Annotated in this window: 49 protein-coding genes, 6 tRNA genes and 2 riboswitches (2 of these 57 cut by a window edge); of the genes, 21 read left to right on the plus strand and 34 right to left on the minus strand. The window is 67.2% G+C overall.

The features are described 5' to 3' along the window. Positions 1-86 carry the end of an AAA family ATPase gene (locus ACPP3B_RS10235; RefSeq protein WP_424858917.1) on the plus strand. The gene continues 1,471 nt to the left of window position 1, outside the view, so the window shows 86 of its 1,557 coding nt (coding positions 1,472-1,557); its start codon lies beyond the left edge, outside the window; the stop codon is at positions 84-86. 96 nt (positions 87-182) lie between these two features. On the opposite strand, the gene ACPP3B_RS10240 is transcribed toward ACPP3B_RS10235, so the two are convergent. From ACPP3B_RS10240 to aroE, 5 genes are all read right to left on the minus strand, one after another. Continuing rightward, positions 183-259 (minus strand) — tRNA-Pro (locus ACPP3B_RS10240). A gap of 9 nt (positions 260-268) precedes the next feature. Then, positions 269-748, minus strand: a complete 480-nt coding sequence (locus tag ACPP3B_RS10245; protein ID WP_299019600.1) for a MerR family transcriptional regulator — start codon at positions 746-748, stop codon at positions 269-271. A 43-nt stretch (positions 749-791) separates the two neighbouring features. Then, positions 792-1,493 carry a glutathione S-transferase family protein gene (locus tag ACPP3B_RS10250; protein ID WP_299019604.1) on the minus strand — a complete coding sequence of 234 codons (702 nt, stop codon included), beginning with the start codon at positions 1,491-1,493 and terminating at the stop codon, positions 792-794. A gap of 15 nt (positions 1,494-1,508) precedes the next feature. Further along, the gene (tal, locus tag ACPP3B_RS10255; protein ID WP_299019605.1) at positions 1,509-2,465 is read right to left on the minus strand and encodes a transaldolase; all 957 of its coding nucleotides are present in this window, start codon (positions 2,463-2,465) and stop codon (positions 1,509-1,511) included. A 39-nt stretch (positions 2,466-2,504) separates the two neighbouring features. Then, positions 2,505-3,338 (minus strand): shikimate dehydrogenase, encoded by an 834-nt coding sequence (gene aroE, locus ACPP3B_RS10260; protein ID WP_299019607.1) that lies wholly within the window; start codon positions 3,336-3,338, stop codon positions 2,505-2,507. 159 nt (positions 3,339-3,497) lie between these two features. Here aroE and ACPP3B_RS10265 point away from each other — a divergent pair, with 159 nt between their 5' ends. Continuing rightward, positions 3,498-4,307 carry a dioxygenase gene (locus ACPP3B_RS10265; protein ID WP_424858918.1) on the plus strand — a complete coding sequence of 270 codons (810 nt, stop codon included), beginning with the start codon at positions 3,498-3,500 and terminating at the stop codon, positions 4,305-4,307. Positions 4,308-4,400: 93 nt separating this feature from the next. Here ACPP3B_RS10265 and gcvP read toward each other — a convergent pair whose 3' ends face one another. The 4 genes from gcvP to ACPP3B_RS10285 all read right to left on the minus strand — a co-directional run bounded on the left by gcvP (position 4,401) and on the right by ACPP3B_RS10285 (position 10,901). Then, positions 4,401-7,334 carry an aminomethyl-transferring glycine dehydrogenase gene (gene gcvP, locus ACPP3B_RS10270; protein ID WP_424858919.1) on the minus strand — a complete coding sequence of 978 codons (2,934 nt, stop codon included), beginning with the start codon at positions 7,332-7,334 and terminating at the stop codon, positions 4,401-4,403. A 13-nt stretch (positions 7,335-7,347) separates the two neighbouring features. Beyond that, positions 7,348-7,713 (minus strand): glycine cleavage system protein GcvH, encoded by a 366-nt coding sequence (gene gcvH, locus ACPP3B_RS10275; RefSeq protein ID WP_424858920.1) that lies wholly within the window; start codon positions 7,711-7,713, stop codon positions 7,348-7,350. Positions 7,714-7,751: 38 nt separating this feature from the next. Then, positions 7,752-8,897, minus strand: a complete 1,146-nt coding sequence (gene gcvT, locus ACPP3B_RS10280; protein WP_424858921.1) for a glycine cleavage system aminomethyltransferase GcvT — start codon at positions 8,895-8,897, stop codon at positions 7,752-7,754. A gap of 48 nt (positions 8,898-8,945) precedes the next feature. Then, a riboswitch (glycine riboswitch) is annotated at positions 8,946-9,083 on the minus strand. Positions 9,084-9,091: 8 nt separating this feature from the next. Further along, positions 9,092-9,192: riboswitch (glycine riboswitch) on the minus strand. Between the two features lie 23 nt (positions 9,193-9,215). Then, a complete protein-coding gene (locus ACPP3B_RS10285; RefSeq protein WP_424858922.1) occupies positions 9,216-10,901 on the minus strand; it encodes a 4Fe-4S dicluster domain-containing protein in 1,686 nt (561 codons plus the stop codon). Between the two features lie 67 nt (positions 10,902-10,968). Here ACPP3B_RS10285 and ACPP3B_RS10290 point away from each other — a divergent pair, with 67 nt between their 5' ends. After that, on the plus strand, positions 10,969-11,400 hold the full coding sequence (locus ACPP3B_RS10290; RefSeq protein WP_299020058.1) for an acyl-CoA thioesterase: 432 nt from the start codon (positions 10,969-10,971) through the stop codon (positions 11,398-11,400). Here the strand turns inward: ACPP3B_RS10290 and ACPP3B_RS10295 are convergent. From ACPP3B_RS10295 to hemH, 3 genes are read right to left on the minus strand one after another with little or no spacing between them, the layout of a single operon-like run. Further along, complete coding sequence (locus ACPP3B_RS10295) at positions 11,393-11,980, minus strand: peroxidase-related enzyme (protein WP_424858923.1); 588 nt, start codon at positions 11,978-11,980, stop codon at positions 11,393-11,395. The two genes, ACPP3B_RS10290 and ACPP3B_RS10295, sit on opposite strands and share 8 nt — an antisense overlap. Positions 11,981-12,022: 42 nt before the next feature. Further along, complete coding sequence (locus tag ACPP3B_RS10300; protein ID WP_424858924.1) at positions 12,023-12,478, minus strand: RNA-binding S4 domain-containing protein; 456 nt, start codon at positions 12,476-12,478, stop codon at positions 12,023-12,025. A gap of 24 nt (positions 12,479-12,502) precedes the next feature. After that, complete coding sequence (gene hemH / locus ACPP3B_RS10305) at positions 12,503-13,594, minus strand: ferrochelatase (protein ID WP_424858925.1); 1,092 nt, start codon at positions 13,592-13,594, stop codon at positions 12,503-12,505. A gap of 19 nt (positions 13,595-13,613) precedes the next feature. On the opposite strand from hemH, the gene ACPP3B_RS10310 reads away from it, so the two are divergent. Together ACPP3B_RS10310 and ACPP3B_RS10315 are read left to right on the plus strand one after the other, a co-directional pair. Continuing rightward, positions 13,614-14,417 carry an HAD family hydrolase gene (locus ACPP3B_RS10310; protein ID WP_424858926.1) on the plus strand — a complete coding sequence of 268 codons (804 nt, stop codon included), beginning with the start codon at positions 13,614-13,616 and terminating at the stop codon, positions 14,415-14,417. Continuing rightward, a complete protein-coding gene (locus ACPP3B_RS10315) occupies positions 14,414-15,088 on the plus strand; it encodes a glutathione S-transferase family protein (RefSeq protein ID WP_299020048.1) in 675 nt (224 codons plus the stop codon). Before ACPP3B_RS10310 ends, ACPP3B_RS10315 begins: the two co-directional genes overlap by 4 nt. Here the strand turns inward: ACPP3B_RS10315 and hpnE are convergent. From hpnE to hpnC, 5 genes are read right to left on the minus strand one after another with little or no spacing between them, the layout of a single operon-like run. Then, entirely contained in the window at positions 15,085-16,452 is a 1,368-nt protein-coding gene (gene hpnE / locus ACPP3B_RS10320) for a hydroxysqualene dehydroxylase HpnE (RefSeq protein ID WP_424858927.1), read from the minus strand. The two genes, ACPP3B_RS10315 and hpnE, sit on opposite strands and share 4 nt — an antisense overlap. Beyond that, entirely contained in the window at positions 16,449-17,327 is an 879-nt protein-coding gene (hpnD, locus tag ACPP3B_RS10325) for a presqualene diphosphate synthase HpnD (protein ID WP_424858928.1), read from the minus strand. Before hpnD ends, hpnE begins: the two co-directional genes overlap by 4 nt. Beyond that, complete coding sequence (locus ACPP3B_RS10330) at positions 17,324-20,458, minus strand: efflux RND transporter permease subunit (RefSeq protein WP_424858929.1); 3,135 nt, start codon at positions 20,456-20,458, stop codon at positions 17,324-17,326. The genes hpnD and ACPP3B_RS10330 overlap by 4 nt, the downstream gene beginning before the upstream one ends. A 22-nt stretch (positions 20,459-20,480) precedes the next feature. Beyond that, positions 20,481-21,557 (minus strand): efflux RND transporter periplasmic adaptor subunit, encoded by a 1,077-nt coding sequence (locus ACPP3B_RS10335; protein WP_424858930.1) that lies wholly within the window; start codon positions 21,555-21,557, stop codon positions 20,481-20,483. Beyond that, positions 21,554-22,459, minus strand: coding sequence for a squalene synthase HpnC (hpnC, locus tag ACPP3B_RS10340; RefSeq protein WP_424858931.1), 906 nt, complete (start codon positions 22,457-22,459; stop codon positions 21,554-21,556). The genes ACPP3B_RS10335 and hpnC overlap by 4 nt, the downstream gene beginning before the upstream one ends. 210 nt (positions 22,460-22,669) lie before the next feature. On the opposite strand from hpnC, the gene ACPP3B_RS10345 reads away from it, so the two are divergent. From ACPP3B_RS10345 to ACPP3B_RS10390, 10 genes are all read left to right on the plus strand, one after another. After that, positions 22,670-23,644 (plus strand): GGDEF domain-containing protein, encoded by a 975-nt coding sequence (locus ACPP3B_RS10345; RefSeq protein ID WP_424858932.1) that lies wholly within the window; start codon positions 22,670-22,672, stop codon positions 23,642-23,644. 57 nt (positions 23,645-23,701) lie between these two features. Further along, positions 23,702-23,788: transfer RNA gene (locus ACPP3B_RS10350), tRNA-Leu, on the plus strand. Positions 23,789-23,820: 32 nt separating this feature from the next. After that, positions 23,821-25,110 carry an SLC13 family permease gene (locus tag ACPP3B_RS10355; RefSeq protein WP_424858933.1) on the plus strand — a complete coding sequence of 430 codons (1,290 nt, stop codon included), beginning with the start codon at positions 23,821-23,823 and terminating at the stop codon, positions 25,108-25,110. A gap of 96 nt (positions 25,111-25,206) precedes the next feature. After that, positions 25,207-26,517, plus strand: coding sequence for a trigger factor (gene tig, locus ACPP3B_RS10360; protein ID WP_424858934.1), 1,311 nt, complete (start codon positions 25,207-25,209; stop codon positions 26,515-26,517). Positions 26,518-26,680: 163 nt separating this feature from the next. Beyond that, entirely contained in the window at positions 26,681-27,289 is a 609-nt protein-coding gene (clpP, locus tag ACPP3B_RS10365; protein WP_299020038.1) for an ATP-dependent Clp endopeptidase proteolytic subunit ClpP, read from the plus strand. Positions 27,290-27,341: 52 nt separating this feature from the next. Next, positions 27,342-28,607 (plus strand): ATP-dependent Clp protease ATP-binding subunit ClpX, encoded by a 1,266-nt coding sequence (gene clpX, locus ACPP3B_RS10370; RefSeq protein WP_424858935.1) that lies wholly within the window; start codon positions 27,342-27,344, stop codon positions 28,605-28,607. Positions 28,608-28,691: 84 nt separating this feature from the next. Then, positions 28,692-31,112 (plus strand): endopeptidase La, encoded by a 2,421-nt coding sequence (gene lon / locus ACPP3B_RS10375; RefSeq protein WP_299020034.1) that lies wholly within the window; start codon positions 28,692-28,694, stop codon positions 31,110-31,112. A 95-nt stretch (positions 31,113-31,207) separates the two neighbouring features. Beyond that, positions 31,208-31,283, plus strand: a tRNA-Gly gene (locus ACPP3B_RS10380). A gap of 62 nt (positions 31,284-31,345) precedes the next feature. Continuing rightward, positions 31,346-31,419, plus strand: a tRNA-Cys gene (locus ACPP3B_RS10385). Between the two features lie 37 nt (positions 31,420-31,456). Beyond that, positions 31,457-31,532: transfer RNA gene (locus ACPP3B_RS10390), tRNA-Gly, on the plus strand. Between the two features lie 76 nt (positions 31,533-31,608). On the opposite strand, the gene ACPP3B_RS10395 is transcribed toward ACPP3B_RS10390, so the two are convergent. Next, complete coding sequence (locus ACPP3B_RS10395) at positions 31,609-33,237, minus strand: transglycosylase SLT domain-containing protein (RefSeq protein ID WP_424858936.1); 1,629 nt, start codon at positions 33,235-33,237, stop codon at positions 31,609-31,611. 62 nt (positions 33,238-33,299) lie between these two features. Continuing rightward, a complete protein-coding gene (gloB, locus tag ACPP3B_RS10400; RefSeq protein WP_424858937.1) occupies positions 33,300-34,115 on the minus strand; it encodes a hydroxyacylglutathione hydrolase in 816 nt (271 codons plus the stop codon). Here gloB and xerD point away from each other — a divergent pair, their 5' ends adjacent. Further along, entirely contained in the window at positions 34,116-35,024 is a 909-nt protein-coding gene (xerD, locus tag ACPP3B_RS10405; protein WP_424858938.1) for a site-specific tyrosine recombinase XerD, read from the plus strand. It begins immediately after the preceding gene. Between the two features lie 13 nt (positions 35,025-35,037). On the opposite strand, the gene ACPP3B_RS10410 is transcribed toward xerD, so the two are convergent. Then, entirely contained in the window at positions 35,038-35,907 is an 870-nt protein-coding gene (locus ACPP3B_RS10410) for a ferritin-like domain-containing protein (RefSeq protein WP_424860182.1), read from the minus strand. A gap of 49 nt (positions 35,908-35,956) precedes the next feature. On the opposite strand from ACPP3B_RS10410, the gene ACPP3B_RS10415 reads away from it, so the two are divergent. Then, positions 35,957-36,481, plus strand: coding sequence for a gamma carbonic anhydrase family protein (locus tag ACPP3B_RS10415; RefSeq protein ID WP_299019346.1), 525 nt, complete (start codon positions 35,957-35,959; stop codon positions 36,479-36,481). A gap of 10 nt (positions 36,482-36,491) precedes the next feature. Then, the gene (locus ACPP3B_RS10420) at positions 36,492-37,472 is read left to right on the plus strand and encodes an Hsp33 family molecular chaperone HslO (protein ID WP_424858939.1); all 981 of its coding nucleotides are present in this window, start codon (positions 36,492-36,494) and stop codon (positions 37,470-37,472) included. A gap of 34 nt (positions 37,473-37,506) precedes the next feature. Here ACPP3B_RS10420 and ftsB read toward each other — a convergent pair whose 3' ends face one another. Genes ftsB through ACPP3B_RS10455 form a run of 7 tightly spaced genes read right to left on the minus strand, consistent with a single transcriptional unit; the run spans position 37,507 to position 43,490 of the window. Continuing rightward, a complete protein-coding gene (ftsB, locus tag ACPP3B_RS10425) occupies positions 37,507-37,836 on the minus strand; it encodes a cell division protein FtsB (RefSeq protein WP_424858940.1) in 330 nt (109 codons plus the stop codon). Between the two features lie 17 nt (positions 37,837-37,853). Beyond that, positions 37,854-39,152, minus strand: coding sequence for a phosphopyruvate hydratase (eno, locus tag ACPP3B_RS10430; protein WP_424858941.1), 1,299 nt, complete (start codon positions 39,150-39,152; stop codon positions 37,854-37,856). Between the two features lie 36 nt (positions 39,153-39,188). Further along, positions 39,189-39,479 (minus strand): DUF1330 domain-containing protein, encoded by a 291-nt coding sequence (locus ACPP3B_RS10435; RefSeq protein ID WP_068609089.1) that lies wholly within the window; start codon positions 39,477-39,479, stop codon positions 39,189-39,191. A 32-nt stretch (positions 39,480-39,511) separates the two neighbouring features. Then, a complete protein-coding gene (locus tag ACPP3B_RS10440) occupies positions 39,512-40,057 on the minus strand; it encodes a hypothetical protein (protein ID WP_156682282.1) in 546 nt (181 codons plus the stop codon). Further along, the gene (locus ACPP3B_RS10445) at positions 40,058-40,972 is read right to left on the minus strand and encodes a DNA-methyltransferase (RefSeq protein WP_082955504.1); all 915 of its coding nucleotides are present in this window, start codon (positions 40,970-40,972) and stop codon (positions 40,058-40,060) included. Continuing rightward, positions 40,969-41,826, minus strand: coding sequence for a 3-deoxy-8-phosphooctulonate synthase (kdsA, locus tag ACPP3B_RS10450; protein WP_068609091.1), 858 nt, complete (start codon positions 41,824-41,826; stop codon positions 40,969-40,971). The genes ACPP3B_RS10445 and kdsA overlap by 4 nt, the downstream gene beginning before the upstream one ends. Beyond that, positions 41,823-43,490 (minus strand): CTP synthase, encoded by a 1,668-nt coding sequence (locus ACPP3B_RS10455; RefSeq protein WP_299019992.1) that lies wholly within the window; start codon positions 43,488-43,490, stop codon positions 41,823-41,825. Before ACPP3B_RS10455 ends, kdsA begins: the two co-directional genes overlap by 4 nt. Positions 43,491-43,621: 131 nt before the next feature. Between ACPP3B_RS10455 and coaBC the strand changes: the two genes are divergently transcribed. Then, a complete protein-coding gene (gene coaBC / locus ACPP3B_RS10460) occupies positions 43,622-44,863 on the plus strand; it encodes a bifunctional phosphopantothenoylcysteine decarboxylase/phosphopantothenate--cysteine ligase CoaBC (RefSeq protein WP_424858942.1) in 1,242 nt (413 codons plus the stop codon). Between the two features lie 36 nt (positions 44,864-44,899). Here the strand turns inward: coaBC and ACPP3B_RS10465 are convergent, their stop codons facing one another. After that, positions 44,900-47,971, minus strand: coding sequence for an efflux RND transporter permease subunit (locus tag ACPP3B_RS10465; RefSeq protein WP_299019783.1), 3,072 nt, complete (start codon positions 47,969-47,971; stop codon positions 44,900-44,902). Then, positions 47,968-49,050, minus strand: a complete 1,083-nt coding sequence (locus tag ACPP3B_RS10470; RefSeq protein ID WP_424858943.1) for an efflux RND transporter periplasmic adaptor subunit — start codon at positions 49,048-49,050, stop codon at positions 47,968-47,970. Before ACPP3B_RS10470 ends, ACPP3B_RS10465 begins: the two co-directional genes overlap by 4 nt. A 72-nt stretch (positions 49,051-49,122) precedes the next feature. On the opposite strand from ACPP3B_RS10470, the gene ACPP3B_RS10475 reads away from it, so the two are divergent. Further along, positions 49,123-49,767, plus strand: a complete 645-nt coding sequence (locus tag ACPP3B_RS10475) for a TetR/AcrR family transcriptional regulator (protein WP_424858944.1) — start codon at positions 49,123-49,125, stop codon at positions 49,765-49,767. Here the strand turns inward: ACPP3B_RS10475 and ACPP3B_RS10480 are convergent. Further along, on the minus strand, positions 49,764-50,033 hold the full coding sequence (locus tag ACPP3B_RS10480) for a DUF167 domain-containing protein (RefSeq protein ID WP_299019777.1): 270 nt from the start codon (positions 50,031-50,033) through the stop codon (positions 49,764-49,766). The genes ACPP3B_RS10475 and ACPP3B_RS10480 overlap by 4 nt on opposite strands. Before the next feature lie 45 nt (positions 50,034-50,078). Between ACPP3B_RS10480 and ACPP3B_RS10485 the strand changes: the two genes are divergently transcribed. Continuing rightward, positions 50,079-51,275: a diguanylate cyclase gene (locus ACPP3B_RS10485; protein ID WP_424858945.1), complete on the plus strand. Its 1,197-nt coding sequence runs from the start codon at positions 50,079-50,081 to the stop codon at positions 51,273-51,275. A gap of 16 nt (positions 51,276-51,291) precedes the next feature. Here the strand turns inward: ACPP3B_RS10485 and ACPP3B_RS10490 are convergent. The 4 genes from ACPP3B_RS10490 to prfB all read right to left on the minus strand — a co-directional run. Continuing rightward, a tRNA-Thr gene (locus ACPP3B_RS10490) sits at positions 51,292-51,367 on the minus strand. Positions 51,368-51,437: 70 nt separating this feature from the next. Then, the gene (locus ACPP3B_RS10495) at positions 51,438-52,472 is read right to left on the minus strand and encodes a class 1 fructose-bisphosphatase (RefSeq protein ID WP_299019773.1); all 1,035 of its coding nucleotides are present in this window, start codon (positions 52,470-52,472) and stop codon (positions 51,438-51,440) included. 27 nt (positions 52,473-52,499) lie between these two features. Further along, the gene (gene pepN, locus ACPP3B_RS10500) at positions 52,500-55,163 is read right to left on the minus strand and encodes an aminopeptidase N (RefSeq protein WP_424858946.1); all 2,664 of its coding nucleotides are present in this window, start codon (positions 55,161-55,163) and stop codon (positions 52,500-52,502) included. Positions 55,164-55,190: 27 nt separating this feature from the next. Next, positions 55,191-55,811, minus strand: a protein-coding gene (prfB, locus tag ACPP3B_RS10505; RefSeq protein ID WP_299019770.1) for a peptide chain release factor 2 (it continues 484 nt past the right edge of the window). Within the gene, positions 55,191-55,811 belong to an annotated coding region that runs on past the window's edge; the region does not span the whole gene.

Genomic DNA, 55,811 nt, shown 5'->3' on the forward strand with positions numbered 1-55,811 from the left:
TGCCCATTCACCTGGTGGGCATCGAGTTCAGCCGCGAGTCGCGTCGCGTGGTGGGGTTTGACGCCGAGCATTTGGCGTGCCAATAGACGTTCCACCGCGCCGGTGACGAAGCGCTGGGTCTGCCCTAAACCCAAGAAAGAACAAGGGCTGACGCGATCACTCACGTCAGCCCTGGATGGGTTTGGTCGGCGTGGCGGGATTCGAACTCGCGACCCCTTGCACCCCATGCAAGTGCGCTACCAGGCTGCGCTACACGCCGAAGCCGCCATTATACGGTGTTTTCAGGCGCTTTCCGGACTGCGGGGTCGAGCAGGGCGCGGATGGCGCGCAGCTCGGCCAGCAGTGAACGGCGCTGCGACGCGTCCCAGGCGGGCGGCGGCTCGATGGCGTCCACCACGCTCGTGGGCAAGATCTCACCCGCGGATGCTGGGGGGGTAGAGGGTTCACCATCCCCTTCCTGGTCCTTGCGCGCGGCGCGCTCTTGCTGGCTCCATTCGGCCAGCCGGTTGCGTGCGCCCTGGATGGTAAACCCTTGCTCGTACAGCAGTTCGCGGATGCGACGGATCATCAGCACTTCGTGGTGCTGGTAGTAGCGCCGGTTGCCGCGGCGCTTCATGGGCCGCAGTTGGGTGAATTCTTGCTCCCAGTAGCGCAGCACGTGGGGTTTGACCCCGCACAGCTCGCTGACCTCACCAATGGTGAAGTAGCGCTTGGGAGGAATGGGGGGAAGCGCAGGTGCAGAGCACATGGTGGAGCGAAGTCGGCAGCCCACTAATGTAGCGCAACCGCCGTCACAGGCCCATGATCTCGGGGCCGCCTTTGGCGAGCGCGCGCTGGTAAGCCGGGCGGCTGCGGTAGCGCTCGCGGTACGCCGCCACGTGGGGGTGACGCGCAGCAGCGTGCGGTCCGCCCAGCGCGAGCGCCGCCTCGACGGCAAAGCTCATCTGAAAGTCGGCCAGTGCCAGCCGCTCGCCGGTCAGCCAGGGGCGATCGCGCAGCGTGTGGTCCAGCAGCTCGAGCGCGGTGTCGATGTTGGGATCGACGAAGCGCCGCAGCACTTGCCGGCTGATCTCGCGCGCGATGGGCCGAGCAAAGAACGGCATGCGCTGCTGGGGGATGTTGACGAATACGAGCTTCATGACCACCCAGTTCATCAACGATCCTTCGGCAACGTGCATCCAAAACCGGTTGTCGCGGTGCGCGGCCGTGCCCGGCGCGGGGACCAAGCCGGCCAGTTCGCTATGTGGGGCGGGGGGAAAGGTCTCGGCCAGGTATTCCAGGATGGCGCCGGATTCGGCCACCGTCACATCGCCATGGGTAATGACGGGCGACTTGCCCAAGGGATGCACGGCCTTGAGTTCCGGCGGGGCTAGGCGCGTGCGGGCGTCGCGCCGGTACAGGCGCAGCTCGTAGGGCACGCCCAGTTCTTCCAGCAGCCACAGCACGCGCTGCGAGCGCGAGTGTTCCAAGTGATGAACGACCAAGCTCGTCATGGGCACTCCCGTGGGTCAGCGTGAGTGGATCAGAGCGTCGAGCCGCTGTGCATCGGCGCAAAAGAGCCGGATGCCTTCGGCCAATTTTTCGGTGGCCATGGCGTCGTCGTTGAGCGCGAGCCGAAAGGCGGCCTCGTCGCCGGCACGGTAGTGGATTTCCGGCAGGTCGGCTTGGGCGGCTTCGGCGGGGTCGAGCTGGCGCGGGACGTCGCCTTTGGTGGCGGCCAGTTGCGCCAGCAGCTCGGGGCTGATGGTGAGCAGATCGCAGCCAGCCAGGGCCAGGATCTGCCCGGTGTGACGAAAGCTCGCGCCCATGACCTCGGTGGCGATACCGAAGTGCTTATAGTGCCGCCAGATGCGGGTGACGGATTGCACGCCTGGGTCTTGGGTGCCTGCCATTGCCGCCTCGTCCCACTGGGCGCCGGCGCGTGCCTTGTGCCAGTCGACAATGCGGCCGACGAAGGGCGAGATCAGGCGCACGCCCGCGTCCGCGCACGCCACCGCCTGGCAAAAGGCGAACAGCAGCGTCAGGTTGGTATGGATACCCTCGCGCTCCAGGGTTTCGGCGGCGCGGATGCCTTCCCAGGTGGCAGCGATCTTGATCAGCACGCGCGCGCGCGGCACGCCCTCGGCCTCGTAGAGCGCGATGAGGCGCCGAGCGCGCTGGATGGTGGCGCGGGTATCGAAGCTCAGGCGCGCGTCGACTTCGGTCGATACCCGGCCCGGGACGATGCGCAGGATCTCGGCGCCGAAGCGCACCAGCAGCCGGTCGACCACTTCGTCCAGGGGGTGGTCGCGGTAGCGGGTAACGGTGTCGTCGAGCAGCGGCGCGTACTCGGGTTTGAGCACGGACTTCAGGATCAGCGACGGGTTGGTGGTGGCGTCGCGGGGCTGGTACTGCGCGATCTGCAAAAAGTCGCCGGTGTCGGCGACCACGGTGGTGTGGCGCTTGAGGGCGTCGAGCTGGTTCATGCGGTGTGACAGCGAAGGCGAAAGAAAGCCGGGGCGGGTTTAGGTCAGCGGCGTGGCCAGACGCTGGATGACGGCCGCGGTGTCGGGGCGCACGCCGCGCCACCAGGCAAACGCCTCGGCCGCCTGTTCGACCAGCATGCCGATGCCGTCGGCGAGCCGACCCGCGCCCGCCTGCTGGGCTTGGCGCAAGAAGGGCGTCAGCCCCTGACCATAAACCATATCGTACGCCAGGGTGTCGGGGCCGAAGATCTGGGGCGGCAACGGCAGCGCCTGATCGACGAGGCTGGCGGACGTGGCGTTGACGACGATGTCGAACCGTCCGGCGTCCACCAGTTCATCGAGCGCGGCGGCGCGCAAGACCCCGTGGCCCCACCCCTGCGCGTGAAACGACGCCACGAGTGCCGCCGCCTTGTCGGCGCTGCGGTTGGCCACGAGCAGCAGTGTGGGTGCGGCCTGCAGCAGCGGCTGCAGCGCCCCGCGCGCGGCGCCCCCGGCGCCCAGCATCAGCACGCGGCGGCCAGCGACGGGGTGGCCCAGATTGACCGTGATGTCGCGCGCCAACCCCACGCCGTCGAAGTTTTCGGCGCGGCAGCGCGTGCCGTCGAACGCCAAGGCATTGGCCGCACCGGCAAGCCGCGCGCGCTCGCTAACCTCATCGGCATAGGCACACGCCTCGATCTTGAACGGCAGTGTCACGTTGACCCCGCGCCCGCCCGCCGCGCGAAAGGCATCCACCGTGGCGGCAAAACCGTCCAGCGGGGCCTCCATGGCGGTGTAGGTGAGCGCCTGCCCGGTTGCCTGGGCAAACCAGGTGTGGATGAGCGGCGATTTGCTGTGGCCGATGGGGTGGCCGATGACGGCGTAGCGGTCCATGGCGCGATTGTCGCCGATGGCGGCCCCTCCGCCACCAGCCAGGGGCATGGCAGCCTCGCGTCGTTGCTTCGGCGTTTTGGATATGGTCGTCAACACCGTTGACGGGTGGTCGTCCATGGACCAGCTACGATACAACCCGTCGTTCGCCTGGAGCTTGCCGTGTCCGCCTTGCCCGCTCTGTTCGTCTCGCATGGCTCGCCGATGATGGCCTTGGCGCCCGGCGCCGCCGGTGTCGCCTTGCAGCGTTGGGGGCAGTCGCTGGCTGCCCGCGACGACTTGCGTGCAGTGGTCGTCATGTCGCCGCACTGGATGGACGAGGTGGCTGCGGTGGGCAGTCACCCTCAGCCGCCCACATGGCACGACTTCGGTGGCTTCCCGCCGGCGTTGTACCGCCTGCAGTACCCTGCACCTGGTGATCCCGCGCTGGCGCGCAGGGTCGTCGAGCGTTTGCGCGCAGCGGGTATCGCTTCGGCCGAGGACCCGCAGCGCCCGCGCGACCATGGCGCTTGGTCACCGCTGCGCTTTCTGTTGCCCCAGGCCCGCTGGCCGGTGGTGCAGCTGGCCCTCCCGGCTACTGCAGGGCCGGCGCAGGTGTACGCCATCGGTGTGGCACTGGCTGCGCTGCGAGAGGATGGCGTGTTGATGGTGGGCTCGGGCAGCCTTACCCACAACCTGATGGAGTTCTTCGGCCAGCGCCCGGCGATTCAGGATCCGCCCGATCCCTATGTGGTGGCGTTTTCGGACTGGGTCTGGAATGCCTTGCAGGCCCGCGATCTGGATGCCCTGCTGGCGTGGCGCGTGCGGGCGCCGCAAGCGGAGCGCGCGCACCCGACCGACGAGCACCTGCTGCCGTTGTTCTTTGCCCTGGGAGTGGCGCGCTGGCCCCGGGAGGGGGCAGCGACGGTGCGGGCGATCACGCGCGAAGCCCAGTACCGGTATCTGGCGATGGACAGTTATGCCATCAGCTGACCATGGGGCGGATGGAAAAGGGGACCCGACTCAGGACACCCACTTGGTTTCGTCGCTAGAGCCGCGCCCACTGATGATGTTGGGTGGCAGCGATCACGCGTCGGCCAGCTCCGTCATCGGCACGCAGCTGCAAAACAGGTTGCGGTCGCCGTACACGTTATCCACCCGGCCGACGGGTGGCCAGTATTTGCTGCCCGCGCGACCGTGCGCGCGGTGAAACGGCAAGGCGGCACCCAGTTCCCGCGTGTAGGGGTGGGGCCAGTCCTCGGCCAGGCAGCGCTGCGCGGTGTGCGGGGCATTTTTGAGCGGATTGTCCTCGCGCGGCCACACGCCCAGCTCGACGGCGCGGATCTCTTCCCGGATGGCGATCATGGCGTCGATGAAGCGGTCCAGCTCCTGCAGCGTCTCGCTCTCGGTGGGTTCCACCATCAGCGTGTTGGGCACGGGAAACGACAACGTGGGCGCGTGAAAGCCGTAATCCATGAGCCGCTTGGCGATGTCTTCGGCCAGGATGCCGCTCGTGTCTTTGAAGCCGCGGCAGTCCAGGATGCATTCGTGCGCGACGTGGCCGTTGGCGCTGGCGTACAGCGTGGGGTAATGCGCGCGCAGGCGGGCGCTGACGTAGTTGGCCGCCAGGATGGCCGTCTGCGTGGCGCGCAACAGGCCCTCGGCCCCCATCATGCGGATGTACATCCACGAAATGGGCAGCACGGCCGCGTTGCCCAGCGGCGCTGCCGAGACGGCGCCGACGGTGGCGTCGCCCCGCGCATCGCCCGCATAGGCGCCCGCGGCCAGCGCCGTGGCGTGGCCAGGCAGGTAGGGCGCGAGTTCCTCCACCACACACACCGGGCCCACGCCCGGGCCGCCGCCGCCGTGGGGGATGCAAAAGGTCTTGTGCAGGTTGAGGTGGCTGACGTCGCCCCCGAACGCCCCCGGGGCTGCCAGGCCGACCAGCGCGTTCATGTTGGCGCCGTCGATGTAGACTTTGCCGCCGTGTTGGTGCACCAGGTCGCACAGGGCCTTGACGCCGGTCTCGAACACGCCGTGCGTGCTGGGGTAGGTGATCATGATGCACGACAGGCGCTCGCTGTACTGCTCGCACTTGGCGCGCAGGTCGTCCAGGTCGACATTCCCCTGCGGGTCACACGCCACGGGCACGACGTGCAACCCGGCCATCTGGGCGCTGGCCGGGTTGGTGCCGTGCGCCGACGTGGGGATGAGGCAGACGTCGCGCTGCGGCTGTCCCCGCGCGGCGTGGTAGGCCTGGATGGCGAGCAAGCCCGCATATTCGCCTTGCGAGCCCGCGTTGGGCTGCAGGCTGATGGCGGCGTAGCCCGTGGCCTGGCATAGCCAGGCGCGCAATTGCGCATCCAGCAGCCGGTAGCCCTCCAGCTGGTCGGCAGGCGCAAACGGGTGCACGTGCGCAAATTCCGGCCAGGTGATGGGGATCATCTCGCTGCTGGCGTTGAGCTTCATCGTGCACGAGCCCAACGGGATCATGGTGCGGTCCAGCGCCAGGTCTTTGTCCGACAGGCTGCGGATGTAGCGCAGCATGCCGGTTTCGCTGTGGTAGCGGTGAAAGACGGGGTGCGTCAGATACGGGCTGGTGCGCCGCAACCCGGCCGGGATGAGGGTGTCGGTGGCCGCTGCACAGGCGTCGAAGTCGGGCAGTGGCTGGCCCGGCGTGGCAAACACCGACCACAGCGCCTGGATGTCGTCGCGGGTGGTGGTCTCGTCGAGCGCAATGCCAAGGTTGCCATGCCCCATGACACGCAGGTTCATGCCGCGCTCGCGCGCACGGTTGAGCAGCGACTGGGTGGCTGCGCCGGTGTGCAGGCACAGCGTGTCGAAGGCGCTGCCGTTGGCCGGGGCGTGGCCCAGTTCGCTCAAGCCCCGCGCGAGGATGGCGGTGTAGCGCGCCACGCGCTCGGCGATGCGCCGCAGCCCGTCGGGGCCGTGATAGACAGCGTACATGCTGGCCACCACGGCTGGCAGCACCTGCGCGGTGCAGATGTTGGAGGTGGCCTTTTCGCGCCGGATGTGCTGCTCGCGCGTCTGCAGGGCCAGCCGGTACGCGGGCTGGCCATGGGCGTCTACGCTCACGCCGACCAAGCGCCCGGGCAGCGAGCGCTTGAACGCATCGCGGCAGGCCAGGAACGCGGCGTGCGGGCCGCCCGCGCCCATGGGCATGCCAAAGCGCTGACTGCTGCCGACCACGATGTCGGCCCCCCACTCGCCCGGCGGCATGAGCAAGGTGAGTGCCAGCAGGTCGGTGGCGACGATGAAGGCCGCCCCCCGTTCGTGCACCCGTGCCACGTCGGCGCGCCAGTCGTCGATGCGGCCAGTGGTGGCGGGATACTGGGTGAGCACGGCAAAGTAATCGTGGCGCTGCAGCGCTTGCGCCCACGCCTCGGCGCTGTGGGTGACCACCACGTGCAGGCCCAGCGGGCGTGCGCGCGTCTGCACCACTTCGAGGGTTTGCGGATGGCAGTCGCCCGAGACGACGATGACCGCACCCTCGGCCTTGACCGAGCGGCGCGCCAGGGTCATCGCTTCGGCGGCGGCGGTCGCCTCATCCAGCATGGACGCGTTGGCGATGTCCATGCCCGTCAGGTCGGTGACCATGGTCTGAAAATTGACCAGCGCCTCCAGGCGGCCCTGCGAGATTTCGGCCTGATAGGGTGTGTACGCGGTGTACCAGGCGGGGTTTTCGAGGATGTTGCGCAAGATGACGCCGGGCGTGTGCGTGCCGTAGTAGCCCTGCCCGATGAAGCTGCGTAGCACACGGTTTTTTTGCGCGATGGCTTTCAGTTCGGCCAGCGCTTGTGCTTCTGTCACGGGTGGCGGCAGGTCCATCGCTTGCACGCGCGCGATCGTGCGCGGCACGATGCCGTCGGCCAGGGCCTGCAGGCTGTCTTCGCCGATGGCGGCGAGCATGCGCTGCTCATCGTCGGGGCCGATGCCGATGTGGCGCGCCACGAATTCGGCGGGGTTTTCCAGGGCAGACAAGGGGGTGGGGGGCGTCATCGCGCGGCTCCGTTCACTGGGCCAGTTGGCGGTAGGCGGTCTCGTCCAGCAGCGCGTCCAGTTCGGCGGGCTGACTCAGGCGCACCTTGAAGAACCAACCCTCACCCAGCGGGTCGCGGTTGGCCAGCGATGGGTCGGCGCGCAACGCCTCGTTGACGGCGACGATCTCGCCGCTGACCGGCATGTAAACGTCGGCAGCGGCCTTGACCGATTCGACCACGCCGGCCACCGCTTTTTGCGGCAGCGTTTTGCCCACTTCGGGCAGCTCCACGAACACGACGTCGCCCAGCGCATCTTGCGCGTGGTGGGTGATGCCGACGGTGGCGGTGTCGCCATCGACACGGATCCATTCATGGTCGGGGGTGTACTTGATGGTCATGATCATCGACTCCAACGGTGGGGAAGGAAAGGGGGCGGTCAGCCGCGGTGATAGCGCGGCGCGACGAAGGGCAGGGGCACGACTTCCATGGGCACGGGCTTGCCGCGGACGATGGCGTGCAATACCGTGCCCGGGCTGGCGTGCTCGGGCGGGACGTAGCCCATGGCGATCGGCACGTCCAGCGTGGGCGACAGCAGCCCGCTGGTGACCTGGCCCGCCGGCAAACCCGCTGGGGTGTGCAAGGGGGCGGGTTCGCGCACCGGCACACGCTGCTGGGCGCGCAGACCGACGCGCACGCGGCTCAGGGGCAGGCTGCCATCCAGTTGCGCCAATACGCGCTCGGCGCCGGGAAAGCCGCCTTCGCGCGCGCCGCCGCGCCGACGCACTTTCTGGATGGCCCATGCCAGGCCTGCCTCGATGGGGGTGGTGTGGGTGTCGATATCCTGCCCATACAGGCACAGGCCCGCTTCCAAGCGCAGCGAGTTGCGCGCCCCCAAGCCCACCGGGTGCACCTCCGGCTGTGCCAGCAGCGCGCGTGCAAAATCGATGGCGGCGTCGGCCGGCAGCGAGATCTCGAAGCCGTCCTCGCCCGTGTAGCCGCTGCGGGTGGCGTAGAGTGACGCACCGTGCCAGGTGAAGGCGCCGCCGGTCATGAAGACCAGATCCTGCACGCCGGGCAGCAGGCGCGCCAGGGCCGTCACTGCCAGCGGCCCTTGCAGCGCCAGCAGCGCACGTTCGAAATGGGCGCGCACCTCGCAGCGCTGCCCGATACGCGCTTGCAGATGCGCCAGGTCGGCGTGCTTGCGCGCCCCATTGACCACGAGGGTCAGGTCGCCCCCTTGCGCCAGATCGCGGTTGACGAACATCAGGTCGTCCAGAATGCCGCCGTCGTCGGTCAGCAGCAGGCCGTAGCGCTGGCGGTGCGGGGCGAGCCCCAGCACGTCCATGGGCAGCAGCGTCTCCAGCGCCGCGGCGGCCTCGGGGCCGTGCAGCGTGATTTGCCCCATGTGTGAGACGTCGAACAGCCCGGCTGCCTGGCGCGTGTGCTGGTGCTCGCGCAGCAGGCCGTCCGGGTATTGCACGGGCATGGCGTAGCCGGCAAACGGCACCATGCGCGCCCCGAGGGCCAGGTGAAGGTCGTACAGGGGGGTCTGGAGTAGCGCTTCGGTGGTGGCAGCGGACATGGTCGATCTGACAAACAGGTGGTCACGACCGGCGCCCGAAGGCACCGGGGCACACCTGCTGTCCGCTTTACCTGAGAGATTCGCCGACGCCGCGCCACCCATGCGGTCGCGCACGCCGCTTGCTCCTTCGGTGGGCGACGCCTGGCACTGGGGCCGCTGGCGACGCCTCTCTCCAGCAGGCAAACACCCCGCGGGGTGTTGCATCAGTCCTTTTGCCTGAGCGTTCGGCGTTGGCCTGCGCCTTCGGCGGCAGTTCGACGCCATGGCGTCATCTGCGCTCTCCTGATGCGCCGCATTGTAACGCGACGTCGGCGCCCATCACATGCCGGCGTAATTCGGGCCGCCGCCGCCTTCCGGCGTCACCCAAACGATGTTTTGCGTCGGGTCTTTGATGTCGCAGGTTTTGCAATGCACGCAGTTTTGCGCGTTGATGACGAGCTGTGGCCCGCCGTCCTTCTCGACGAACTCGTACACCCCGGCAGGGCAGTAGCGGCTCTCCGGTCCCCCGTAGAGGGCCAGGTTGACCGCTATCGGCACCGTTGGATCCTTGAGCGTGAGGTGAGCGGGCTGGTTTTCTTCGTGGTTGGTGTTGGACAGGAAAACGCTGCTTAAGCGGTCGAACGTGAGCACGCCATCGGGCTTGGGGTAGCGGATGGGCTCGACTTGACTGGCCGCGTGCAAGCGAGCGTGGTCGGGGCTGTGGCGATGCACGGTCCAGGGCGGACTCTGGATGCCCAGCTTGGGCAGCAGCCAGTGCTCGATGCCGGTCATCAGCGCCCCGATGGTGTTGCCCTTTTTGAACCACGTCTTGAAGTTGCGTGCCCGGTGCAATTCCTGATAGAGCCAGCTCTGCTCGAAGGCGGCCGGGTACGCCGCCAGCTCGTCGTGTTGGCGCCCCGCTTGCAGCGCCTCGAATGCCGCCTCGGCGCACAGCATGCCGGTCTTGATGGCGGCGTGGCTGCCTTTGATGCGTGCGGCGTTGAGGTAGCCCGCGTCGCAGCCCACCAGCGCACCGCCGGGAAAGACGGGCTTGGGCAAGCTGAGCAACCCCCCCGCCGTGATGGCACGCGCGCCATAGCCGATGCGCTTGCCGCCTTCGATGTGCGCCCGGATGGCGGGGTGCGTCTTCCAGCGCTGCATCTCCTCGAACGGGCTCAACCACGGGTTTTGATAGTCCAGCCCCACCACGAAGCCCAGCGTGACCTTGTTGCCCTCGAGGTGGTACAGAAACCCGCCGCCGTAGGTGTGTTCGTCCAGCGGCCAACCGGCGGTGTGCACCACCAGCCCGGGCTTGGCTTTTTCAGGTGGGATTTCCCACAGCTCTTTGATGCCGATGCCGTAGGTTTGCGGGTCCTTGCCCTCGTCGAGCCGGAAGCGCGCGATCAACTCCTTGCCCAGGTGCCCGCGCGCCCCCTCGGCGAAGACGGTGTACTTGGCGCGCAGCTCCATGCCGAGCTGAAAGGCGTCGGTCGGCTGCCCGTCCTTGCCCAGGCCCAGGTGTCCCGTGGCCACGCCCACGACGCGACCCTGCTCATCGTAGAGCACCTCGGCGGCGGTAAAGCCCGGGAAAATCTCCACGCCCAGCGCCTCGGCCTGCTCGCCCATCCATTTGGTCACGGCACCCAGGCTGATGACGTAGTTGCCCTCGTTGTGAAAGCACTCGGGCAGTAGCCAGTGCGGCGTGCGCATGGCGCTGTCTTCTTCCAGGAACAGCACCTCGTCACCGGTGACGGGCTGGTTCAGCGGCGCGCCGCGCTCCTTCCAGTCGGGAAAGAGCTCGGTGATGGCGCGCGGGTCCATGACCGCCCCCGACAGGATGTGCGCGCCGGGCTCGGAGCCTTTTTCCAGCACGCAGACGCTGACGTCGGCGCCTTTTTGGGCGGCGAGTTGTTTGAGCCGGATGGCCGTGGCCAGCCCTGCCGGGCCCGCGCCGACGATGACGACGTCGTATTCCATGGCCTCGCGCGGGCCAAACTGCTCGATCAAATGCGCCGGGGTTTTCATGCGCCGCATTGTAGTGGCGATGGCCTTACCATCGCTGTCAAGTCACCGACAAGATGGACCACCGCCCATGCGCATCGACCTGCCGACCGACAAGCGCCTCGTGCACACCATGACGATTCCCATCCGTTGGGGGGACATGGATGCCATGGGGCACGTCAACAACACCGTGTACTTTCGCTACATGGAAAGCGCCCGGCTGCAATGGATGGGCGAGTGGGGTATGCCCGCCAACCCGCGCGGCTGCGGGCCAGTGATCGCCAACGCGTTCTGCAATTTTTGGCGGCAGCTCGAGTACCCGGGCGACGTGATCGTGCGCAGTTATGTGGGCGCGCTAGGTCAGCGCTCGTTCGACATGTTCCACGAGCTGCTGCGCACGGATGGCGGCGATACCGTCTATGCCAACGGGGGCGCGACGGTGGTGTGGGTGGACTTTCCGGCGCAGCGCTCGGTGCCATTGCCCGCGGCGCTGCGCCAGCGGCTGGCCGAGGGCGTCACTTGACCTTGGGCAGGCGGCCGAGCAAATAGAACTCGTCGTTGGGCTGCATGCCGCTGAAGGACGCCATGCGGTTCGACAGGCCGAAGAAGGCGGTGATGGCCGCGATGTCCCAAATGTCCTCGTCGTCCAGGCCGTGCGCGTGCAGCGCCACGAAGTCGGCGTCGTCGATGGTGTGTGATTGCTGGCAGACCTTCATCGCGAAGTCCAGAATGGCGCGCTGGCGCGGGCTGATGTCGGCCTTGCGGTAGTTGATGGCCACCTGGTCGGCGATCAGGGGCTTTTTTTCGTAGATGCGCAGGATGGCTCCGTGCGCGACCACGCAGTACAGGCACTGGTTGGCGGCGCTGGTAGCGACCACAATCATTTCGCGCTCGCCCTTGGTCAGGTTGGAGGTGCGGCCGACGGTCTCGGGCATCATCAGCGCGTCGTGGTAGGCAAAGAAGGCGCGCCACTCCGCCGGCCGGCGCGCCAGCATCAGAAACACGTTCGGCACGAAGCCGGCTTTGGCCTGCACGTCGAGGATGCGCTGACGGATGTCGTCGGGCAGATCGGTCAGCTCGGGCAGTGGATAGCGGGGGTTCATGCGGGGCTCCTGTGTGGCCATGGGTCGAGGGGGATGGGGCGCTTACTCTTCCAGCGAGGCGCTCCAGCGTGTGTTCCACGCCGGCGGTGTGCGCAGCGCGTCGATGCGTCGCCGGTCGCGTTTGGTGGGGCGGCCTTGGGTCAGCGTGGCCGCCGGCTCCGGGGCCAGGCGGCGCAGCTCGGCGTGGCGTTCGCGCGCGGCGATGGATTCGGGCGTTTCCTCGTACAGCAGCATGGCCTGGCTCGCCGGGCCGCGCACGGCGGAAAGCGCGCGCACGACCACCGTGCGCTCCACGTCGCCAGTGCGCAGTCGAATGACGTCACCCGGCCGGGGTTCGCGGCTGGCCTTGGCGGGCGCCCCGTTGACGAGCACACGGCCGCGTTCGATCATCTCGGCGGCCAGCGCGCGCGTCTTGTAAAAGCGCGCCGCCCACAGCCACTTGTCCAGGCGCACGCGGCCGGGGGTGTCGTCTGGCGTCGGCGGAGAGTGGCGGGCCATGGCGTGCTCCTCACCCCTGACCGGTCACTGCACCGCTCCCAGCGCCAGTGCCCGCTCGCGGCTGGCCGCGCGTTCGGCGTCCGACGGCTGCACCGTCGTGGGCCAGCCTGCCAAGTGGCGCTGGGCGATGTCGGCCAGCGCGCGCAGCCACGTCGGGTCGTCGTTGAGGCACGGGATGTAGTGAAAGGTCTGGCCGCCCGCGGCCAGGAACGCCTCGCGTGCCTCCTGGTCGATTTCTTCCAATGTCTCGATGCAGTCGCCGGTAAACCCCGGGCAGATCACGTCCACCCGCCGTACGCCCTGGCGCGCCAGCGCCACCAGCGTGGGTTCGGTGTAGGGCTCGAGCCACTTGGCGCGGCCGAAGCGCGACTGGAATGTCATCACGTATTGGTCGCGCGACAGGCCCAGCGCCTCGGCCAGCAGGCGGCCCGTCTTATGGCATTCGCAGTGGTAGGGGTCGCCGCGCTGCAGCGTGCGCGCAGGCATGCCGTGAAAACTCATCACCAACCGCTCGGGCTGGCCCACCTGGGCCCAGTGCGCGCGCACCCGCTCGGCCAGCGCGGCGATGTAGCCCGCGTCGTCGTGGTAGTGGTTGACGAAGCGCAGCTCCGGTACCCAGCGCAAGCGGCCCGCCCAGGCATAGACTTCGTCGAACACGCTGGCGGTGGTCGCCGCGCAGTACTGGGGGTAGGCGGGCAGGATGAGGATGCGCTTGCAGCCCGCGGCCTTGAGCGCGTCGAGCTCGCGCCGCACGGCGGGTTGGCCGTAGCGCATGGCCCAGCACACCTGGACGCGGTGGCCGCGTTCTCCTAGCATGCCTTGCAGGTATTTGGCCTGGCGTTCGGTCCAGACTTTGAGCGGCGAGCCCTCCGGCGTCCAGATGGTGGCGTATTTGGCGGCGGATTGGCGCGGCCGCACGTTGAGGATGATGCCGTGCAGGATCGGCCACCAGATGGGGCGTGGGATCTCGACCACGCGCGGGTCGCTCAGAAATTCGGCCAGGTAGCGCCGCAGCGCGGCCGGTGTGGGCGCCTCGGGGGTGCCCAGATTGACCCAGAGGATACCGGTGTGGGCCGCCTGGCCATGGGTGTAGGGGGGCTCGGTGCGCATGGTCATGCGGTATTCTCGCGCAGACATGTTCGACCCTGCACGCGTGCGCGCGATCACCCTCGATCTGGACGACACCCTGTGGCCGGTATGGCCGACGATCGAGCGCGCCGAAGCGATGCTGCAGCAATGGTTGCACGCGCATGCGCCGGCGACGGCTGCCTTGTTGCACGATCCGGCGATGCGGCGCGCCATCCGCGCCGAGGTCGAGCGGCAACACTCCCAGCACCGCCACGACCTGAGCTTTTTGCGCCGCGAGGCAATCCGTGCCGCCCTGCGCCGGGCGGGCGACGATCCCGCGCTGGCCGAGCCGGCGTTCGAGGTGTTTTTTGCCGAACGGCAGGGCGTGACGCTGTTCGAAGATGTGCGCCCGGCCCTGGAGGCGCTGGCCGCGCGCTATCCGGTGGTCGCGCTGTCCAACGGCAATGCCGATGTGCAGCGCGTCGGCATCGGCCAATGGTTCCATGCCCGGCTGGGCGCGCGCGAGGCGGGGGTGGCCAAGCCCGACGCGCGAATTTTTCGCGCCGCCGCCGCCCTGGTCGGTGTGGCGCCCGAGCATGTGCTGCACGTGGGCGACGATGTCCATCACGACGTGCTTGGCGCGCTGCGTGCGGGCATGCAGGCAGCGTGGGTCGATCGCGCCGGGCGTGAGTGGCGCGCAGCGCTCGCTGCCCCGCCCCATGGCCCCACGCCCGCAGTGGCAGAACCCGCGGCGCCGCACGAGCGCCCCCACCTGCAGGTGCCCCACCTGGCGGCGTTGTGCGAGGCGTTGGGGCTGGCGTCCGTGCGCTCGGTCGTCCCTGTCAACTCCCCCTGGAAAGGCTCGACATGATCACGATCCATGGCATATTCGCCTCTCGCGCCGTGCGCCCGCTATGGGTGGCGCAGGAATTGGGCATCGACTATCAGCACATTCCCACGCCCTACCAAGGGGGTGCGACGCGCACACCGGAATTTTTGGCACTCAACCCCAACGGCCACATCCCCGTGCTGATCGACGAGCGGCCCGAGGGGCGCGTGGTGGTATGGGAGTCGATGGCGTGCGCGCTCTACTTGGCGCGCCACCACGGCCGCGGGGACGGCAGTGACCTGGCGCCCGCCTCGCCGGCGGAGGATGCCGAGGCGCTGCGCTGGGCCTTCTGGGCCATGACCGAGTTGGAGGCCGACGCACTGACCGTGCTGATGCACCGGCGCGGACTGCCCCCCGAGCGGCGCGACGCCGACCGGCTGGCCGCCGCGGAGCAGCGCGTGCGCGGGCCGCTGGCCGTACTAGAGGCGCACTTGCAGGTGCAGGCGCAACGTGGCTGGCCCCATCTGGCGGCGGAGCGCTTTACGGTGGCGGACGTGTGTGTGGCCAGCGTGGCCAACTGGGTGCGTTCGTCGCCCGAGCTGATGCATGCCTTCCCCCATGTGCACGAGTGGCTGCAACGCTGCCATGCACGCCCGGCGTATCGGGCGCTCAAAGAGAAAGAGGCGGCGCAAAAAAGCAGCGCCGCCGGCTAGGCGCGCGCTGACAGCGCGGCGGCAGCGGCCAGCCCGCTGCGCACCGCACCCTCCAGGGTCGCGGGGTAGGGGCCGTCGATGGCGTCGCCCGCGGCCAGCAGGCCGGGTGCCACGTGCATGCCGGGGCGTCGCAGGCCGGGGGTGCAGGCGAAGGTGGCGCGTTTTTCCACCACCGTCGCAAGCAGCGTACAGCCGTCTAGCCCCAGCTGGCGCTGCAATTGCTCTTGCACGGCGCGCAAGAGCGCGCTGCGATCGGTGGCCAGCGCTGGCGCCGGGGCGCTGGCCACCAGTGCGAGAACCGGTGCGCTGTTGGCCAGCGGCCGGCGCCAAAACACGAATTGCGCGGGGGCGGTGACCGGGTGGGTGTGCAGCGCGAGCATGGGCTCGGCCGCCGGCCAATGCCAGTCCGGGGGTGGGCGCAGGTAGACCGTGGCGATGGGTTGGTGGTGCAGGGCGGCTGCCGTGGCGCACCAGGCGGCGACAGTCGGCTCGGCGTCCAGGCCAGACGCGGCCAGCAGGCGGGCCGTGGCCGCGACCGGGCAGGCCAGCACCACGGCCTGGGTCTGCAGCGTATCGCCACTGGCCAGCTGCAGCCGCCAGCCAACGCCAGCCGCACGTTGCAGCCCCACCACCCGCGCGCCGGAGCGCAGCACGGCACCGCCCGCGCGCAGAGTGGCGGTGGCCGGTTCGGGCAGCACTTGGCCCAGGTCGGCGCGGGGCAGCAACAGGTCGCTCGGCGCCCAGGGGGCGGGGGCAGGCCCCAGCAGCGCATCGCGCAGCACGCGCCGGAAAACCCAGGCGCTGGCCCGCTCGATGGGGGTATTGAGCGCCGCGACGCACAGGGGCTCGATCAGGTCGCGCACCACCGGATCTGGGAGCCCTGCGCAAAGGTTGGCCACCGGGGTGTCGGGGCTGCGGGCATCCACGGGGCGCAGCCACCCCGCCAGGGCGCGCAGTGCCGCCAGCCGCGCCCGCCATGGCCAGGGACGTGCGCGCAGCAGGGCCGCGCCCAGCGCCAACGGCGCCAAGCGGGGTGGCAGGCGCGGGCCCCAAGCAGGCGGCACCAGGCCCATGCCATCGGGGTAGCGCAGGGTCAGCGGCAGGCGCTGCAGTGTCTGGGCCAGCGGCACGCCCAGGCGTCGCATCAGGCCCAGCGTGGCGGTGTAGGCGCCGATCAGGATGTGTTGTCCGTTGTCCAGCGGCCATGTCGTGCCGGCCTCGTCCAACACGGGCACGGTACGCGCGCGGCCACCCCAGTAGGGGGACGCCTCCAGCAACGTCACGTGCCAGCCAGCATCCTGCGCGGCGATGGCGGCGGCCAAGCCGGCCCAGCCGCCGCCCACGACGGCCACCGTTCGCGTCACAGCCGCCCCAGGGCCTGCACCTTCCAGGCCAGCCAGAATTTGCGCAGCGGCGTCAGCGCCACGCGTTGCGTCAGCACCAGCATCGGGTCTTGGGCGATCTCGTCCAGTAGCGTGCGGTAGATGCTGGCCATCATCAAGCCTGGTTTTTGTGCACGCCGGTCGGGGGCCGGCAGCAGTGCGATCGCCTCCTCATAGATGGCCAGCGCGCGCTCGATCTGAAAGCGCATTAGGGCGCCGAAGCGTGACGCAAAGTCGGGGCTGGCCCCGACACCGCGGCGCAGGATCTCGTGCGCCTTGACGTCGAAGCGCTGCAGCTCGGCAATGGGCAGGTACAGCCGACCACGCAGCGCGTCTTCGCCCACGTCGCGGATGATGTTGGTGAGCTGAAACGCCAGCCCCAGCCGATGTGCGTAGTCGGTGGTGGCGGGTTGGGTCTGGCCAAATATGCGCGCCGCGACCTCGCCGACGACGCCCGCGACCAGGTGGCAGTAGCGCTGTAGCTGCGCAAAGTCCAGATAGCGGCTTTGCTGCAGGTCCCACTCGCACCCCTCGATGACCTGCAGCAGCGGCTCGACGTGCAGGCCGTAGGGCTGGATGTGTGGCTGCAGGGCCACGAGCGCCGGATGTTCCGGTGTCTGACCGGCGAAGGTGCGCCGCACCTGCTCGCGCCACCAGGCCAACTTGGCTTGTGCCACGGCGGGGTCGTGCACTTCATCGACGATGTCGTCGATCTCGCGGCAAAAGGCGTAGAACGCGGTGATGGCGGCGCGTCGCGGCGCGGGCAAAAACAAAAAAGCGTAATAAAAGCTGCTGCCCGACGCCGCCGCGCGCTCCTGGGCATAGGCCTGGGCCTGCGCCAGCCGCTCGGGCGTCATGTCGCCGCCTCCCGCGCCCAGCGCGCAGCCACCGGACGCATGAACAGGCCGTACAGCAACGGCACCATGAACAGCGTCAGCGCCGTCGAGACCAGCAACCCCCACACGATGGCCGAGGCCACTGGGCCCCACAGCAGACTTTGCCCCCCCAGCCCGAACGCGAGCGACACGAGCCCACCGATGGTGGTGGTGCTGGTGATGAGGATGGGCACCACGCGCCGCCGCGCCGCCCAGACGATGGCGTGCATCAACCCCAGTCCCTGGCGCAGCCGGTCGTTGGCGGCGTCGATGAGCACGATGGCCGAGTTGACCGCGATGCCGGTGAGCGCGATGACCCCGTACAGCGTGTACAGCGACAACGGGTGGCGCGTGATGGCCAGGCCAATGGCCACCCCGGCGAAGGCCAACGGCACCGTGACCAGGATCATCAGCGGCTGGCCGTAGCTGCGAAACTGGGCGGCCAGGATCAGGTAGATCAACCCGACGCCGAGCAAGAACAGTTGCTGCATGGCGGCCAGGCTTTCGTTGATGTCTTCCAGCTCGCCCGAAAAGTCCAGATCGACGCCAGGGTGCTGCAGTCGCAGCGTGTCCCATGCGGCCTGGATGCGGCGGTTGGCCTCGGTGGTGTCGAGCACGGCCTTGTCGAGATCGGCCTCGACCGTGATGGCGCGGCGCAGGTTGTGGTGGCGAATGAAGCCGCGCGTGGGCTGGAGTTCCGCCTGCACCAGCGCCCCGAGTTGCGTCACCTGGCCGTTGGGCAGCGTCACCGGCGTGGCCAACAGCGCCGAGGGGTCCGGCGGTGGTGCGTCGAGCAGGCGCTGGCGCACGCGCAGCTCGATCTTGTCGCCCGCCTCGCGCGTGAAGGCCACCACCTCGCCGTCGACCGCCAGCCGCACCAGCCGTGTGGCCTGCGCGGGCCCGATGCCCAGCTCGCGCAGCGCCTCGGGTTGGAGCGTCAGGCGCAGCATGCCGCGCCCGGGTATGTTGTCGTCCTGGATGTCGCGCGTGCCGGGCAGGGTGGCAATGACGGCCTTCAAGGCGTCGGCGGCGGCTTGGATCTGGTCGAAGTCGTCGCCGCGCACTTTGACGCTGATGGGCTTGCCCGCCGGCGGCCCGCCCGACAGCAGCGTGAAGCTCTTGCGCCCGGGGCCGGGCAGCGTTTCGACCTCGCGCCGCATCGCCTCCACCACCTCTTGCACCTCGCGTGCGCCCGGCGTGCGTGGATTGAGCGAAACGAACACCTGCCCGTAGGCGTCACCGTATACCGGTTCGGTCTGGGTGAACTTCAGCCCCGCGGTCGAGGTGACGGCGCGCGCTTCGTGCCCCTGCGCGGCGTCGCCCACGCCGCGCAGGTGGCGGCGCACCACTTGCTCCACCCGCTCGGTCTCGGCCAGCGTTTCTTCCAGTGAGGCGCTGGCGGGCATGTCGACGTTGACGTAGAACGCCCGGATCGGGTCGAAGGCGAAAAACTGCACGCGCACCACGCCGGTGGCCAGCAGCGCCGCGGCACCCGCCACCACCAGCGCGCCCAGCCCCAAAAAGGTCCAGGGCCGACGCAGAACCACCACCAGCGCCTGCCCGTAGCGCAGGCGCAGCGCGCGGTTGAAGCGGTTGCGCCAGCGTTGCACGCGCCCCGGCTGGTCCAGCCGCACCTTCATCATGGCCACGTGTACCGGCATCATCCAAAACGCCTCGACGAGCGAGATCAGCAACGCCAGCGTCACCACGAACGGGATGATGAACATGAATTTGCCGACGATCCCCGGCATCAGCATCAGGGGCAAAAACGCGGCCAGCGTCGTCGCCACCGAGGCCAACACGGGTTTCCACACCTCGGCAATGCCGTCCAGGCAGGCCGGCAGCGCGGCCTGTCCGCGCTCGATGCGGTAGTAGATCGCCTCCACCACCACCACGGCGTCGTCCACCAGCATACCCAGCGCGATCACCACGCCCAGTAAAACGGAGATATTGAGGGTGTAGTCCATCCCCTGCAAGACGGCAAATGTGCCTAGCAGCGAGAACGGGATGCCGAGCGCGACCAGCACGCCGATGCGCCAGCCCAAAAACACCCAACTGACCGCCAGCACCAAGACGACGCCATAGAGCGCGTTGGTTTGCATGACGTCGATCGCCTCGCGCGTGGGGATGGTCTGGTCATCGGTCAGCGTCAGCTGCAGCCCCTGGGTGGCCAGCACGGCGTTTTCGCGCTCGATGAAGGCGCGCACATCGTCGAGCAGCCTCAAGGTGTTGACGCGGGCTTTTTTGGTCAACGCCAGCGAGATCGCAGGCTGCCCGTCCATCGACGCGAGCTGCGACGGTTTGGCGCGCGCCCACGTTACTTGGGCCACGTCGCCCAAGCGGGCGAACGCACCGGGCCGCACAGCGGACGTCACGGTCAGTTGCGCCAGGCGTTCCGGGTCGAGCTCGACGCCGCTGACGGCGATCGTCCACACGCCTTGCCGGGTGGCGAGTGTGCCCGCCGCGGTGTCGCGCCAGTGGGCGCGCAGCGCGTCTGCCACGTCAGCGGCCGTCAGCCCGCGCACCGCCAGCGCCGCCGGATCGGGGCGCACCAGCAGCTCCGGGTCGCGCAGCCCAGAGGCGAACACCTGGTCGACGCCGCGCAGCCGCTCCAGGGCTTGGCGGATGCGCCGCCCCTCGCGCCGCAGCACCTCGTCGTCGGCCGGCCCGGTTAGCCGCATGATGGCGGTGGGAAAGCCGTTGGAGGTGGAAAACTCGAGCACGCGCGGCTCGCGCGCCTCATCGGGCAGCTCGGCGCTCGCTTTGTTTTGGATCTCGCGCCGCAGATCGTTCATGCGCTTGTCGAAGGTACGCTCGTCGATGTCGCCAAAGCGCACCAGCAGACTGGAGACATTCTCGCGCGAGCTGGAGCTCACGAACCGAATGTCGGCCACGCCCTGGATGGCATCCTCCAGCGGGTTGGTGACCAGCCGCTCGACCTCCTCGGCACTGGCGCCCGGCAGCACCGTGGTGACGTTGACCCAGTTGAAGTTGATCTCCGGGTCGCGCTCGCGCGGCATTTGCACATAGGCCAGCAGGCCCAGGAGCATGACGACCGCGAACGCGATGTTGGCCAGGGGGTGGTTGGTGATGAGGGCGCGCAGCAGCCGCATGGACCATCTCCGGGGGCGTGCCTCAGGGGCCGACCGTGATGGGTTGGCCATCGCGCAACGCCTGCTGCCCCTGGGTGACGAGGCGCGCCTGCGTGGGCAGCCCCGTCGCCGGTGCGGGCCGGCCCTCTTGTGCTTGCGTCAGAGGCACGAAGCGCGCGCGTGCTGCCGCGCCCTCGCCCTCGGCCACGAAGACGCCCAGCCGACCCTCGCGCTGCACCAACAGCGTGGCAGGCACGTGGGGGTCGCTGGTCTGCCAGCGCAGCAGGCCCGGGGTGCCCGGCGGCAAGGGTTCGCCCAGTAGGCGCAGGCGCACCGTCTGCAGCCGCGTGCCGGCCGAGACGGCATCGACCACGCGCAGCACTTGCGCGCGCCGCTGCACGCCGGATTCGGCTTCGAAGACCAGTTCCCGCACGCGCTGCAGTGTCTGCGCGTCGGCGGGGGGCAGCGCCGCGTGCAACTCGCTGCCCTCCGTTTGGGCCAGCACGAACAGTGGGGTGCCCGCGGCCACCGTCTCGCCTTGCTGAGCCACCCGTTGGGTGATGGTGCCGGCAAAGGGCGCGCGCACCACGGCTTTGGCCCGCTGACGCTCGGCGCTGCGCAGCGCGGCTTCCGTCTGTGCCAGGTCGGCTTGCTGCACCGTGAGTTCGGTTTCGCGCAGGGTCAGCGCCTCGGGCGACAGAAAACCCTGTGCCTGCAGTTGGCGCGCGCGTGCCAGCTGGGCCTGGGCCATGCCCAAGCGCGCCTGTGCCGCATCGCGTGCGGCGCGCGCGCGCTCCACGGCCAGCGCTAGGTCGGTCTCATCGAGCCGTGCCAGCACCTGCCCGGCGCGCACGCGCGTGCCCACATCGGCCTCCCAGCGCTGCAGCACGCCACCCACCTCGGCCGCGATGCGCGCTTCGTTGCGTGGTGCCACCTGGGCGCTGACGCTGCGCGTCGGATAGACCGCCACCTCGGCCAGCGGCTGCGCGCGCACGGTGAGCGTGGCCGAGGGCGCGGGCGGGGACGCGGTGGGGGCGGGCGAGGTGGGGGGCGAGCCGTGCGAGGGCGCGGCGGCCAACGCCAGCAGCAACCACAGAGCGGATAGGGGGCGGCGTGTCATGCGCAAAGGGCGGGGTTCGATGGGGGTCGATGATGCCACGCGCGCCACATAAGTAGCGGCAGGTCGCGTGCGCGCAGGGTGGGGCGTTGGTGCAGCGTGCGCCAGCCGAGCGCCTGGATATGCTGCAGCACCCGCAACGCGCCCTGCAGCACGAGGCGCAATTCCCAGCCGAAGCGCCCGCCGATGGCGAGCGGCAAAGACCAACCGGCGCGCAAATGGTGCAGCGCCAACCGACAACCTCGCTGCACGACAGGGGTCAGCTCGGCATCGGTCCAGTCGGCCAGGGGGCGGTGGGGGTCGAGGCCGGCGTGCCTCAGCCACGCATCGGGCACATACCAGCGCCCGCGGGCGCGATCCTGCCCCAAGTCTTGCCACAGATTGACCAGTTGCAGCCCGGTGCAGATGGCGTCGCTGTGCGCCAGTGCCGTGGGGGTCTGCACACCCGCCAGGTGCAGCATCAAGCGCCCGACCGGGTTGGCGGAACGGCGGCAGTAGTCCAGCAGCTCGGCGTCGTCGCGGTAGCGGCGGCCGTCGGCGGTCCAGCGCACGTCCTGCTCGAACGCGTCGAGCAAATCCAGGAAGGGTGCCAATGGCAGGCCGTGGCGTTGGCGGGCCGCTTGCAGCGGTACCAGCATGGGCGCCCAGTCCGCTTGGCGCGTGACGGTGTCGTCGTCGCTCCAAAGGCGCTGCAACAGGTCCCGCAGCGCCGCCAACTGGGCCAGCCGTTCGGCGGGCGGGGCGTCGCCCTCATCCGCCACATCGTCGGCCCAGCGAGCCACGCGGTAGATGGCCACGACCGCTTCACGCCACTGCGGCGGGCACAGCAACGAGGCGACGGGGAAGTTTTCATAATGATCGACGGCCGAAGCAAACGCCATGGTCGGATGTTGCCACAGCCGCATGACGCGGTGTTTTTCCGGGGGCTCAAAAGCCCCCGAAACTGGTACGATCGTTCGATGCGTCGCTATCGCGCACTCGAGCAGTGCATGCGGTCGGCGCCGGCTCTCACCAGTACAACAGTAACAGCAGCCAGTCTCCAGGGAACCATGCGCCAAGTGTTGCAACACCTCGAGCAGCTCGCGCGACTGACGCGGGGCAGGGATCGTGACAGCATGGACGCGACCCTGGTGGAGGTGATGCGGCCGTTGCTCGATGCCCGGGCCGTGACGCTGTGGGAGGCGGTGCCCGATGCCGACGGTGACCGGCTGTTGAACCGGGCCCGGCTGGAGCGGGGCGCGCCCGTGCCGCAATCGTCGCCGGCGTGGATGACGCTGGCGGATTTGCCCCGGGTGGATGCCGATCCGCAGCGCGAGCAGGCCTGGCAGTCGCGGCAGACCCGCCTCTTGACGGACGACGGCGCGGCACGGCTGTTGGTCCCCATCCTGACCGAGTCCGACCGGCGTTTGCTCATCGAGGCGGATTTCGACGGCGCGCCCGATCCCCATCGCGTACAGGTCGCCGAGGGCATGGCGCGGATTTTCGAAAATTTCATCAACGTGCTCGAATCGAGCGAGCGCGACACGCTGACTGGGTTGCTGAACCGCAAATCGTTCGACGACGCCTTCTACAAAGCCACCCGGGTGACGCCCCAAGCGCCCGATGGGCCGCACGGGCAGCGGCGTCCCGGCAGCGGTGGCGCGCATTGGCTGGCCGTGATCGATGTGGATCACTTCAAATCGGTCAACGACCGCTACGGGCACCTGATCGGCGACGAAGTGTTGCTGTTGATCGCGCGCATTCTGCGCAGCACGTTCCGGCACGATGACCGTCTGTACCGGTTCGGTGGCGAGGAATTCGTCGTGCTGGCGCGCGCAGCCGATGCCACTGCCGCGGCCAGCGCCTTCGAGCGGCTGCGACGCAACGTCGAGGGTTTCCCTTTCCCCCAGGTGGGGCGTATCACGGTCAGCATCGGCTACACCGCTGTGCGCGAGCACGATACACCGGCCGACGCCTTCGAGCGCGCCGACCGTGCGGTGTATCTGGCCAAGGCGCAGGGGCGCAACCAGGTGCGCGGCTACGAGACCGACGTGCAGACGGGCGAGCCCGAAACGCATCGCGGTGCGGGTGGCGACGTCGAGTTGTTCTGAACCTGGCGCTACAATCGCGGCCTGTTCCGACCGGGCGCCGATGGGCCCCGAAGCCGTGCGCGGGTGGCGAAATTGGTAGACGCACCAGGTTTAGGTCCTGACGCCAGCGATGGCGTGGGGGTTCGAGTCCCCCCCCGCGCACCAACGGCCCAATCCCCCCTCTGTCTGACGCCCGCATGATTGACTTTGTGCCAGCGCCCGATTGGCACCCCGTTGCCACGGTCGCCGTGTTCGCCATCGTTTATCTCGGCATGTTCCTGGGGGGCTTGCCGCGGCTCAAGCTGGACCGCACCGGGGTGGCGGTGCTTGGGGCCATCGCCATGATCGCGGTCAACGGCTGGTCCGTCGAGGAGGCCGCCGCGGCCATCGACCTGCCGACGCTGGTGCTGCTGTTCGCGTTCATGGTGCTGTCGGCGCAGATGCGGCTCGGGGGCTTCTACACCGCCGTCACCCGGGCCGTCGGTAGCTGGCCGCTGGCGCCGACGGCGCTCATGGGCGCGCTGCTGGTGGTGGTGGCGGCGCTGTCGGCCGTGTTTTCCAACGACGTGGTGTGCCTGGCGGTCACACCGGTCGTCGTGCGCATGGCGTGGCAGCGCGGCTGGGATCCGGTGCCGTGGCTGGTGGCGGTGGCTTGTGCCGCCAACATCGGTTCGGCCGCCACGTTGATCGGCAATCCTCAGAATATGCTCATCGGCTCCGTCATGGGAATTCCGTTCGGCGCCTATGTGCGTGCGGCATTGCCACCGGTGCTGCTGGCGCTTGCCGGGCTGTGGGCATTCATGGCCTGGCGGTTGCGCACCGGCGCCACGCCGACCGTGCCACTCCGTCCGCTGACGGGGGCGGCTGCTGGGGTCGATCTCGATACGCCAGCGTTCGACCGGTGGCAATCCACCAAAGGGCTGCTGGTGGCAGGGGTGCTGCTGATGGTGTTTTTGTTCACCGACTGGCCCCACGAGGTGGCGGCGCTGGTCGCCGCGGGCATCTTGCTGCTGAGTCGCCGTTTGCACTCGGCGCAGGTCATGGGGCTGGTCGACTGGCCGTTGCTGCTGCTGTTTGCCGGGCTGTTCATCGTCAACCACGGCTTCGAGGGTACGGGGTTGGCGGCGCAGGCCGTCGCTGCCTTGGCGGCGCGCGGCATCGCGCTGGCTGATCCGCTCGTGCTGGCCGTGGCGGGTGTGACGTTGTCCAACCTGGTGTCCAACGTGCCGGCGGTCATGCTGCTGCTGCCGCACCTGCAGGGGCACGATCAGGGCGTCACGCTGGCGCTGGTCAGCACCTATGCAGGCAACCTGCTGTTGGTGGGGTCGATCGCCAATTTGATCGTGGCCGATCTGGCGCAGCGCGACGGCATCACGCTCGACTGGCGGCGACATGCGGCCATCGGCGTGCCCGCCACCGTCATCAGCTTGCTGGCGTGGTGGGGCTGGCAGGCGCTGGCGGCCCGGATGGGCTTCGCTACAATGTGAAGTTTGCCCGCTGCAGCCGGATCGACCGATTCGCGCAGCGCCGACTTTTGGGATTTGTCCGGCGGACAGGCCCGTTTTCGAACCACAGGAGCAATCATGGCAGTCAATGTCGAAACCCTGGACAAGCTCGAGCGCAAGATCACGCTTGAGCTGCCGCTCGAGGCGATCCAGAAAGAGGTGGACGCCCGTCTGAAGCGGCTGCAGCGCCAGGTCAAGATGGATGGTTTCCGGCCCGGCAAAGTGCCGTTGTCGGTGGTGGCGCAGCGCTACGGCTACTCGGTGCAGTACGAGGTGATGAACGACCAGGTCGGGCAGGCGTTCAATGCCGCGATTGCCGAGGCGCAGCTGCGCGTCGCGGGTCAGCCCCGCATTAGCGAGAAGGACGGCGCGCCCGAGGGGGTGGTGGCGTTCGAGGCGGTGTTCGAGGTGTTTCCCGAAGTCAAGCTCGGCGACCTGTCGGCGGTCGAGCTCGAGAAGCTCGAGGCCGAGGTAGACGAGGCCGCGATCGAGCGCACGCTGGAGATTTTGCGCAAGCAGCGCCGCACGTTCACCCCGCGCGCCGAGGGCGAAGCCGCGCAGAATGGGGATCGCGTGACGATCGACTTCGAGGGCAAGATCGACGGCGAGCCGTTCGAAGGCGGCAAGGCCAGCGACTTCCGCTTCGTGCTCGGCGAGGGCCAGATGCTCAAGGAGTTCGAAGATGCCGTGCTGGGTATGAAGGTGGGCGAGTCCAAGACCTTCCCGCTCGCGTTCCCTGCCGACTACCACGGCAAGGAAGTCGCCGGCAAGACCGCAGACTTCCTGGTCACGGTCAAGGGTATCGAGCAGCAGCAGTTGCCGGAGATCGACGAGGCGTTCATCCGCTCGCTCGGCATCGAAGAGGGCACGATGGAGGCGCTGCGCGCCGACATCCGCCGCAACCTCGAGCGCGAGGTCAGGTTCCGTCTACAGGCGCGCAACAAGACGGCGGCGCTGGACGCGCTGGCCGCCGCGGCTGAGCTGGATTTGCCCAAATCGGCGATCGAGGCCGAGATCGACCGCCTGGTCGAGGGCGCGCGCAACGACCTCAAGCAGCGCGGCATCAAAGATGCGGACAAGGCCCCGATTCCGCGCGAGCTGTTCCAGTCGCAGGCCGAGCGCCGTGTGCGCCTGGGCCTGGTGGTGGCCGAGCTGATCAAGGCCAACGATCTGCGCGCCACGCCCGAGCAGATCGACGCGCACCTGCGCGAGCTGGCGGCCTCCTACGAGTACCCGGAAGAGGTCGTGCGTTGGTACCAGTCCAACCCCGAGCGCATGGCCGAGATCGAGGCCATCGTGCTGGAAAACAACGTGGCCGACCATATCTTCAGCCAGGCCAAAGTGACGCCCAAACGCATCGACTTTGCCGAGCTGATGGGCCAAGGCTGACGCGTCGACGGTGCTGGCGCACGCCCCTCGTGGGGGGGGCGGCGATAGCGGTGGAGGGCGGACGCGGTCCGCCCTTTTCGTTGGGTCCGCATCGCAAAGTGCCGGGAGCGGTTACAGTAAGACCCCGAACACCCTCTTCGACTTTCTCGGAGCGAAACGACGCATGAGCGCATTGGATGCAAAGAACCTAGGCCTGGTCCCGATGGTCATCGAGCAATCGGGCCGGGGCGAGCGCGCCTACGATATCTACTCCCGCCTCCTGAAGGAGCGGGTCGTCTTTCTGGTCGGCCCGGTCAACGACCAAACGGCCAACCTGGTGGTCGCCCAGTTGCTGTTTTTGGAGAGCGAAAATCCCGACAAGGACATTTCGCTCTACATCAACTCGCCGGGCGGCTCGGTCAGCGCCGGCATGGCGATCTTCGATACCATGAACTTCATCAAGCCCGACGTCTCGACGCTGTGCATCGGCATGGCGGCCAGCATGGGGGCGTTCCTGTTGGCGGCGGGTGCCAAGGGCAAGCGCTTCGCCCTGCCCAACTCGCGCGTCATGATCCACCAGCCGCTGGGCGGGGCGCAGGGCCAAGCGACGGACATCGAAATCCACGCGCGCGAGATTCTGCGCCTGCGTGCCGACCTCAACCGTATCTTGAGCGAGCGCACCGGCCAGCCGCTGGAGAAAATCGAGCGCGACACCGAGCGTGACTACTTCATGTCGGCGACCGAAGCGGCGCAGTACGGCTTGGTCGACAAAGTCATCGACAAGCGCGCCTGATACCGCCGTCCCCGCCATCCCATCCAACGCTACGCAAGGCAACGCACCACCCATGGCCGAGAAAAAAGGCAGCCGCGACAAGACCCTGTATTGCTCGTTTTGCGGCAAGAGCCAGCACGAGGTCAAAAAGCTCATCGCAGGGCCATCGGTCTTCATCTGCGACGAGTGCATCGACCTGTGCAACGACATCATCCGCGACGAGACGGCCGGCACCGAGCTGGGCGCGCCAACCGTCACCGACACGCTGCCCACGCCGGCCGAGATCAAGGCCCACCTGGACCAGTATGTGATCGGGCAGGAAGCCGCCAAAAAGACGCTGGCGGTGGCCGTGTACAACCACTACAAGCGGTTGCGCCACAACGATGAAGTGAAAAAGAGCGGCGTCGAGCTGGCCAAAAGCAACATTCTGCTCATCGGCCCCACCGGTTCGGGCAAGACGCTGCTGGCGTCCACACTGGCGCGCAAGCTCGACGTGCCGTTCGTGATGGCCGACGCCACCACGCTGACCGAGGCCGGTTACGTGGGCGAGGACGTGGAAAACATCATCGCCAAGCTGCTGCAGACGTGTGACTACGACGTGCAAAAAGCCCAGCGCGGCATCGTCTACATCGACGAGATCGACAAAATCACGCGCAAGTCGGAAAACCCCTCGATCACGCGCGATGTCTCGGGCGAGGGGGTGCAGCAAGCGTTGCTCAAGCTGATCGAGGGCACGGTGGCCAGCGTGCCGCCCCAGGGCGGTCGCAAGCATCCCAACCAGGACATGCTGCAGGTGGACACGACCAATATCCTGTTCATCTGCGGTGGCGCCTTTGCGGGGTTGGAGAAGATCATCGAGCAGCGCACCGAAGCCTCGGGCATCGGGTTTGGCGCGGCGGTGCGCAGCAAGCGCGAGCGCCCGGTCACCGAGCTGTTTGCCCAGGTGGAGCCGGACGACCTGGTGCGCTACGGGTTGATTCCTGAGTTGGTGGGTCGCCTGCCGGTCGTCACCGCGCTGGCCGAGCTGACCGAAGACGCGCTGGTCGATATCCTGACCGTGCCCAAGAACGCGGTCGTCAAACAATTTGCCGAACTGTTTGCGATGGAGGGGGTCGAACTGGAAGTGCGACCCGCCGCCCTGCGAGCGATCGCGCGCAAGGCGCTGCAGCGCAAGACCGGCGCGCGCGGCCTGCGCTCGATCCTCGAGCAGGCGCTCATGGATACCATGTTCGAGTTACCCAGTCTGCGCAACGTCGAGCGCGTGGTGGTGGAAGAAGCCACCATCACCGAGGGCAAGGCCCCGTTGCTCGTCTACCGCGAAGCGGCCAAGCAGGCCTGAGCGCGTATCCCGGCGCCGGGCGCACGGGGCGCTTGAAGTCCGGCTTCGCCGCCCCCAACTGTGCCGCGAGAAAGGAACCCTTCCATGTCCGGACAAACCCCGCTTCCCCCCCAGCCCGTCGAGCTGCCGCTGTTGCCGCTGCGCGACGTGGTGGTATTTCCCCACATGGTCATCCCGCTGTTCGTGGGGCGGCCCAAGAGCATCAAGGCGCTCGAGGCCGCGATGGCGCACGAGCGGCGCATCGTGCTGGTGGCCCAAAAGACCGCGGCCAAGGACGAGCCCAAGCCCGGTGACCTGTTCGAGATGGGGTGTGTGGCCAGCATCCTGCAAATGCTCAAGCTGCCCGACGGTACCGTGAAGGTGCTGGTCGAGGGGGTGCAGCGCGCCAAGGTGCTGCAGGTCGAGGAGGGCGAAGCGCACTTTTCGGCCAACGTGCTGCCGGTCGATGCCGAGGCGGAGCAGCGCGGGGTGGACCCGACCGAGCTCGAGGCGCTGCGCCGCGCCGTGATGCAGCAGTTCGACCAGTACGTCAAGCTCAACAAGAAGATTCCGGCCGAGATCCTGACCTCGATCGCCAGCATCGACGATCCGGGGCGGCTGGCCGACACCATCGCGGCGCACCTGCCGCTCAAGCTCGAGGCCAAGCAAAGCGTGCTCGACCTGGAGCAACTGGTGGCGCGGCTGGAAAACCTGTTCGCGCAGCTCGAGGCCGAGGTCGAGATCCTCAACGTCGACCGGCGCATCCGCGGGCGCGTCAAGCGCCAGATGGAGAAGAACCAGCGCGAGTTCTACCTCAACGAGCAGGTCAAGGCCATCCAGAAAGAGCTCGGTGAGGGCGAAGAGGGCGCCGATCTGGAGGAACTCGAGAAAAAAATCAAGGCCGCGCGCATGCCCAAGGAGGCGCGCAAGAAAGCCGAAGCCGAGCTCAAGAAGCTGCGGCTGATGTCGCCCATGTCGGCCGAGGCCACCGTGGTGCGCAACTACATCGACGTGCTGGTCAACCTGCCCTGGAGCAAAAAGACCAAGGTGCGCCACGACCTGGCGTATGCGGAGGAGGTGCTCAACGCCGACCACCACGGGTTGGAGAAAGTCAAGGAGCGCATCCTGGAGTACCTGGCGGTACAACAACGGGTGGATAAGGTCAAGGCGCCCATTCTGTGTCTCGTGGGCCCGCCGGGCGTGGGCAAGACATCGCTGGGCCAGTCCATCGCGAAGGCCACCGGGCGCAAATATGTGCGCATGGCGCTGGGCGGCATGCGCGACGAGGCCGAAATCCGAGGCCATCGCCGTACCTACATCGGCGCCTTGCCCGGCAAAGTGTTGCAAAACCTCACCAAGGTGGGGGTGCGCAACCCGCTGTTCTTGCTCGACGAGATCGACAAGCTGGGCATGGACTTCCGCGGTGACCCGGCGTCGGCCCTCCTGGAGGTGCTCGATCCCGAGCAGAACCACACCTTCCAGGACCACTACGTCGAGCTCGACTTCGACCTGTCGGACGTGATGTTCGTGGCCACGTCCAACTCGCTCAATATCCCGCCGGCGCTGCTGGACCGCATGGAGGTCATCCGCCTGTCGGGCTACACCGAGGACGAAAAGGTCGCCATCGCGCTGCGCTACCTGCTGCCCAAGCAGCGCGCCAACAACGGGGTCAAGGACGACGAGCTGGAGGTGACCGAGGCCGCGGTACGCGACATCGTGCGCTACTACACACGCGAGGCCGGTGTGCGCGCGCTGGAGCGCGAAATCTCGCGCATCTGTCGCAAGGTGGTCAAGGGGTTGCTGCTGGGCAAGATGCAAAAGCCCGTCGTCGTCACGCCAGACAACCTGGCCGACTTTTTGGGCGTGCGCAAATACACCTATGGCCGCGCGGAACAGCAAAACCAGGTCGGCCAGGTGGTGGGCCTGGCATGGACGGAGGTGGGGGGCGATCTGCTCACCATCGAGGCGGCGATCATGCCGGGCAAGGGCAACGTCATCCGCACCGGTTCGCTGGGTGACGTGATGAAAGAGTCGGTCGAGGCCGCGCGCACCGTGGTGCGCAGCCGCTCGCAGCGGCTGGGCATTCCCGACGAGATGTTCGAGAAAAAGGATATCCACATCCACGTGCCCGACGGTGCCACGCCCAAGGATGGCCCGAGCGCGGGTATTGCGATGACGACGGCCATGGTGTCGGCGCTGACCGGCATCCCGGTGCGGGCGGACGTCGCCATGACGGGCGAGATCACGCTGCGCGGCGAGGTCACGGCCATCGGTGGCCTCAAAGAGAAGCTGCTGGCTGCGCTGCGTGGCGGCATTCGCACCGTGCTCATCCCCGAGGACAATGTCAAAGACTTGGCCGAGATCCCCGACAACGTCAAGCAAGGGCTGGAGATCGTGCCGGTGAAGTGGATCGACCGCGTGTTGGAGTTGGCGCTGGAGCGCATGCCGCAGCCGCTGCCGGAAGCGGTGCCAGCAGTGGTCGAGCCCGCGGCAGCCGGGGTCGAGCCACCGGCGGTCACGCATTGAGCGGCGCCGACCCCGCATCAGAAGCGGCCGATTTTTGGTATAGAATAATGGCTTCAGACGGCGCGACGACAACGTCGCTGAAGTTTGAAAATCCTGCGGGAATAGCTCAGTTGGTAGAGCGCAACCTTGCCAAGGTTGAGGTCGCGAGTTCGAGACTCGTTTCCCGCTCCAGATTTTGGGTCGCTGGGTATTCAGTGGCTCCAACCGGCGGTCTGCCGGGTAGAACCGGTCACGGCGCGGTAGCAAAGCGGTTATGCACCGGATTGCAAATCCGAGTAGGTCGGTTCGACTCCGGCCCGCGCCTCCAAGATCGGTCACGGCCTGTTGGTGACGGGTCGTGCCAGGCGGGAATAGCTCAGTTGGTAGAGCGCAACCTTGCCAAGGTTGAGGTCGCGAGTTCGAGACTCGTTTCCCGCTCCATCGTTGGATGCAAAGGCAAGTCAGGTGGCTTGCCTTTTTTCTTTGGCTTTGGGGCCACCGCGGGCCCCGTGGCACCTCAGTTCGAACGGGATTTTTGCGGCACACGCGCGACCCGTGTCGCGGGCGGGCGCGCCTGAGCAGGCGCCTTGGCCTGCGTGCGTCGGGCTTTGTCACTGGCGCGCGCCGTCGCGTTCCGGGTGGCTGGGCGCGCCACCGGCACCTGGATTTCCAGCGTCTGACCTGCGCGCAGGCGCGCGTTCGGGGCCAAGCCGTTCCACGCCACCAGATCCGCCGCCCGCACCCGGTGCCGTTGGGCCAGGCTGGCGATGGTGTCGCCCTTGCGCGCCTGGATGCGGACCGTGCGGGTGGCAGGCCGATCGGGCGCGAGCATCAGCTGCCCATGGTCGGCGAGTTGCTCGGGTACGTCGCGGTCGAGCTTGCCTTCGCGTGGCACCAAAATCGTGGAGCCCGCTTTGAGTCGCATGCGCGGTGGGATGCGATTGGCTTGGCGCAGCGCGGCCTCGTCCCAGCCCACCTGCTGCGCTGCCTGGGCGGGGCTCATGTCGCGCGGCACGCGCCACGCGGTCCAGCTGGCCAGTGGCCCCTGGTGACGCGCCAGCCGTTCGGTGAAGCGCAGCGCGTTGTCCCACGGCAGCAAGATCTCAGGTGTGCCCGCCGCCATGATCACCGGTTTGTTGTGCGCGGGGTTGAGCGTGTGGAAGTCGGCTTCGGAGACGTCGGCCAGCCGGGCGATGAGCGCGACATCGATGTCGCGCTCGATGCGCACGGTGTCGAAAAACGGGTGGTTGCCGATCGTGGGCAGTGCCACGTGGCGTTGCCCTCGTGCCCGCACCAGGTTTTTCATCGCCTGCAGCTTGGGCACGTAGTGACGGGTCTCATCCGGCATGCGCAGATCGAGGTAGCCGGTCGGCAGGCCCGCGGCTTGGTTGCGGCGGATGGCGCGTTGCACGTTGCCCTCGCCCCAGTTGTAGGCGGCCAATGCCAGATGCCAGTCGCCAAACATACGGTACAGCCGCTCGAGGTAGTCCAGCGCGGCGCGGGTCGATGCCAGCACGTCGCGTCGGTCGTCGCGAAACGCGTTTTGCTTCAGGTCGAAGTGCTTGCCGGTGGCCGGCATGAACTGCCACATGCCGGCTGCCTTGGCGTGCGAGACCGCCTGCGGGTTGAAGGCGCTCTCGATGAAGGGCAGCAAGGCAAGCTCTAGCGGCAGGTCGCGGCGCTCGATCTCCTCGACGATGTGAAACAGGTACTTGCTCGCGCGGTCGGCCATGCGCTGCAAATAGTCGGGGCGGCTGGCGTACCAACGCTCCCATTGCGCCACGCGCTCGTCGTCCAAATCGGGCATCGCAAAGCCGTTTTCCATGCGCTGCCAAAGGTCGGTCGGGGCGACGACCGGGGCCACGGGTTGCACGCTCGGCACGGGGGCAACCGCCACGGGTTCCGCGGAAGGCGCGTTGGCTGTCCCGCTCGTGCGGCCGCCGTCCGTCACGGCGCCAGCCGGGCCACTGCCGCGGGTGGCGGGTTCGCTGATGGGAGAGACCGGGGTACCGACCCCGGTCGTCACGGGGCGGGAAGGCGCGCGGTCCTGCGGGGTGGCGGTGGGCGGTTCGACCGTGGGCAGGGTGCCGCACGCCGTGAGCGTCAGTGTGGCCAGGAGCGAAACGAGTCTTCGTAGAACCGTCATGGAGCAATGTGTCGAGAGGAGGCGCAGCGGCGCATGGTCGAGCGCTGGTGCGGCGCGCGCGGTCAGCGAAAACCGTCTTTCCAGCGGCGCAGCGCGGCGAATACGGCGACATCCGTGTCGGCCGCGGGTTCCCGTTGCTGGACCGCGCGGCGCACGCCGGGTTCCCGGCAGCGCAAAAACGGGTTGATGTGGCGCTCCGTGCCTAGCGTGCTCGGCAGCGTCGGCGCACCTGCGGCGCGGCGTGCCTCGCACCAGACGGTGTGGGCGGCGAGTGCCGTATTGTCCGGCTCGACCGCGCGCGCAAAGCGCAGGTTGGACAGGGTGTACTCGTGGGCGCAGCAGATCCGGGTGTCGTCGGGTAGCGCCGCCAGGCGGTCCAGCGACGCCAGCATTTGCGCGGGCGTTCCCTCGAACAGGCGCCCGCAGCCGGCGGAAAACAGCGTGTCGCCGCAGAACAGCCACCGCGGCGTGCCGGGTGGTCCGTCGTTGACGTAGGCGATGTGACCGGCGGTGTGGCCGGGCACGGCGAGGACGCGCCAAGCCTGACCGAGGGCAGGCACGACGTCGCCGTCGTGCAGTGGCTCGACCGGGCCCGGCAGGGATTCGCCAGCGGGGCCCAGCACGCGGCAGCCAGTGGCGGCACGCAGTGCCGCGACGCCCCCAACGTGGTCGGCGTGGTGATGGGTCAGCAAAATGCCCTGCAGCCGAAGGCTGCGCTGGGCGAGGGTTCGTTGTACCACGGCGGCATCGCCAGGATCGACGACCCAGGCCGTCTGCCCATCGTGCAGCAGCCAGATGTAGTTGTCCTGGAAGGCGGGCAGGGCCTCGACGCACAAGGCTTCGTCGCGGGAGGGGCCGCCACACGGTACCATCGTCATATGGCGATGATAGCCGGCGATGATGCCTTGGTCGATCGTTTCGTGGACGCGCTGTGGCTGGAGGACGGTCTGGCCGAGCGCACGCTGGCCGCGTACCGCAGCGATGTGCAAGCGTTCGGGCAGTGGCTCGCGGCATCTGGCCGGGGGCTGCTGCAGGCGGGCCCGGCCGAGTTACAGGCCTACATGGCGCAGCGCCTGCCGGGCAGCCGGGCCAGTTCCAGCAACCGCCGCCTGTCGGTTTTCCGGCGCTTTTACCGTTGGGCGGTGCGTGAGGGTCTGCTGCAGGCCGACCCCACGCTGCCGCTGCTGTCGGCCAAGCGGCTGATGCGCGTGCCCAAGACCCTCACCGAGGCACAGGTGGAGGCGTTGCTTGCTGCGCCCGACGTGTCCCAGCCACTGGGCCTGCGCGACCGAGCGATGCTGGAGCTGATGTATGCCACCGGGCTGCGCGTGAGCGAACTGGTGGCGCTGCGGCTGTTCGAGGTGAGCCTGGCCGACCAGGTGCTGCGCACCACGGGCAAGGGCAGCAAGGAACGGCTGGTGCCTTTTGGCGACGTGGCCGCCGATTGGGTGCGCCGCTATTTGGCTGAGGCACGACCGGTGCTGATGAGCGGGCGCACGGGGGACGACGTGTTCGTCACCGAGCGCCACGGGGCGGCCATGAGCCGGGTGATGTTCTGGATGCTGGTCAAGCGCTACGCGCGCGCGGCGGGGATCGTGGCACCGTTGTCGCCGCACACACTGCGCCATGCCTTCGCGACGCACCTGCTCAACCACGGGGCCGACCTGCGGGCGGTGCAACTGTTGCTGGGGCACACCGACATCTCGACCACCACCATCTACACGCACGTCGCGCGCGAGCGCCTGCGTGCCTTACACGCACGCCACCACCCGCGCGGTGGGGGCTGAACCCCTTGGCCGGTCAGACGGCCTGCTCCAGATAGGCCAATTCCTCTGCGCTGAAGCCTGCCCGCGCACGCGCCTCGGTGTTGTACGGGGGTTTCAGGCGCGGCGCGCGGTAGGTGCGCACCAAGTGCCGGTAGTGCGCCACCGGCTCTAGCCCCGCCTGCACGCATAGCCAGCGGTACCAGTGGTTGCCGATCGCGACATGGCCGACCTCGTCGTGCAGGATGATGTCCAAAACGGCACACGTCTGCGGCGCGCCGGGGGTGGTGGCACGCCGCAGCTTGGCTTGAATCAGCGGCGTCGCATCCAGCCCACGCGCCTCCAGCGTGCGCGGCACCAGCGCCATGCGCGCCACGATGTCCCCTGCGGTTTGCTCGCACATAGTCCACAGCCCATCGTGCGCGTCGAAGTCGCCGTAGTCCCAGCGCGAACCGCCTGGGTGGGGGAGTGTGCGTAGATGGTCGCGCAGCAGCGTGAAGTGGTGCGCCTCTTCGGCGGCCACGCGCAGCCAGTCCTGGTAGAACGCCAGCGGCAGCCGGGCGAAGCGCCACACCGCGTCCAACGCCAGGTTGATGGCGTTGAACTCGATATGGCAAATGGCGTGCAACAGCGCGGCGTGGCCCTCGAGGGTGAAGGGCGAGCGAGTCGGCACCGAACCCGGTGCGATCAAGTGCGGCCGCGCCGGCCGGCCCGGCAGCGGTCGGTCGGGGGGTGGGGTCAGGGTGGCATCGGGGTCGATCCCCAGCGGTGCGTCGCCTGCCTCACCCGCCGTTGCCCCCGGGGCGATGCGCTCGTCCCACGCGCGCCACAGGCGCTGCACCTGCGCCACTTTGGCGTCGGGGTCGGTCTCGGTCAACGCCTGCAGGGCCTGGGCGCGCAGCTCCATACGGGGGTGGGCAGTGGACGGCGGCGGGCGCATCCGTACAATTGTAGTGATGAGCATTTATCGACTCGACGATCTCGTGCCTGACGTCCACCCGTCGGCGTTCGTGGCCGACACCGCCGCCGTCATGGGGCGTGTCAAACTGGCCGAAGACACGAGCGTGTGGTTTGGCGCTGTGTTGCGTGGCGACACCGACCCCATCGTCGTGGGGCGCGGCAGCAACATCCAGGACGGCAGCGTGCTGCATGCGGACATCGGCTACCCGCTCACGATTGGCGAATACGTGACCGTGGGGCATCAGGTCATGCTGCACGGCTGCACGATCGGGGACGAGTCGCTGATCGGCATTGGGGCCGTGGTGCTCAACGGGGCGCGTATCGGCCGGCACTGCTTGGTCGGGGCGGGGGCCCTGGTCACGGAGGGCAAGGAGTTCCCCGATGGATCGATGATCCTGGGTAGCCCCGCGAAGGTGGTGCGTCAGCTCACGCCCGAGCAGATCGAAGGCTTGCGCTGGAGCGCGCGCCACTATATCGAAAACGCGCGGCGCTTTGCCAGCGGTCTGCAGCGCATCGGGTGAAGGCGTCGCCGTGTCCGAATTGCATAAGTTTTTGTTCGACGGCGTCCCCGTGCGCGGCGCCTTGGTGCGCCTGACCGACGACTGGCAGGCGTTGCTGCAGCGGCGGGCGTCGGCGGGGGGCTATCCCCCGCCCGTGACCGAGCTGTTGGGTGAGATGACGGCCGCCGCCGTGCTGCTGCACAGCAACATCAAATTTGCCGGCGCGCTGGTGCTGCAGATTCTGGGGGATGGGCCGGTCAAAGTGGCCGTGGCCGAAGTGCAGCCCGACATGGCGTTTCGCGCCACCGCGACCGTGCGCGGCGAGGTCGCGTCAGAGACGCCGTTGTGGCAGATGGTCAATCCGCTGGGTCAGGGGCGGTGCGTGATCACGCTCGACCCGCGCGAGCGCCAGCCGGGACAGCAACCCTACCAGGGGGTCGTGCCGCTCCATGACGCCACGGGGCGCCCGCTGCCGCGCCTGAGCGATGTGATCGGTCACTACATGCGCCAGAGCGAGCAGCTCGACACGCGGCTCGTGCTCGCCGCGGACGAGACAGTCGCCGCCGGCTTACTGATCCAGCGCATGCCGGCGACCGGGGAGGCGAATTTGGCGCGCACCTCGGCCGTGGTCCACGAGGAGGACGCGTTCGACGCCAACGAGGACTTTCACCGCATCGCTACGCTGGCCAGCAGCCTGACACCCGAGGAGTTGCTGCGACTGGACGCCGACCGCATTCTGCACCGGCTGTTTTGGCAAGAAAATCTGCTGCGGCTGGCGCTGCCCGCGTCCGCGGCGCATCCGCGTTTTGCCTGCACCTGCTCGCGCGAGCGGGTGGCGGCCATGCTGCGCGGTCTCGGGATAGCCGAGATCGAATCGATCCTGGCCGAGCGCGGCGAGGTCGATGTCGGTTGCGATTTTTGCGGGCAGCACTACCGGTTCGATCCGGTGGACGCCGCGCGCCTGTTTTTGACGCAGGAGCAGCAGCCGCCGTCGTCGGCGCGCATACAGTGAGGGAGCTGCTCAGGGGTGCCGGTGCGCGCCGCGGTCAGCGTGGCGCTGCGGCCGATGAATCGGCCGCGGGTGTTGGGCGGGTGGCGCCGGGGCCTTGAATCTGCACGAAGATCTCGTTGGGTTTGACCAGCCCTAACTCCTGCCGGGCGATTTCTTCCACCGTCTCTAGCCCCTCGCGCAGGTCCTGCACTTCCGCTGCCAGGCGCTCGTTGCGCAGGCGAGCCTGTTCGTTGGCCTGCTCCTGCTCGGCCAGCTCACGGCGCAGCGCGTCGACCTGCGAGACGCTGCCGCGGCCCCACCAGATATGCCCGTGGATCACGGCCAGCAGCACAACCAACACCGCCGTGACCCAGTGGGCGCGCATGGTGGGGGGCAATCGGATCAGCGCAGGTTATAAAACACGTCCCGACCGGGATAGACGGCCACGTCGCCCAGATCTTCTTCGATACGCAGCAGCTGGTTGTACTTGGCCATGCGGTCGCTGCGGCTCATCGAGCCGGTTTTGATCTGGCCCGCGTTGGTGCCGACCGCGATGTCGGCGATCGTGCTGTCCTCTGTTTCGCCGGAGCGGTGGCTGATGACGGCGGTGTAGCCCGCGCGCTTGGCCATCTCGATGGCGGCAAACGTCTCGGTCAGCGTGCCGATCTGGTTGATCTTGATCAGGATCGAGTTGGCGATCCCTTTTTGGATGCCTTCTTTCAAAATCTTGGTGTTGGTGACGAACAGGTCGTCGCCAACCAACTGGACCCGGCGACCCAGGCGCTCGGTCAGCAGCGCCCAGCCGTCCCAATCACCTTCGCCCATGCCGTCTTCGATGCTGATGATGGGGTACTTGTCGCACCAGGTGGCCAGGATGTTGGTCCACTCGGCGGCACTGAGCACCAACCCTTCGCCCGCGAGGTGGTACGTCTTTTGGCCGTCTGGGCCGCTCTTGCAGAATTCGCTGGCGGCGCAGTCCAGGCCAAGCGCGATCTGCGCACCTGCGGTATAGCCAGCCTTGTCGATGGCTTCCAGGATGAGCTGGATGGCGGCTTCGTGGTTGGCCACGCTGGGCGCAAACCCCCCTTCGTCGCCGACGGCGGTACTCATGCCGCGGTCGTGAATGATCTTTTTGAGGGCGTGAAAGACCTCCGCGCCCCAGCGAATCGCCTCGCGGAAGCTGGGCGCCCCCACCGGCAGGATCATGAATTCCTGCAGGTCCAGGTTGTTGTTAGCGTGCGCGCCGCCGTTGATGACGTTCATCATGGGCACGGGCATTTGCACTGCCGAGCTGCCGCCGAAGTAGCGGTACAGCGGCAGGCCCGACTCTTCGGCCGCGGCACGTGCCACCGCCATCGACACGGCCAACATCGCGTTGGCCCCCAGGCGGCTTTTGTTTTCGGTGCCGTCGAGGTCGATCAGGGTTTTGTCCAAAAAGGCCTGTTCGCTCGCGTCCAGGCCGAGCACCGCTTCCGAGATTTCGGTGTTGATGTGCTCGACCGCCTTGAGCACGCCCTTGCCGCCGTAGCGGGTCGGGTCGCCGTCGCGCAGCTCGATCGCTTCGCGGCTGCCGGTGGAGGCACCGGACGGTACCGCCGCGCGGCCCATCACGCCGGACTCCAACAGCACGTCGCACTCGACGGTGGGGTTGCCGCGGCTGTCCAGAATCTCGCGGCCGACGATGTCAACGATTGCACTCATGGGTTGCCTTTGCTCGATGTGAAAAACCAGAAAACGTCAAATGCCCTCGACGCAGACCATGCGCATGATGGCGGCTCCGGCACGCGCCTCGCGCGCGCGCCGGTATTCGGGCGAGTCGTGAAACGCGCGCGCCGCCTCGAACGAGGGAAACCGCAGCACCACCGTGCGGCCGGGGCTCCAGTCGCCTTCCAGCACTTCGACGCGGCCGCCTCGCACCAGCACCTCGGCGCCGTGCACTTGAATCGCGGCCGTGGACCAGCGCTTGTATTCCTCGTACTGCTCGGGGTTGGTCACCGTGACCGAGGCGATGATATAGCCGCAAGGCATGAAAATCTCCTAATTTATCTTCTTCACTCGACTCACCAATTGCTTATGATTTTGTAAGCGTCGGCTAAACGGTCTCCATATCGTTTGAGCCATGGCGGTGGGTTTCGTGGGTCAACCGATATCCAGAAAGTGTCGCTTCCTCTAGCTCCGGTATGTTGGGGTGTTACCCCGATCACATGTTTTTTCAATGTCTCTTTAGAAATCACCCAACAGTGAGCATCTAATGGGGAAATCCCAAGGCAAAATACAAAATCATAATTTTGATCCCTGATCTGTTGGAACTTATATATACCTGTTTCCCAGAGGGTGGAGAATTTTATCTCGACTAGTTTGTTTTCAATAATTCTATCGGCTTCCGAGCTACTACTTCTGTTTACATTGAATCCTTTTGCGGCGCACCAGCCTGCCACTAGCTGCTCACCAATTTTTCCAACCTGTCGTGATGGTCTTGATTTAATCCATCCAAAGGGACTCCTCGCCCACGGATCATCTTCCTGGTTGTTTACGTAGTCTGGCTTTATTGCTTCTGCAATACTAGCTAAAAGGCGAACTTCGGGGTCTGATGGGTAGGTGTGCATTTAACGCTCCTCCTCTGTGGTAAAAAGTTCACGATTCTGGCGAGTAACCTTGTTTGGGCTAAATCCAATCCATTGGATTTCATCAAATTTTTCGAATCTTCTTGACATTGTTTGTAGAGCATCAAGATTATTGTCAACTAGTATAAACCTTCTCCCAAGCTCTATAGCTGCATGTCCCGTCGTTCCGCTTCCAGCGAAAAAATCTAAGATTATGCCGTTCGGTGGTGATGACGCCTGAATCATTCGTCGTATTATTCCTAGTGGTTTTTGGGTTGGATAACCAGTTTTTTCTTTTCCGTTTGTTGGGACTATCGTGTGCCACCATGTATCAGTTGGTAGTTTTCCGCGAGCTGCCTTTTCAGGTCCAACTAGCGAAGGGGCCATATAAGGAATTCGCTCGACTTGTTCGGAATTGAATAGGTGTCTGCCCCGTTTTTTTGCATAAAACAGTATATTATCATGCTTTGGTGGCCACCTGTCTTTTGGTCGGCCACCGTAATCATATGCCCAAACGATCTCATTTAAAAATTGTTCTCTTCCGAAAATTTGATCTAGAAGAACCTTGCAATAATGCGCCTCTCTGTAATCGATATGGAAGTAAAGTGAGCCGTGTTCTGCCAAAACTCTGTGCGCCTCTGTAAGACGCGGTTCAAGGAAGGCTATATAGTCGTCAAAAATATCTTTGAATTTCATTGTTCCTATTTCAATGGTTTTGTAGCGCCTACCTTGAAAACCTATTCTATCCCCATTGTTCGTTTGCTGTACCGTTATTTGCGTTCTCGTCTGGTTTTTTCCGGTATTGAATGGCGGATCAATGTAAATCATATCTATTGACTCTGATGGTAATTTTCTTAGGACGTCGAGATTATCGCAGTAAAAAATGAGCCCGCGTGCGTCAAAATTTGTTTGAATCATGACTTTATCCGGTTTTCCAGAAAACCCTGCCGTTTGGTGACCTGGTCGAGCGCGACCAAGGTCTCCAACAGGGCCCGCATGTGCTTCAGGGGCACGGCATTCGGCCCATCCGACAGCGCCTGCGCGGGGTTGGGGTGCGTCTCCATGAACAGGCCGGCGATGCCGACGGCCACCGCCGCCCGCGCCAGCACCGGCACGAACTCGCGCTGGCCGCCGCTGCTGGTGCCCTGGCCACCGGGCAGCTGCACCGAGTGCGTGGCGTCGAACACGACGGGCGCGCCCGTCTCGCGCATGATGGCCAGACTGCGCATGTCCGACACCAGGTTGTGATAACCGAAGCTCACGCCGCGCTCGCAGGCCAGAAAGCGGTCTTCGCTCAGACCCGCCTCGCGCGCGGCGGCGCGCGCCTTGTCGATGACGTTTTTCATGTCCTGGGGTGCCAGGAACTGCCCTTTTTTGATGTTGACCGGTTTGCCGCTTTGCGCCACGGCACGGATGAAGTCGGTCTGGCGGCACAGGAATGCCGGCGTCTGCAGCACATCCACCACCGCAGCCACCTCGGGCACCTCGGCCTCGGTGTGTACGTCGGTCAGGACCGGCACACCGACGTCGCGCCGCACGCGTGCCAGAATCTCCAGCCCGCGCTCCCGCCCCGGACCACGGTATGACTGGCCACTCGAGCGGTTGGCCTTGTCGTAGCTGCTCTTGAAGATGAAGGGGATGCCAAGCTCGGCCGTGATGGCCTTGAGCTCGCCGGCCACGTCCATCTGCAGCTGCTCGCTCTCGACCACGCAGGGCCCAGCGATCAGAAAAAAAGGCCGGTGCAGGCCGACCTCGAATCCGCACAGATTCATGCCGATGCGACCTCCGGGGTGGTTTGTGGCGCGCGCTGCTGCTGGTGCCGCAGCGCCGCCGCGATGTAGGCGTTGAACAGCGGATGCCCGTCCCAGGGGGTGGACTTGAATTCGGGGTGGAATTGCACCCCCATGAACCACGGGTGTACGTCCTGCGGCAGCTCCACGATTTCGGTGAGTTGCTCGCGCTGGGTGAGGGCCGAAATCACCAACCCCGCCTGACGCAGCCGGTCCAGGTATTGGGTGTTGGCCTCGTAGCGGTGGCGGTGCCGTTCGGTGACCACCGGGCCGTAGATTTGGTAGGCGAGTGTGCCCGGCAGCACGTCGGCGCTTTGCGCCCCCAGCCGCATGGTGCCGCCCAGGTCGGTGTTGGCGTCGCGCTTTTGCAGTGTGCCGTCGGCGTCGAGCCATTCGTCGATGAGCGCGATCACCGGGTGCGGGGTGTGCGGGTCGAACTCGGTGGAGTTGGCGCCCTCCAGTCCCGCCACATGGCGCGCAAACTCAATCGTCGCCACCTGCATCCCTAGGCAAATGCCCAGGTAGGGCACGCGCTGCTCGCGCGCGTAGCGCGCGGCGCGGATCTTGCCCTCCACACCGCGCTTGCCAAAGCCACCCGGCACCAGGATGGCGTCGAAGCCACCCAGGCGCTCGGCGACTTTGTCGTCGTCCAGCGTTTCCGAGTCGATATAGGTGATGGCCACGCGCACGTGGTTTTTCAGGCCGGCGTGGCGCAGCGCCTCGTTGAGCGACTTGTAGCTGTCGGACAGGTCCACATACTTGCCGACCATGGCGATGCGCACCTCGCCCTGCGGGTGCTCGACCTCGTAGACCAAGTCGTCCCAGCGCTTGAGGTTGGCCGGCGGGGTGTGCAGGCGCAGCTTGTCACAGATCAGGCCATCGAGCCCCTGCTCATGCAGCACGCGCGGCACTTTGTAGATGGTGTCCACGTCGGGCATAGAGATCACGCCCCACAGCGGCACGTTGGTAAAGAGGCTGATCTTTTCGCGCTCCTCGTCGGGGATGACGCGGTCGGCGCGACACAGCAGCGCGTCGGGCTGGATGCCGATCTCGCGCAGCTTTTGCACCGTGTGCTGCGTCGGCTTGGTCTTGAGCTCGCCCGCGGCGGCGATGTAGGGCACGTAGGTCAGGTGCACGAAGGCCGCGTTGTTGGGCCCCAAGCGCAGGCTCATCTGTCGCGCCGCTTCCAGAAACGGCAGCGACTCGATGTCGCCCACCGTGCCGCCGATTTCGGCGATCGCCACGTCCACCCCTTCGGCACCACGCTGGATGAAGGTCTGGATTTCGTTGGTGACGTGCGGAATGACCTGCACCGTCTTGCCCAGGTAGTCGCCGCGGCGCTCCTTCTCCAGCACGGACTTGTAGATCTGGCCCGTGGTGAAGTTGTTGCTGCGCTTCATGCGCGTGGTGATGAAGCGCTCGTAGTGACCCAGGTCGAGGTCGGTCTCGGCGCCGTCGTCGGTGACGAACACCTCGCCGTGTTGGAACGGGCTCATGGTGCCCGGGTCGACGTTGAGGTAGGGGTCGAGTTTGATGAGGGTGACGCGCAGGCCGCGCGACTCCAGCAGCGCAGCCAGCGACGCGGAGGCGATGCCCTTGCCCAGAGAGGACACCACGCCGCCAGTGACGAACACGTATTTGGTCATGACGTTGGGCGGGCCGATCCCGGCCCGTCTATGGAAAGGCCGATTATAAAAGCCGCTGCGGTGCTGCCAGCCCCTCGTGAGCTTGCCACGCATGGCCCGCGAGCAGGCTGTCAGCGGTATAGTGCGCTCGCATGAAAGAACTCGACGGCAAATCCATCGTCCTTGGTCTGTCTGGTGGCATCGCCTGCTACAAGTCGGCGGAGCTGTGCCGCCTGTTGGTGCGCGCGGGTGCCGCGGTGCAGGTGGTCATGACCGAGGCGGCGGCTCAGTTCATCACGCCGGTGACGATGCAGGCCCTGAGCGGCCGGCCCGTCGTCACCACGCAGTGGGACTTGCGCGAGCCCAACGCCATGGCCCACATCAACCTGGGGCGCACGGCCGACGCCATCGTGGTGGCGCCCGCCAGCGCCGACCTGATTGCCCAACTGGCGCAGGGCCGCGCGGCCGAGATTTTGACCCTGCTGTGCCTGGCGCGGCCCATCGAGCGCGTGCCGCTGCTGCTGGCGCCGGCCATGAACCGCGAGATGTGGGCCCATCCGGCCACACAGCGTAACCTGGCGCAGGTGCAGGCCGACGGGGCCACCGTGCTGGGCGTGGGGCAGGGCGAGCAAGCGTGCGGCGAGGTGGGCGACGGCCGCATGCTGGAGCCCGAGGAGATTCTGGAGGACGTGGTGGCGTGCCTCAGCCCCCAGGTGCTGGCTGGGCAGCGTGTGCTCATCACCGCCGGGCCGACGTTCGAGGCCATCGACCCCGTGCGCGGCATCACCAACCACAGCAGTGGCAAGATGGGCTTCGCGCTGGCGCGCGCCGCGCGCGAGGCGGGGGCCGACGTGACGCTGGTGGCCGGTCCGGTGCATTTGCGCACGCCACGCGGCGTGCACCGGGTGGACGTGCGGTCGGCGCAGCAGATGCTGGACGCGGTGCTGGCGCACGTGCACGAGGTCAACATCTTCATCGCCGCCGCAGCGGTGGCCGACTGGCGTCCGGCGCAGGCGGCCACGCACAAGCTCAAGAAAGACGGCAGCGGGCAGCCACCGGCACTGACGTTCGTGGAAAACCCCGACATCCTCGCTACCGTGGCAGCCTCACCCCGGGCGCAGCGTGGCGAGTTGTATTGCGTGGGTTTTGCTGCCGAAAGCCACGACGTGCTGGCCCATGCCCAGGCCAAGCGGGTACGCAAGGGCGTGCCGCTGCTGGTGGGCAATATCGGCCCCGCCACTTTTGGGCGCGACGACAATGCGTTGTGGCTGGTGGATGAGCGCGAGACGGTGGAGCTGCCACCCGCCAGCAAGATCGCGCTGGCGCGGCAGTTGGTGCGCGAGATCGCGCGCCGACTCGGCACCGACGCCGGCGCGGGAGATCGCGGCCAGTAGGGGCTGCGGCCGCCCCTTCTGTCCACCAACGCCCGCTCAGGTAGCGGGGGCGCCGTCGGGCCGGATGCGGAACCACAGCGCATACAGCGCCGGCACGAACAGCAGCGTGATCGCCGTGCCGACGGCCACCCCGCCGATGAGCACGTAGGCCAGTGGCCCCCAAAAGCTGTCTTGCGTCAGCGGCACGAAGGCCAGCACCGCCGCCATGGCCGTCAGCACGACAGGCCGCGCGCGTTGCACTGCCGCTTCCACCACGCCGTCGAATGGGCCCATGCCCGCTTCGAAATTGTCGGCCACCTGCTGCGTCAGGATGAGCGTGTTGCGCATCAGGATGCCCGCCAGCCCGGTCAACCCCAACAGTGCCACGAAGCCAAACGGTTGCTGAAAGACGAGTAGCGCCAGCACCGCCCCGATCAGGCCAAGGGGCGCGGTGGCCACCACCATGAACGTACCGGCAAAGGATCGCATCTGCAGCATGATGAAAATCAGCATCGCCGCCACCATCAGCGGTTGCAGTTTTTGGATCGAGAGGTTGGCTTTTTCGGACTGCTCCACCGAGCCTCCGATGGCCAGCCGGTATCCTGGGGGCAGCTCGGCGCGCACGGGTTCGAGCGCCTTCCAGACCGCGGCGGTCACATCGTTGGGCTGTGCGCCGTGGATTTCGGCCTGCACGGCCACGAACGGCTCGCGGTTATAGCGTTTGATGACGGGTTCTTCGTAGCGCACCTCCAGCGTGCCGAGCTGGGTCACGGGGACCTTGCGCCCGTCGCGGTTGAGCAGCTCCAGCCCGGCGAGCGACTGCACGTCCAGCCGGACACCCCCCGACGCGCCGCGCGCCACCAAGTCCACCGTGCGCGTGTCGCGCCGCAGCTGCGCCACGGGCACCCCGTCGAGCAAGAACTGCAGTTGCTGCGCCACGTCTTGCGGGGTCAGGCCCATCAGGCGCAGTCGATCGGCGTCGGCGCGCAGGTGCAGCACCGGCATGCGCTCGTCCCACTCCAGGTGCGGGTCCACGACGTGGGGGTTGGCTTCCATCACAGTGCGCACGCGGTGGGCGATGGCGCGTACCTGGTTGGGGTCGGGTCCAAAGACGCGGAACTGCACCGGCCATGCCACCGGGGGGCCGTACAGCAGCCGCGCGACGCGGATGCGCGCCTCGGGAAATTCGCCATCGCGAATGTGTTGTTGCAGCGCGGCGATGATGCGGTCGCGTCCCGCCTGATCGTGGGCCAGCACGATGAGCTTGCCAAACGCGGGGTTGGGCGGCTCGGGGTTGGCCGAGATGAAGAAGCGCGGCGCGCCCGCGCCCACGTAGGCCGACAGCGTCTTGACCTCGGGCATGGGCGACAAGATCGCCTCCAACCGGCGCACGGTGCGATCCGTCACCGCGATCGAGGTGCCTTGCGGCAGATAGACGCTGACCAACACCTCGGTACGGTCGCTGCTGGGGAAGAACTGTTTTTGCACGACCGTCGCCATGCCGACGGCCGACAGCACCAGCAGCGCCACCGTGCCCGCGACCACCGTCTTGCGGTGCACCACGCACCACGACACCAGCGCCCGCAGCCGCCGGTAGGCGGGCGTCTGGTACAGCGCATCGTGCGCGTGGCGCTGCTCAGGCGGCACGTCGCGCAGCAGCTTGACCCCCAGGTAGGGCGCAAAGGTCACCGCCACCACCCACGACACGAGGAGACTGACGCCCAACACCCAGAAGATGTTGCCCGCGTATTCGCCCACGCCCGAGCGCGCAAAGCCGATCGGTAAAAACCCTGCCACCGTCACCAGCGTGCCAAACAACATGGGGGCCGCGGTCACGTTCCAGGCGTGGGCCGCGGCGCGGATGCGATCCCAGCCTTCCTCCATCTTGACCAGCATCATCTCCACCGAGATGATGGCGTCGTCCACCAGCAGACCGAGCGAGATGATGAGCGCGCCGAGCGTGATGCGATCCAGGTTGATGCCCATGGCCTTGAAGACCAGAAAGCTCAAACCCAGCGTCACGGGGACCGCAATGCCCACGATCAGCCCGGCGCGCAGGCCGATGGCGAGCATGCTCACGCCCATGACCACGGCCACCGCGACCAGAAATTTGATCTGGAATAGGTCCACCGCCTTGCGGATGGCGTCGGCTTGGTTGGTGAGCTGCGTCAGCTCCATGCCCAGGGGCAGCTCGGCCTTTTCGGCTTGCAGGTAGCGCTCCAGCCGCTGGCCCAGCGCCAGGCCGTTTTCACCCTTGTTCATGACGACGCCAATCAGCACCGCGTCCTGCCCGCGCGCGCGCACGAGGTAGGTGGGCGGTTCTTCATAGCCGCGGCGGATGGTCGCAATATCGCCCAGGCGGATCACCTTTTGCCCGGCGCGGATGGGCAGCGCGGCCAGCGCCTGTGGGTCGGACAAATCGGCGTCGAGCCGAATGTACAAGCGCGGGCCGTCGGTTTCGAGCCGTCCGGTGGGCACGAGCCGGTTGCTCGCGTCGATGGCCTCGAAGATCGCTTGCGGCGACAGCCCTAAGTTGACCAGGCGGGCACTGTCGAACTCGACGAATACGCGCTCGGTGCGCTCGCCGATCAGCACCGCTTTGTGCACCCCATCGATGCGCTGCAGCTGGTCGCGCAGGCGGTCGGCTTCGCGCGCCAGATCGGCCATGGGCAGACCCGGCGCGGTCAGCGACAGCAGGCTGAAGTACACGTCGGCGAAGTCGTCGTTGGCGATCGGGCCGATGACACCTGCGGGCATCTCGCGCTGGGCATCCCACATGCGTTTGCGCACCTGGTAGAACAGCTCGGCCACCTTGGCCTGCGGGGTGTAGTCGTGAAACTCCACCTGCAGCGTGGCCTGCCCGGGGCGCACGGTGGTTTCGATGCGGTAAAGGTACTCGACCTCTTGAATGCGTTTTTCCAGCCGGTCCACGACCTGCTGCTGCAGTTGCTGTGCGGTGGCGCCAGGCCACAGCACGTTGACCTGCATCACGCGCACGGTGAAGGCTGGATCCTCAGCGCGCCCCAGCGAAGCGAATGCGTAGATGCCGCCCAGCACGGACAAAATCAGCAGAAACAGGGTGACGGCGCGCTCGCGCACGGCCAGCGCCGACAGGTTGGGCAGGCTCATCGCGGCAGCTCCCGCACCGTCATGCCGGGCTGGATCAGGTGCGTGCCCAGCGCGATGACACGATCGCCCGCCTGCAGCCCGCCCTCGACCGTGGCGTGGCGGTCATCGGTGTGGTGCACGCGCACGGCGACCGGCTCAGGCCGCCCGTCACGCACGCGCCACACGCGCGGGCCCTCGCCGCGTTCGTCCAGCGCGCCGATGGGCACGCGCCAGCGGGTCGCAGCGGTCGCCGACGCACCGGGCAGCGCAAAGCGTGCGCTGACCACGCTGCCCAGCGCCACCGTGGCGGGCAAATCCGCCACGCTGTAGCGCGCGCGTCGGGTGCGCGCCAGCGCATCGACCATCGGGGCCGCCTCGCGCAGCCGCAGTGGGCGGCGCTGGCCATCGGGCAGGAGGGCCTCTCCTTGCGCGGGGGGCAGCACGCCGTCGGGGAAGTAGACCTCGACTTCGCGCTCGCCCGCCTGCGCGAGCACCGCCACCGGCTGGCCGGCTCCCACCACCTGCCCCGGCTGGCCGCTGACGTCCACCAGCACGCCCGCCCCAGGGCTGCGCAACTGCGCATAACCGCGGGCGTTGCGCGCCTGCGCCAGCCGCGCGGCCGCAGCGTCGCGGCGGCTTTGCGCCTCGCGCAGCGTCAACTCGGCGCGATCGAGTGCCTGGGCACTCACGAAAGAGCGCGACTGCAGCTCCCGCACACGCGCCACGTCGGCCTGCGCGGTGCGCCATGCCGATTCGGCCGCCGCGGCGTCGGCTTCGGCGGCACGCACCGCTTGCTCCAGGTCCGCCGGATCCAGCTCGAACAGCACTTGGCCAGCACGGACCGTCTGCCCCGCGTCCACGCGCCGGGCCAGGATGCGTCCGCCCACCTGGAACGCCAAGGGCGCCTCGACGCGCGCACGCACGGTGCCCGACAGGCCCTGTGCCGCTCCGAGGGCCGGTTCGATCGTGGCGGTGCGCACGAGTGGCGGCGCGGCCGCCTCCGCAGCGGCATCGGGCCCGCGCTGGCAACCCAGCAAGCCAGCAGCGGCCACCACCACCATCACACGGGCGCTCCACAGACGTTGGTATCGCAAAAGCATTTTGGCTATTCCAGTCGAACCACGATAATTGAACGGAATCGTACCGTAAATGAAAAACTCCAGCCGCCGCTCATGCCTAACGCAACGCCCCGAGGCCGCCCCGTCGATCGTCGCAAGGACGAGGCGATCCTGCGCGCGGTGCGACGCGTGCTGCAGCGCGATGGTCCATCTGCCGTGACGATGGAGCGCATCGCCCACGAGGCAGCGGTCTCCAAGGCCACGCTGTACCGGCGCTATCCGAGCCGACAGGCGCTGCTCGAGGCACTGGTGAACCGGGACGCGGAGCGCGTCTTTCGCGCGTTACTGCAGCCGACTGCTGGACCGGGGGGTGTGCGCACACAGCTGGAGGCATTCGTGGTCGATCTGGCCGGGTTGCTGTGCGGGCCGGACCATCGGCGCTATCTGCAGGCGTCGGGCGACCTGCCGCGCGCCGGGGTCGATCTACAGGGCATCTGGCGACGTGGCCCGGCCCAAGCGCACGGCCGTTTGGCCGCCTTTCTGGCGTCGGCGCACGCCAACGGGCACTTGCACTGCGACGATCCCGCCGCGGCGGCGGAGCTGCTGCTCGGCATGGCGGTGGGGCTGGATTTGGTGCGGTCGCTATACCGGGTGCCGCAGCAGCGCTATCGACTGGCGGCGCGGCGCACCCATGCCGAATACGTCGTGGACCTGTTTCTCCGTTGCTACGCGCCCGAAAACCGCGCGACCGATCCTTAGGGTGGGTCGACCGTCAGCGCTGCACGCAAGGCCGCTTCATCGACGCCTTCCACTTCCACGCGCTTGGTTCGGGCCGTGTGGCCTTGTACGATGCGCACGCGCGAGCGCGGCACTCCGCAGCGCTGCGCCACGAACGAAACCAGCTCCGCGTTGGCCGCGCCGTCCACGGGTGGGGCGTGCAGTTGCAGCTTCGGTTTGCCGTCGTGCTCGCCAACCACGCGGGTCTGGCGCGCGCCGGGTTGGCAATAGATGACGATATGGGCCATGTCATCTCAACGCGATGCCAAGCGCATTTTGTATCATGGCCCGTCATGACCATCATCGACACCCTGAAACGTTGGGCAGGGGAAGACTGGCAAGTTCGGGACACCGCGCTCAGGCGCAATGTGCGCGTGTTGGGTTTGGCGGCGTGGGTTTTGCTGATCCTCAATGTCGCACACATGGGGGTCTTCGTCTTGCTGCGCTTCGATGATCCCATTCGCGATGCATGGGCGCGGCAGATCGTGCTGGCCCACGGCGGGATGGCTGTCGTCGCGGTCACGATCGCGGTGCTTGCGCGCCGCGTGCACGGCGCAGCGGAACTCACTCGCTGGCATCGCGGGTTGCCTTTGGTCGCCGCCGTGCTGATCATCGCCTGGGCGATCGCCGTTACCGTTATCGACCAAGCGGTCACGGCGAGTGTCAATGCATATGTCAATGCGATGATCGCTATGGCGATCGTGTACCTGTTTCGGCCAGCCACCGCGCTGATCGTGTTGACCCTGGCCTGGGCTGGGCTGGCCGGGGTGCTGGGGTGGATGGTGTCAGATCCGGCCCAACTGGCCACGAGTCGCATGAATGCGGTGACCGCCACGGCGCTGGCGATGCTGATCAGCGTCCTGTCGTGGCGCCATTTCGTCCGTACCGAGCTGCTGCAACGCGCGCTGGCTGAGAGCAATCGCCAGCTGCAGGCGCAGCGTGCCGAGCTGGAGCGGCTTGCCAACAAAGATGCTTTGACGGGGCTGCTCAACCGACGCGAGTTCGAGCGTCAGGCTGCGCTCGAGCTGGCGCGGGCACGGCGGCTGGGAAGTCCGCTGGCACTGTTCATACTCGATCTGGATCATTTCAAGGCGGTCAACGACACGCACGGGCATGCGGTCGGCGATCAGGTACTGGTGGGGGCGGCCACGCGCATGTCGCGCTCGATCCGGCAAACCGACCGGCTGGCCCGCTGGGGTGGGGAAGAATTCGTGCTGCTGTTGCCCGACACCGGTTGCGAGAGCGCATCTTTGTTGGCAGAGAAGCTGCGGCACGCGGTGGGGGATGCACCGATGCCGGGGATGGGTTCGAGCGTGACGGTCAGTATTGGAGCCGTCGTGGCGCGTGGCGATGACCTTCCGGACTGGCCGGTGTTGCTGAGGATGGCAGATGAGGCGCTGTATCAAGCCAAGCGCGAAGGCCGCAACCGCGCGTTCGTTCGCTGCCTCAAATCGGACCGATCGTCCCTAGCAAAAAACGAAACCCGCTGACTGGGCGGGTTTGGATTGGTGCCGCAAAGAGGATTCGAACCTCCGACCTACTGATTACGAATCAGTTGCTCTACCAGCTGAGCTATTGCGGCAGGGCGACTTTCGGGCTGGGTGCCAGAAGTATCGCGAAACCCAAATTATAGCGCGACGTCGGGCAGGTGGTCAGGCGGGTGGGTTCTCTTCCAGGTGGTAGCGCGTGATGCGCTCGACTTCGTTTTTCGAGCCGAGGATGACGGCCACACGCTCGTGCAGGCTGCGCGGGACGATGTCGAGGATGCGGCGGCGTCCGTCGGTGGCCGCGCCGCCAGCCTGCTCGACGATCCAGCCCATGGGGTTGGCCTCGTACATCAGGCGCAGTTTGCCCGGCTTGGTTGGCTCGCGCTTGTCCCACGGGTACATGAACACCCCGCCGCGCGAGAGGATGCGGTGCACGTCGGCCACCATGGAGGCGATCCAGCGCATATTGAAATCCTTGCCGCGTGGGCCTTCTTTGCCGGCCAGACACTCTTCGATATAGCGCCGCACGGGCGGGGCCCAGTGGCGCCAGTTGCTCATGTTGATGGCAAACTCTTGTGTGTCCTCGGGGATGCGCACCTGGTCTTGCGTGAGCACCCAGGCGCCCTGTTCGCGGTCGAGAGTAAACAACGCTACGCCATTGCCCACCGTGAGCACCAGCGTCGTCTGCGGCCCGTAGATGCAGTAGCCCGCCGCCACCTGCTGTCGGCCTGGCTGCAAGAAGTCCGCTTCGCATACCGGATCGACGACGGTGGGATCCTCGTGCACGCGCCGCAGCACCGAAAAGATGGTGCCGATGCTGACGTTGCAGTCGATGTTGCTGGAGCCATCGAGCGGGTCGAACAACAGCAGGTATTCACCCTGCGGGTAACGGTTGGGGATGGGGTGGATGCCGTCGAGCTCCTCGGACGCCATGGCCGCCAAGTGCCCGCCCCATTCGTTGGCTTCGATGAGCACCTCGTTGGCGATGACATCGAGCTTTTTTTGGACCTCGCCCTGGATGTTTTCGCTGCCAGCGCTGCCCAGCACGCCGCCCAAGGCACCCTTGCCGACGGCGATCGCGATGCGCTTGCAGGCGCGTGCCACCACCTCCAGCAGCAGCCGCAGCTCCGGCGTGATGGTGCCGTGCACGCGCTGCTGCTCGATCAGGTAGCGGGTGAGGGAGACGCGGGATTCGCTCATGTCACAGACTCCAACGGGGACAGTGGTTCAGTCGGCCAGGGCGCGCGTGACGACCTCGCGCACGTCGGTGCTGAGCGACGGGTGCTCGGCCACGGCCTCGATGGCTTGGCGCGCCGCGCTGCGGTACGGTTCGGCCAGTTTGCGCCAGCGGTCGAGCGCGCGCGCCAGGCGGGCCGCCACCTGCGGGTTGAAGGCATCGATCTCCAGCACGCGCTCGCGCCAGAACGCATAGCCCGCACCATCGGCACGGTGGAAACCCGCTGGGTTGGCGTGGCAGTAGGTGCTGATGAGGCTACGCGCACGGTTGGGGTTGCGCAGATGGAAGTCGGGGTGGTGCAGCAGCGCCTGCACGCGCGGCAGCGCGTCGCCGTTGCGGTCGGGCGCGCTGGCTTGCAGCGCAAACCATTTGTCCAGTACCAGTTCTTCGTGCTGGAACAGCGTGTGGAAGCGCTCCAGCGCTGGCGCGGCCAGTTCGTGCCCCGCATGCACCAAGGCCGACAGCGCCTGGTAACGGTCGGTCATGTTGGTGGCGTCCTTGAAGCGCTGGTAGGTCTTGCCCGGCCAGACGGGGTTGCCGTTGTCGCGCGCCGCCAGGCACAGCATGTGCAGGGCCAACCCTGCCAGGGCGCGGCGTCCGGCCGAGACGGGGTCGGGCCGGTACGCACCGTTGTCGCGGTGCGCCTCGAAAGCCCACATCCAGTCCTCGTGCAGCGCGTGCGCCAGTTGCTGGCGCATGGCCTCGCGCACCGCGTGGATGCGCTGCGGATCGACCTCGTCGAGCTGTTCGGCGATGTAGGTCTCTGCTGGGGGCGTGAGGACGAGTTCCTTGAACGCGGCATCCAGCGCCGGGTGGCGCAGCACGTCGCGCATGGCCTGCACGGTGGCAGCGTCCAGCGGCTCGTGCACGGGGCCGCCGGCGCGCACGGCCGCCAGGGCGCGGCGCAACAGCAGCTGCTGGCCGGCTTCCCAGCGGTTGAAGGGGTCGGTGTCGTGTGCCAGCAGCACGCGCAGCTCGTCGTCGGTCAGCGCGTGCTCCAGAATGACCGGTGCGCTAAAGCCCCGCAGCAGCGAGGCGATGGGCGCTGTATCCACCCCTTCGAAGACCACGCGCGTCTCGGGTTCGTGCAGCACGATCAGGCGTTCGGTGCCGGGCAGTGTGTGCCCCTGGTGGTCCAGCAAGCCCATCGCCACGGGGATGACGAAGGGCAGTTTGTCGGGCTGCCCCGGCGTGGGCGGGCAGCTCTGGCGCAGCGTCAGGGTGTAGGTGCGCGCGGCGGGGTCGTAGTCGCTGCTGACGTGTACCCGCGGGGTGCCGGCTTGGCTGTACCAGCGCTTGAACGGCTCCAGCAGCCTTGCCAACTCGCTGCCGGGGTTGGCGTCGGCCATCGCCTGGGCAAAGTCGTCGCAGGTCACGGCCTGGCCGTCGTGGCGCTCGAAGTACAAGTTCAGCCCCCGGGCAAAACCCTCGCCCCCGACGAGTGTTTGCATCATGCGCACCACTTCGGCGCCTTTTTCGTACACCGTCACGGTGTAGAAATTATTGATCTCGGCGTACTGGTCGGGCCGCACCGGGTGTGCCATGGGGCCGGCGTCCTCAGGGAACTGCACCGTGCGCAGCACGCGCACGTCCTCGATGCGGCGCACCGCGCGCGCCGAGGGGCTGCCTGCCATGTCCTGGCTGAACTCTTGGTCGCGAAAAACGGTCAGGCCTTCCTTGAGGCTGAGCTGAAACCAGTCGCGGCACGTGACGCGGTTGCCGGTCCAGTTGTGGAAGTATTCGTGGGCCACCACCGACTCGATGTGGGCATAATCCGCGTCGGTGGCCGTCGCCGGGTTGGCCAGCACGTACTTGGTGTTGAAGATGTTGAGACCCTTGTTCTCCATCGCGCCCATGTTGAAGTCGCTGGTGGCGACGATCATGAAGCGCTCCAAGTCCAACGGCAGGCCAAAGCGCGTCTCGTCCCAGGCGATGGCGGCCATGAGCGAGTGCATGGCGTGCTCGGTTTTATCCAGGTCGGCTGGGCGTACGTAAATCTGCAGCAGGTGGTCGGTGCCGCTGCGGCTGCGGATGGGCTGGCTGCGGCAGACCAGGTTGCCCGCCACCAGCGCAAACAGATAGCACGGCTTGCGGTGCGGGTCGACCCAGCGCGCCCAGTGGCGGCCGTCGTCGAGCTCGCCTTGCTCCACCAGGTTGCCGTTGGACAGCAGCACGGGGTAGCGCACCTTGTCGGCGCGCAGCGTCACGGTGTAGGTGGCCATGACGTCGGGCCGATCCAGGAAGTAGGTGATGCGTCGGAAGCCTTCGGCCTCGCACTGGGTGAAAAACGTGCCCTGGCTGACGTACAGCCCCATGAGCTGGGTGTTTTTTTCGGGACAGCAGGTGGTGAAGATTTCGAGCTCGAACGGCTCGGGCCCGGCAGGCAGGTTTTCCAGCACGAGCTGCGTGCCATCGAACTTGAAGCTGGTGCCCTGGCCGTTGACGAGCACGCGCGCCAAGTTGAGGTCTTCGCCGTCGAGGCGCAGCGGCTGCGGGGGCAGATCCGGGTTGCGGCGCACGCGCATGCGGTTGAGCACACGCGTCTTGGCCGGGTCGAGGTCGAACGTCAGGTCGACCGAGTCGATCCAGTACGCCGGAGGGGTATAGTCTTCGCGGCGGACGATGCGGGGGGAGCCTTCGCGGGCAGCGGTCATGGTGTCATCCTGTAGGGCTTGCCGGGGTCAGACGCCTTGCTTGAGCGAGGCTTCGATGAAGACGTCGAGATCGCCGTCCAGCACTTTCTGGGTGTTGGAGACTTCGACGTTGGTGCGCAAATCCTTGATGCGGCTTTGGTCCAGCACGTAAGAGCGGATCTGATGCCCCCAGCCGACATCGGTCTTGGTGGCTTCGAGCTGCTGCTGGGTTTCCATGCGCTTGCGCATTTCCAGCTCGTAGAGCTTGGAGCGCAGCCGCTGCCACGCCAAGTCACGGTTGGAATGCTGGCTGCGGCTGTCCTGCGCCGTCACCACGATGCCGGTGGGGATGTGCGTCAGTCGAACGGCCGAGTCGGTCTTGTTGATGTGCTGGCCACCCGCGCCGCTGGCGCGGTAGGTGTCCACGCGCACGTCGGCGGGGTTGATCTCGACCTCGATCGAGTCGTCGATTTCCGGATAGACGAACACCGAGGCAAACGAGGTGTGGCGCCCACCCGAGGAGTCGAAGGGCGATTTGCGCACCAGGCGATGCACGCCGGTTTCGGTGCGCAGCAGGCCAAAGGCATAGTCGCCCTCGACCTTGATGGTGGCGCTCTTGATGCCGGCGGTGTCGCCGGGCTGCTCGTCTTCGACCGTGGCTTTGAAGCC

The organism is Tepidimonas sp. HKU77 (assembly GCF_049728535.1).
GTDB lineage: Bacteria > Pseudomonadota > Gammaproteobacteria > Burkholderiales > Burkholderiaceae_C > Tepidimonas.

Coding starts and splice junctions, on each gene's coding strand:
- ACPP3B_RS10245 (WP_299019600.1), bottom strand. CDS start 748: ATGTGCTCTGCACCTGCGCTTCCCCCCATTCCTCCCAAGCGCTACTTC.
- ACPP3B_RS10250 (WP_299019604.1), bottom strand. CDS start 1,493: ATGACGAGCTTGGTCGTTCATCACTTGGAACACTCGCGCTCGCAGCGC.
- tal (WP_299019605.1), bottom strand. CDS start 2,465: ATGAACCAGCTCGACGCCCTCAAGCGCCACACCACCGTGGTCGCCGAC.
- aroE (WP_299019607.1), bottom strand. CDS start 3,338: ATGGACCGCTACGCCGTCATCGGCCACCCCATCGGCCACAGCAAATCG.
- gcvP (WP_424858919.1), bottom strand. CDS start 7,334: ATGACGCCCCCCACCCCCTTGTCTGCCCTGGAAAACCCCGCCGAATTC.
- gcvH (WP_424858920.1), bottom strand. CDS start 7,713: ATGACCATCAAGTACACCCCCGACCATGAATGGATCCGTGTCGATGGC.
- gcvT (WP_424858921.1), bottom strand. CDS start 8,897: ATGTCCGCTGCCACCACCGAAGCGCTACTCCAGACCCCCCTGTACGAC.
- ACPP3B_RS10285 (WP_424858922.1), bottom strand. CDS start 10,901: ATGAAAACCCCGGCGCATTTGATCGAGCAGTTTGGCCCGCGCGAGGCC.
- ACPP3B_RS10290 (WP_299020058.1), top strand. CDS start 10,969: ATGCGCATCGACCTGCCGACCGACAAGCGCCTCGTGCACACCATGACG.
- ACPP3B_RS10295 (WP_424858923.1), bottom strand. CDS start 11,980: ATGAACCCCCGCTATCCACTGCCCGAGCTGACCGATCTGCCCGACGAC.
- ACPP3B_RS10300 (WP_424858924.1), bottom strand. CDS start 12,478: ATGGCCCGCCACTCTCCGCCGACGCCAGACGACACCCCCGGCCGCGTG.
- hemH (WP_424858925.1), bottom strand. CDS start 13,594: ATGACCATGCGCACCGAGCCCCCCTACACCCATGGCCAGGCGGCCCAC.
- ACPP3B_RS10310 (WP_424858926.1), top strand. CDS start 13,614: ATGTTCGACCCTGCACGCGTGCGCGCGATCACCCTCGATCTGGACGAC.
- ACPP3B_RS10315 (WP_299020048.1), top strand. CDS start 14,414: ATGATCACGATCCATGGCATATTCGCCTCTCGCGCCGTGCGCCCGCTA.
- hpnD (WP_424858928.1), bottom strand. CDS start 17,327: ATGACGCCCGAGCGGCTGGCGCAGGCCCAGGCCTATGCCCAGGAGCGC.
- ACPP3B_RS10330 (WP_424858929.1), bottom strand. CDS start 20,458: ATGCGGCTGCTGCGCGCCCTCATCACCAACCACCCCCTGGCCAACATC.
- ACPP3B_RS10335 (WP_424858930.1), bottom strand. CDS start 21,557: ATGACACGCCGCCCCCTATCCGCTCTGTGGTTGCTGCTGGCGTTGGCC.
- hpnC (WP_424858931.1), bottom strand. CDS start 22,459: ATGCGGCTGTGGCAACATCCGACCATGGCGTTTGCTTCGGCCGTCGAT.
- ACPP3B_RS10345 (WP_424858932.1), top strand. CDS start 22,670: ATGGACGCGACCCTGGTGGAGGTGATGCGGCCGTTGCTCGATGCCCGG.
- ACPP3B_RS10355 (WP_424858933.1), top strand. CDS start 23,821: ATGATTGACTTTGTGCCAGCGCCCGATTGGCACCCCGTTGCCACGGTC.
- tig (WP_424858934.1), top strand. CDS start 25,207: ATGGCAGTCAATGTCGAAACCCTGGACAAGCTCGAGCGCAAGATCACG.
- clpP (WP_299020038.1), top strand. CDS start 26,681: ATGAGCGCATTGGATGCAAAGAACCTAGGCCTGGTCCCGATGGTCATC.
- clpX (WP_424858935.1), top strand. CDS start 27,342: ATGGCCGAGAAAAAAGGCAGCCGCGACAAGACCCTGTATTGCTCGTTT.
- lon (WP_299020034.1), top strand. CDS start 28,692: ATGTCCGGACAAACCCCGCTTCCCCCCCAGCCCGTCGAGCTGCCGCTG.
- ACPP3B_RS10395 (WP_424858936.1), bottom strand. CDS start 33,237: ATGACGGTTCTACGAAGACTCGTTTCGCTCCTGGCCACACTGACGCTC.
- gloB (WP_424858937.1), bottom strand. CDS start 34,115: ATGACGATGGTACCGTGTGGCGGCCCCTCCCGCGACGAAGCCTTGTGC.
- xerD (WP_424858938.1), top strand. CDS start 34,116: ATGGCGATGATAGCCGGCGATGATGCCTTGGTCGATCGTTTCGTGGAC.
- ACPP3B_RS10410 (WP_424860182.1), bottom strand. CDS start 35,907: ATGGAGCTGCGCGCCCAGGCCCTGCAGGCGTTGACCGAGACCGACCCC.
- ACPP3B_RS10415 (WP_299019346.1), top strand. CDS start 35,957: ATGAGCATTTATCGACTCGACGATCTCGTGCCTGACGTCCACCCGTCG.
- ftsB (WP_424858940.1), bottom strand. CDS start 37,836: ATGCGCGCCCACTGGGTCACGGCGGTGTTGGTTGTGCTGCTGGCCGTG.
- eno (WP_424858941.1), bottom strand. CDS start 39,152: ATGAGTGCAATCGTTGACATCGTCGGCCGCGAGATTCTGGACAGCCGC.
- ACPP3B_RS10435 (WP_068609089.1), bottom strand. CDS start 39,479: ATGCCTTGCGGCTATATCATCGCCTCGGTCACGGTGACCAACCCCGAG.
- ACPP3B_RS10440 (WP_156682282.1), bottom strand. CDS start 40,057: ATGCACACCTACCCATCAGACCCCGAAGTTCGCCTTTTAGCTAGTATT.
- ACPP3B_RS10445 (WP_082955504.1), bottom strand. CDS start 40,972: ATGATTCAAACAAATTTTGACGCACGCGGGCTCATTTTTTACTGCGAT.
- kdsA (WP_068609091.1), bottom strand. CDS start 41,826: ATGAATCTGTGCGGATTCGAGGTCGGCCTGCACCGGCCTTTTTTTCTG.
- ACPP3B_RS10455 (WP_299019992.1), bottom strand. CDS start 43,490: ATGACCAAATACGTGTTCGTCACTGGCGGCGTGGTGTCCTCTCTGGGC.
- coaBC (WP_424858942.1), top strand. CDS start 43,622: ATGAAAGAACTCGACGGCAAATCCATCGTCCTTGGTCTGTCTGGTGGC.
- ACPP3B_RS10465 (WP_299019783.1), bottom strand. CDS start 47,971: ATGAGCCTGCCCAACCTGTCGGCGCTGGCCGTGCGCGAGCGCGCCGTC.
- ACPP3B_RS10470 (WP_424858943.1), bottom strand. CDS start 49,050: ATGCTTTTGCGATACCAACGTCTGTGGAGCGCCCGTGTGATGGTGGTG.
- ACPP3B_RS10475 (WP_424858944.1), top strand. CDS start 49,123: ATGCCTAACGCAACGCCCCGAGGCCGCCCCGTCGATCGTCGCAAGGAC.
- ACPP3B_RS10480 (WP_299019777.1), bottom strand. CDS start 50,033: ATGGCCCATATCGTCATCTATTGCCAACCCGGCGCGCGCCAGACCCGC.
- ACPP3B_RS10485 (WP_424858945.1), top strand. CDS start 50,079: ATGACCATCATCGACACCCTGAAACGTTGGGCAGGGGAAGACTGGCAA.
- ACPP3B_RS10495 (WP_299019773.1), bottom strand. CDS start 52,472: ATGAGCGAATCCCGCGTCTCCCTCACCCGCTACCTGATCGAGCAGCAG.
- pepN (WP_424858946.1), bottom strand. CDS start 55,163: ATGACCGCTGCCCGCGAAGGCTCCCCCCGCATCGTCCGCCGCGAAGAC.